Here is a 41,307-nt window from a genome sequence, read left to right as displayed (position 1 = left end):
GGGGGGGGGGGGGGTGGTGCGGGCCTTCCCCCCCCGCGCCCCCCCCCCCGACCGCCCCGCCCGGGGGGGGCGCCGGCCCCCGCGCCCCCCCCCCCCCGGCCCCCCCCCCCGCGCCGTACGGCTCAGGCCAGGACCGCGCGCAGCTGGTCCAGGCCCCAGTCCAGGTCCTCCTTGGCGATCACCAGCGGCGGGGCGATCCGGATGGTCGACCCGTGCGTGTCCTTGACCAGTACGCCCCGCTCCATCAGCCGCTCGGAGACCTCGCGCCCGGTGCCGTGGCCGGGGGCGATGTCCACGCCCGCCCACAGACCCCGGCCGCGCACCTCGGTCACCGCGCCGCCGCCCACCAGCAGGTTCAGCTCGCGGTGCAGGTGGTCGCCCAGCTCCGTGGCGCGCTGCTGGTACTCGCCCGTGCGCAGCATCGCGACGACCTCGAGACCCACGGCGCAGGCCAGCGGGTTGCCGCCGAAGGTCGAGCCGTGCTCGCCCGGCCGGAAGACCCCCAGCACGTCCCGGTCGGCGACCACCGCGGAGACCGGGACGACGCCGCCGCCGAGCGCCTTGCCCAGGACGTAGACGTCCGGGACGACGTCCTCGTGCTCGCACGCGAAGGTCTTCCCGGTGCGTCCGAGGCCGGACTGGATCTCGTCCGCCATGAACAGCACGTTCTTGCGCCGCGTCAGCTCCCGCACCCCGGCCAGGTATCCGGGCGGCGGCACGAGGACGCCCGCCTCGCCCTGGATGGGTTCGAGGAGCACGGCCACGGTGTGCGCCGTGACGGCCGCGTCGAGCGCCGTCAGGTCGCCGTACGGGACGATCTCGAAGCCCGGGGTGTAGGGGCCGTAGTGGTCGCGGGCCTCGTGGTCGGTGGAGAACGACACGATGGTCGTGGTCCGGCCGTGGAAGTTGTTCGCCGCCACCACGATCTTGGCGTGGCCGTCCGGGACGCCCTTCACCTCGTAGCCCCACTTGCGGGCGGTCTTGACCGCCGTCTCGACCGCCTCGGCGCCCGTGTTCATCGGCAGGACCATCTCCTTGCCGCACAGCGCCGCGAGTTCGGTACAGAACTCGGCGAAGCGGTCGTGGTGGAAGGCCCGCGAGGTGAGCGTCACCCGCTCCAGCTGTGCTCTGGCCGCGTCGAGCAGACGGCGGTTGCCGTGGCCGAAGTTGAGCGCGGAGTAGCCCGCGAGCATGTCGAGGAACCTGCGCCCCTCGACGTCCGTCATCCACGCGCCTTCGGCCGAGGCCACGACGACGGGCAGCGGGTGGTAGTTGTGCGCACTGTGCGCCTCGGCGGAGCGGATGGCGTCTGCTGTAGTCGACACGGGGTCTCCGTTCGTCCTGCTGCGGGTGAGGGGGGTGGGCCTCCTTTCTTATCGTCGCTCGGATGCTGGACGAAGAAACCTTGGAGCGCGTCGTGCCCGCTAGGCTGTGCGCACGCGCGGCGACTGGCGTACGGAGAAGGAACTCCGGGGGAGCCGTGCGCGTACGACCGCACCAGCGGGCCGCTCGCCTGGGCCGCCGCGGGGACGAACCGCAATCGACCCCACGGAGGAGCGCCATGAGCACGCGCCACCCCGCACTCGCCGCCACCGACCCCGCCCTGGCCGCCCTGGTCGGCGCGGAGGAGCGGCTGCAGGCCGAGACCCTGCGCCTGATCCCCAGTGAGAACTACGTGTCCGCCGCCGTGCTGGAGGCCTCCGGCACGGTCCTCCAGAACAAGTACAGCGAGGGCTACCCGGGCCGCCGCTACTACGAGGGCCAGCAGAACATCGACCAGGTCGAGTCCCTGGCCATCGAGCGCGCCAAGGCCGTCTTCGGCGTGGACCACGCCAACGTCCAGCCCTACTCCGGCTCGCCCGCGAACCTCGCCGTCTACCTCGCCTTCGCGCAGCCCGGCGACACGGTGATGGGCATGGCGCTGCCGATGGGCGGCCACCTGACGCACGGCTGGGGCGTCTCGGCCACCGGCTCCTGGTTCCGGGGCGTGCAGTACGGCGTGCGCGCCGACACCGGTCTGATCGACTTCGACCAGGTGCGGGAGATCGCGCTCAAGGAGCGGCCGAAGGTGATCTTCTGCGGCGGCACCGCGCTGCCCCGCACGATCGACTTCGCCGCGTTCGCGGAGATCGCGAAGGAGGCGGGCTCGGTGCTGGTCGCCGACGTCGCGCACATCGCGGGCCTCATCGCCGGTGGCGCGCACCCGTCGCCCGTACCGCACGTGGACGTCGTCTCCACGACCACCCACAAGACGCTGCGCGGCCCGCGCGGCGCCATGCTGATGTGCCGCGAGGAGCACGCGAAGGCGATCGACAAGGCCGTCTTCCCGGGCCTCCAGGGCGGCCCGCACAACCAGACCACCGCGGGCATCGCGGTCGCGCTCCACGAGGCGTCGCAGCCGGCCTTCCGGGAGTACGCGGCCCAGGTCGTCGCCAACGCCGGGGCGCTGGCCGCGGGGCTGCTGGAGCGGGGCTTCGACCTGGTCTCCGGCGGTACGGACAACCACCTGATCCTGATGGACCTCACGCCGAAGTCCGTGCCGGGCAAGGTGGCGGCCAAGGCCCTGGACCGGGCGGGGATCGTCGTCAACTACAACACGGTGCCGTACGACCCGCGGAAGCCGTTCGACCCGTCCGGGGTGCGGATCGGCACGCCCTCGCTGACGTCGCGGGGGCTGACCCCGGACCACATGCCGCTGGTGGCGGAGTGGATCGACCGGGGCGTCGCGGCGGCGGCGAAGTCGGACGAGGAGGCCCTGTCGGCGGTCCGCGCCGAGGTGGCGGACCTCATGTCGGCCTTCCCGGCCCCGGGCCTGCCGGCCTAGCCGCTGCGGGGTCCGGGGCTCCGCCCCGGACCCTCGATGTGATCCGCGCCGCACCCCGCCGACGGGGTGGCCGGGATCAACCGCGGGCGGCCGGAGACGCGCCCGGCACCTGAGAGAATGGCTCCATGCCCTTCGACCGTCCTCGCGCGCTCTCCGGTATCCAGCCCACCTCCGGTTCGTTCCACCTCGGGAACTACCTCGGTGCCATCCGCCAGTACGTCGCCCTGCAGGAGTCGCACGACGCCTTCTACATGGTCGTCGACCTGCACGCGATCACCGTCCCGCAGGATCCCGCGGCCCTGCGCGAGAACACCCGGCTCTCCGTCGCGCAGCTGCTCGCGGCCGGTCTCGACCCGGACCGGTGCACCCTCTTCGTGCAGAGCCACGTCCCGGAGCACGCGCAGCTCGGCTGGGTGATGAACTGCCTGACCGGCTTCGGCGAGGCCAGCCGGATGACCCAGTTCAAGGACAAGTCGGCGAAGCAGGGCGCGGGCAACGCCACCGTCGGCCTCTTCACGTACCCGATCCTCCAGGTCGCGGACATCCTGCTGTACCAGGCGGACGCCGTTCCCGTCGGCGAGGACCAGCGCCAGCACATCGAGCTGACCCGCGACCTCGCGGAGCGGTTCAACCAGCGCTTCGGCCAGACCTTCACCATCCCCGCCGCGCACATCGTCAAGGAGGTCGCGAAGATCTACGACCTCCAGGACCCGACGGCGAAGATGAGCAAGTCCACCGCCAACCCCAAGGGCCTGATCAACCTCCTCGACGAGCCCAAGGCCACCGCGAAGAAGATCAAGAGCGCGGTCACGGACACCGACACGGTGATCCGCTTCGACGCGGAGCACAAGCCCGGCATCAGCAACCTGCTGACCATCTACTCCACGCTCACGGACACCCCCGTGGCCGAGCTGGAACAGAAGTACGAGGGCAAGGGCTACGGCGCGCTGAAGACGGAGCTGGCCGAGGTCGTGGTCGACTTCGTCACACCCTTCAAGCAGCGCACGCAGGAATACCTGGACGACCCGGAGACGCTGGACTCGATCCTGGCCAAGGGCGCCGAGAAGGCCCGCGCAGTCGCCGCGGAGACGCTCGCGCAGGCCTACGACCGGCTCGGGTTCCTCCCGGCGAAGCACTGATACAGCCCTGGTACGCCAGTGGGACAGCACTGGCGACCAAGGCCCCTGGCCGGATCGGGGGTGCTGGCCCCACACTGGGTTCGGCACACCCCGCGGCCCACAGGCCGCACACAGCAGACGATCACGAGGAGACCACGTGGGGACCGTAACGCTCGGCGTTTCGATCGCGGTCCCGGAGCCGTACGGCAGCCTGCTCCAGGAGCGGCGCGCCGGCTTCGGGGACGCCGCCGCGCACGGCATCCCCACGCACATCACCCTCGTGCCGCCCACCGAGGTCGAGGCGGACCGGCTGGCGGAGATCCGGGCGCACCTGTCCGAGGTCGCCGCCGCCGGCCGACCCTTCGTGGTGCGGCTGGCCGGCACGGGCACGTTCCGCCCGCTCTCGCCGGTGGTCTTCGTCAAGGTCGCCGAGGGCGGCGAGGCCTGCGCCCGGATCCAGGGCGAGGTCCGGAACCCGGACGGCCCGCTCCGGCGGGACCTGCAGTTCCCGTACCACCCCCACGTGACCGTGGCGCACGGGATCGCCGAGGAGGCGATGGACCGGGCCTACGGGGAGCTCGCCGAGTTCGAGGCCGAGTGGGTCTCCACCGGTTTCGCGCTGTACGAGCAGGGCTCGGACGGCGTCTGGCGCAAGCTGCGGGAGTACCCCTTCGGCAGCGGCGCGGCCGGTGTGCCCGCGCAGTGCGCTCACCGGGACGAGCCGACGCTCCAGGCGTAGCCGTAGAACCTGCGGGCGCGGAACTTCAGGCTCCGCAGCACCAGGGAACGGAACGGGCGCGTGCGGTCGGTGGTGGTCATGGCACCGAACGTATCCGCCCCAAGTGACGATTCGGGTGATTTCGCACGACGGGCCGGTGATCACCCTTCGTTCTTTTTCCGTGCCCCCGCCCCTACGGTGAGCGCATGGACTGGCTGAGGAAACTCCCCGTCGTCGGCCCGGCGGCCGGCCGCCTGATGCGGACGCACGCGTGGCGTTCGTACGAGCGGCTCGACCGGGTCCACTGGACCCGCCTCGCCGCGGCCATCACCTTCATCAGCTTCCTCGCGCTCTTCCCGCTGATCACCGTCGCGGCCGCGGTCGGCGCGGCCCTGCTCAGCGACGACCAGCTGGACGAGCTGGAGAAGAGCCTCTCCGAGCAGGTGCCCGGCATCTCCGAGCAGCTCAACATCGGGGGACTGGTCGACAACGCCGGCACGGTCGGCCTCGTCGCGGGCGCGCTGCTGCTCTTCACCGGCATCGGCTGGGTGGGCTCGATGCGGGACTGCCTCCGGGCCGTCTGGGAGCAGGACGACGAGGACGAGGGAAACCCGGTCGTCCGCAAGGGCAAGGACGGGCTGGTGCTGCTGGGGCTGGGCGCCGCGGGCCTCGTCTCGGCCGCCGCGTCGGTCTTCGGGTCCAGCGCCGTGGGCAAGACCGCCGAGTGGCTGGGCGTGCCCCAGGGCGGCGTGGGCGGGGTGGTGCTGCGGGCCGCCGCCTTCCTGGTGGGCGTGCTGGCGGCGTTCCTGCTGCTGCTCTACGTGCTGACGCTGCTGCCCGGCGTGCAGCCGCCGCGCCGCCGCCTGATCGTGGCCGCGCTGATCTTCGCGGTGGGCTTCGAACTGCTGAAGCTGCTGCTGAGCGGCTACTTCCAGGGGGTCGCGACCAAGAGCATGTACGGGGCCTTCGGCGTGCCCGTCGCCCTGCTGCTGTGGATCAACTTCACCGCGAAGCTGCTCCTGTACTGCTCGGCCTGGACGGCCACGGGCCCGGAAGAGGCCGCGGAGGCTCCGGAGCCCTCTGAGGCGCCCGGGGAGCGAGAGGCATCCGGGGCCCCCGAGGACGGCGCGGAGCGGTCCGGGGGGCCCGCGGGGGCCCGTACGGAGCCGGACCCGGGCGGCCGTGGGGGAGCGGCCCCTGGCGGCCCTACGGAGCCGGACGCGGGCCGCCCTACGGAGCCGGCCCCGGGCACCCCTCCGGTCAGGCGTCGGGGTGAGGGTCCCGACGGCGGCGCGGCCAGCGGCGGTTGACGAGGAAGGCGCCGCCCGCCAGCACGGCCAGCGCACCGCCGGTCACCGCCGCCGCCGTGCCCATGCCGCCGGGGGTGTCCGCCTCGACGGCCGCCGGCTTGGACTCGTGGCTCTGCGCGGGGGCGCCGAGGTTGGTGGTGTCGGCGCTCTTCGGCGGGACCAGCTCGCCGACCGGGGTGACCTTCCCGGCGGCCGAGAAGCCCCAGTCCAGCAGGGCGGCGGTCTCCTCGTAGACGGCGTTGCCGCCGCCCTCGCTCGGGTTCATCACCGTGACCAGCAGCTTCTTGTCGCCGCGCTGCGCGACGCCGGTGAAGGTGGAGCCGGCCATGGTGGTGTTGCCGTTCTTCACGCCCGCGATGCCCTGGTACGGGGTCATGCCGAGGGCACCGGTCATCAGCCGGTTGGTGTTCTGGATCTCGAAGGTCTCGCGCGGCTTGCCCGGCTTCTGCTCGCCGGGGAACTTCGCGGTCGCCGTCGCGCAGTACTCGCGGAAGTCCTTCTTCTGCATCCCGGAGCGGGCGAACAGCGTGAGGTCGTACGCGCTGGAGACCTGGCCGGGGGCGTCGTACCCGTCCGGCGAGACCACCTGGGTGTCCAGGGCCTGGAGCTCCTCGGCGTGCGCCTGCATGTCGTCGACGGTCTTCGGGATCCCGCCGTTCATCGCGGACAGAACGTGCACCGCGTCGTTCCCGGACCGCAGGAACACCCCGAGCCACAGGTCGTGGACCGAGTACTCCAGGTCCTCCTTGAGCCCGACCGTGCTGCTGCCCGGACCCACCCCGGCCAGCTCCTGCTCGGTGACCTTGTGCACCTGCTCCTTGGGCAGGGTGGGCAGCACGGTGTCCGCGAAGAGCATCTTCAGCGTGGAGGCCGGGGGCAGCCGCCAGTGCGCGTTGTGCGCGGCGAGCACCTCGCCCGACTCCGCGTCGGCGACGATCCAGGACCGGCCCGACAGCTGCTTGGGCAGCGCGGGCGCGCCCGGCCCGAGCTGCACCTGGGTGCCCGGCTTGCCCAGCAGGGTCCCGCCCACCGTGGACATCGAGGCGGGGGGAGCGGGCTGCAGCTTCCCCTGGCCCTTGCTGCCGGGCTTGTCGTCGGCGAGGGCGGGACCCGCGGTCAGGGCGGGCAGCAGCAGCGCGGCGGAAAGGACCGTCAGCGCGGTCTTCTTGGCAGACACGCAGGTGAAAGTACATGCAGTCCGCGTGCTTGCCGACCCGCTCGGTCCAAACCGCCGGAACTGCCGCCGGGACAGCCCACCCCGACGCCGCCGTCCTGGGGACGGAGCCGATACTGGGCCCATGAGACTGAGCCGAGCCGCCTCCTGGTTCCTGCTCGCCTTCGGGGCGTGGAGCTGGGTCATCTGGATCACCTTCGTCAAGAACCTGTGGAAGGACGGCAGTGGCCTCGCCTTCGACGACGCGGGTGACCCGACCGGCTACTTCTGGGTCCACCTGGCGCTGGCCATCACGTCGTTTCTCCTGGGGACGGGCGTCGGTCTGATCGGGTTGCGCGGCGTCCGCGCTCTGCGGCGTGAATCACGATGACGGTCCTCGTGTTCGTCCTCGTCGCGCTGGCCGTCCTGGCGCTCCTCGCACTGGTGCACCGCTGGCTGTGGATCCGCCTGGTCCATGACACGGGCCTCACGGGATGGGCGCGCCGTACGGGCACGGTGGCCTTCATCGCGCTGCCGCTGCTCTCCGTGGCGGCGCTGACCGCGGGCCGCGCCGGCGCCCCCTTCCTGTTCCAGCAGGTCGTCTCCTGGCCGGGTTACCTCTGGCTGGCCGTCCTGCTGTACCTGACGCTGGCCATGCTGGCGCTGGAGCCGGTACGGGCGGTCTGGCTCCGCAGGTCCCGGGCGGCGGCCCCCGCTCCCGTACCCGCCCCCGCCCCCGAACCGGTCCGGGTGCCGGACGCGGCGCCGGAGCCCGGCTCCCACCCCGGAGCGGCCGGCGAGCCCGCCCCGCCGGCGCCCGAGGAGACCGCGACCGGGGCGACCGGCACCACCCGCCGGGTGTTCGTGGCCCGGACGCTGGGCGGCGTGGCCGCCGCGGCGGCCCTCGCGACCGTCGGCCAGGGCACGTACGGCGTGCTGCGCGGCCCCCGCGTCAAGCGGGTCACCGTCCCGCTGGCCAGGCTGCCCCGCGCCCAGCACGGCTTCCGCATCGCCGTCGTCAGCGACATCCACCTCGGGCCCGTGCTCGGCCGGGCCCACACCCAGCGCATCGTCGACACCATCAACTCCACCCAGCCCGACCTCGTCGCGGTCGTCGGCGACCTGGTGGACGGCGACGTGGCGGACCTCGGTCCCGCGGCCGAGCCCCTGGCCCGGATCCGCTCCCGGCACGGCAGCTTCTTCGTCACCGGCAACCACGAGTACTTCTCCGGCGCCCAGCAGTGGGTCGACCACGTCCGCGAACTCGGCCTGCACCCGCTGGAGAACGCCCGCACCGAAATGCCCGGCTTCGACCTCGCCGGGGTCAACGACGTGGCCGGCGAGCGCGAGGGCCAAGGCCCCGACTTCGCCAAGGCCCTGGGCGACCGGGACCGCGCCCGCGCCTCGGTGCTGCTGGCCCACCAGCCGGTCGTCATCCACGACGCCGTCCGGTACGGCGTGGACCTGCAGCTGTCCGGGCACACCCACGGCGGCCAGATGTGGCCGGGGGAGTACCTCGCGGATCTCGCCAACCCGACGGTGGCCGGTCTGGAGCGGTACGGCGACACACAGTTGTACGTGTCGCGCGGTGCCGGCGCCTGGGGCCCGCCGGTTCGTGTGGGTGCGCCCTCGGACATCACCGTCGTAGAGCTTGCGTCTTATCAGACGTAATCTGCCGGAACCTGTGCCGACACGCCCTTCCACTTGTGAAATTTCCGTGATTGAGTGAGCGGCGTTTGCAGGAGCCGACGGCAATAGGGGGCCGCCGGCTCGGTGGGGCATGGAGGATTTCGCGTCATGCGACGTGTGGCTATTGGGGCCCTCGCGGCCGGATCTGTGTTGTTGGTCGCGGGCGTGGGGGCTTGGCAACTCCTGCCCTCCGACGGGAACAAAAAGGACGCCATCAACGTCGGTACGACCGACGTCGTGTCCAATCTCGACCCGGCCGGCGCCTATGACGCCGGCTCGTGGGCGCTGTACAGCAACGTGTACCAGTCGCTGCTGACCATCAAGGGCGGCGCGGACCAGCCGGTCCCGGACGCGGCCAGCTCGTGCAAGTTCATCGGCACGAAGCTCACCACCTACCAGTGCGAGCTCCGCCCCGGCCTCACCTTCTCCAACGGCCGCGAGGTGACGGCGGAGGACGTGAAGTTCTCCTTCGACCGCATCAAGGCGATCGCCTCGGACCAGGGTCCGCTGCCGCTGCTCAACACGCTGAAGTCGGTCACGGCGCAGGACCGTACGATCACCTTCAGCCTCAGCGCCCGGGACGCCACCTTCCCGTTCAAGATCGCGACCGGTGCCGGTTCGATCGTGGACAGGGAGAAGTACCCCGCGAAGTCGCTGCGCACCGGTGGCGCCGTCGACGGCTCGGGCCCGTACGTGCTCAAGGCCTCGACCAAGGGCCAGATCGAGCTGACGCCCAACGAGTCCTACAAGGGCGACGCCAAGCAGCCGCCCGTCCCGGTCACCATCAAGTACTACGAGGACTCCGACGAGCTCAACGGCGCGTGGGAGGAGCGGGAAGTCGACGTGGCCCACCGCGAGCTGCCGCCCAAGGTGCTGGCCGGCCTCAACCCGGGCATGAAGGACACGCGTTACCACGAGTCCGGCGGCTCCGAGATCCGCTCGATGGTGTTCAACGTCCGCAAGAAGTCCGCGTTCGAGGACCGCGAGGTGCGGCAGGCCGTCGCGGCCGTCATCGACCGCAACAAGCTGGCCGGCCTGACCTTCGAGGGCACCGTCCAGCCGCTGTACTCGCTGATCCCGAAGGGCATCGGCGGCCACACCACGCCGTTCTACGACACCTACCCGCAGCCCAGCACGGCCACCGCCAAGGCCCTGCTGAGGGAGGCGGGCGTGGAGACGCCGGTCTCGTTCACGCTCGGCATCAACAAGCGCGGCGCCAACGTGGCCGAGGCCGACGAGATCAAGCAGCAGCTGGAGGACACCGGGCTGTTCAAGGTCACCGTCGACGTACAGCCCGACTGGACGGCCTTCCAGAAGAAGTACGCGGCGGGCGGCTTCGACGCCTACACCATCGGCTGGATCGCGGACTTCCCGGACCCGGACAACTTCATCTCCCCGCTCGTCGGCGCCGACTCCAGCATGAACAACGGCTTCTCGGACCCCGCCGTCCAGCAGCTGATCACCCGCACGCAGTCCTACAGCGACCGCGGCATGGCCGCGAACGACTTCCGCGAGCTGCAGCGGCTGATCGCGCAGAAGGTCCCCATGATGCCGATCTGGCAGAAGAAGGACTACGTGATCAGCCGCGACGCGGTGACCGGTGCCCAGAACCTCTCCGACGGCACCGGCGTGTGGCGCCTGTGGGACCTGAACTGGCTCTGACCGGCCCTCAGTCCTTCGCGGACCCCTTCCGGGCGGTGGCGGCCTGCGCCATCCCCGGGAGGAAGTCCGTGAAGAGCTCGTGCACTTCCCGCACCAGCGGCCGCAGCACCCGGAAGCGGGCCAGCACGATGCCGCGGGTGGTGAGCTGGGCGCCGCGCTGGGCGAGCCTGCGGGTCCGCTCGCTGTTCTCGGAGCGGTCGAAGACCCAGTAGAGGACCAGGCCCATCTGCGAGAGCCACATCAGCTCGGGCAGTACGTCGGCCAGTTCCTCGGGCACCTTGGTCTTCGCGCCCGCCAGCACCTCCCGGTGCATGTCGATCGCCTGCTTGCGGGCGGGCTCCGACTCCGGGGAGAAGGGGCTGAGCGGGCTCTCCGGGTCCGCGGCGTTCTTGAAGAACTGGGCCGCGAACTCGTGGTACGGCGCCGCGATGTCGAGCCAGGAGGTCAGCACCCCGGTGAGGCGGGTCTGCAGGTCCGTCTCCCGCTCCAGGATCGGCCGGACCGCCGCCTGGTGCTCGGCGCCGATCCGGTCGTAGAACCCCTGGACCAGGTGCTCCTTGGACTCGAAGTAGTAGTACGCGTTGCCGACGGAGACCCCGGCCTCCTTGGCGATGGCCCGCATGGTCGTCTTGTCGTAACCGCGCTCCTGGAAGAGCCGGAGCGCGGTCTCCAGGATGAGCGTGCGGGTCTGCTCGCTCTTGGCGGGCTTTGCTTCAGTCACGGTGTCCGAGCCTATCCGGGTACCGCGCACCGATCATCACAGCGCGTCGTGCTTTCCCGCACCTTGGCCGCGGCGAGCATCGTGGCGCGGGCGAAGGGCATGCCGGCCGGGGTGGCCAGCCAGCGGGCCCGGGGCCGGTGCTCGGCCAGGGCCCACAGGCACATGATGAAGGCGTGGGCGCCGGTGTAGACGGCTCCCTGGTCGCTGACCACCGTGATCTCGCGGAGCGTCGCCTCGTGGTCGAGCTGCGGGAAGCGGCGCCGGGCCTCGAAGGAGGCGGCCGGCACCAGGGCCAGCGGGACCAGGCGGCGCTGCCCGAGCAGCCAGTTGCGCAGGTGCACGCAGAGCGGGCACTGGGCGTCGTAGAGGACCGTCAGGCTCCGTACGGGCCTCGGCCGGGCCGTGGTCACGGCTCAGGCCCCGGCCGGAGCGGTCCAGCCCTGGGGCTGCACCGGCGGGGTGTTGTCCCGCTCCATGATCCCGCGGCGGCGCATCTTGTTGAGCACCCAGACGTTGCCGAGGTGCATCACGCCGAGGACGAGCAGGACGACGCCGAGCTTGGCCGAGAGCGCCTCGAAGAGGCGGGCCGCGTCGGGGATGTCCTCCGCGGCCTTGAGGTAGAGGCTGACGAAGCCGAGGTTGACCAGGTAGAAGCCGACCACCAGCAGGTGGTTCACGGCGTCCGCGAGCTTCTCGTTGCCCTGGAGCACGTCGGCGATGAAGATCCGGCCGTTGCGGCTGAGCGTGCGTGCCACCCAGATGGTGAGGCCGACGCTGATGAGCAGGTAGGCGATGTAGGCGACCACAGTGAGGTCCATGACCCCACCCCCCTCTTGAACGTGTTCAAAGTGCTTGCAAGAAGGACTGTAGCCCTGTCTTTGAACACGTTCAAGCCCGGAGTTGAACATGTTCAGCAAGGGGTGTCGCAGAAGGGGCGGAATCGGGATGCATATGATCAACACGCCCCGCGCGCCGACCACGCGCGGGCCGACCGATCGACACCCATGGGGGGAACCATGAACCTTCGCCGTGCCATGGTGGGCCTTGCCGTGCCCGCCCTGCTCCTCGGTGCGCCCGGTGCGGCCGGCGCCGCCGCCGCGCCCGAGCCGCCCGCCGACCCCTTCGCGGCCTGCACCGCGCACGACGCCTACCCGAAGACCCGGATGACCACCGAGCTGGTGGGCCTGCCCGAGGAGGTGCCCGCCGGCACCTGGACCCCGTTCACCTTCCGGGTGAAGAACACCTCCACCGGCACGCTGAAGGCGGTCGGCGTGCAGGTGGACGCCGGCGTCACGCAGTACAGCCCGGTCCGCGAGCAGCGGAAGACCGTGGTGCAGTGGTGGGACAGGACGGCCCGCCGCTGGCAGCCGCTGACCATCAGCCACCTCGCCTTCCAGGCCGTCCCGGTGTCCGTGAAGGCGGGCGCCGTCAAGGACGTCAAGATGCGGATCAAGGTCGCCGGCGGGGCGGGCGAGGGCGCCGGCGACGCCATCGAGGCGGGCCGCTACATCACCTCGGGCAACACGTGCGGGTACGCCAACACCATGCACCTCTACACCTTCACGGTCCCGCCGAAGCCGGCGGCCTGACCTTCGCGCAGTGGAGCGAGAGGCTCCTCCCCCGGCGATCCGGGGGCGGGGCCTCTCGCGGTGCGTCGGCGGCCCCTAGGCGGTGCGCGGGGAAGCGGCCCGCAGGATCTCCGCGACGTCGAGGGTGACCTTGGCGCCGATCGACTCCGGCAGCGTGACCAGCTCGCCGGGGGCGTGCACGCGGTGGGTGTCGTACCCGTCGGCGACCGGATCGGTCAGCACGTGCAGGCGGTTGTGCCTGCGGTCGACGATCACGTAGACGGGGACCTTGGCGTTGCCGTAGGCACGGACCTTGCCGCGCAGGTCGTTCTCGTGGTTGCTGGACGTCACTTCGAGGACGAGCCGGAAGACCGGAGGGGCGTAGCAGTTGTTCTCGACGAGGTGTTCCTCGAAGTCCGCATCGACGATGCACAGGTCGGGGATGGCGTAGTCCGACGGCCCGGCGGGCAGCCAGAGGCCGATGGCCTGGACCACCTCGGACTCGCCGTCGTCCAGGCCCGCGTTCAGGAAGGGGCGCATGAGCTTGGTCAGACCCCTGGCGTGAGCATCATCGTAGGGCGGTGAGGGGCTCAGAGGCCGGATCTCGCCCGCTCACCCGGACGGGCGAGGGCCCCGCGCCCGGCCTGAAGCCGGGTGCGGGGCCCTCGTGCGAGCGGGACCGGGAGGGTCAGAAGCGGCGCGTGATCAGCGCGCGCTTGACTTCCTGGATCGCCTTGGTGATCTCGATGCCGCGCGGGCACGCGTCGGTGCAGTTGAAGGTCGTGCGGCAGCGCCACACGCCGTCCTTGTCGTTCAGGATCTCCAGGCGCTGCTCACCCGCCTCGTCACGCGAGTCGAAGATGAAGCGGTGCGCGTTGACGATCGCCGCCGGGCCGAAGTACTGGCCGTCGTTCCAGAACACCGGGCACGAGGACGTGCACGCGGCGCACAGGATGCACTTGGTGGTGTCGTCGAAGCGCTCGCGGTCCTCGGCGGACTGCAGGCGCTCGCGCGTCGGCTCGTTGCCCTTGGTGACCAGGAACGGCATGACGTCGCGGTAGGCCTGGAAGAAGGGCTCCATGTCGACCACGAGGTCCTTCATCACCGTCAGGCCCTTGATGGCCTCGACCGTGATCGGCTTCTCCGGGTTGATGTCCTTGATCAGCGTCTTGCAGGCGAGCCTGTTCTTGCCGTTGATCCGCATCGCGTCGGAGCCGCAGATGCCGTGCGCGCACGAGCGGCGGAAGGTCAGCGTGCCGTCGAGCTCCCACTTGATCTTGTGGAGGCCGTCGAGCACCCGCTCCTTCGGGTCGATCTCGATCTGGAAGTCCTGCCACTCCGCCTCGGCCGAGACCTCGGGGTTGTAGCGGCGGATCCGGAAGGTGACCGTGATGTACGGGGAGGCGGCGGACTCCGCCTCAACCTTGTCCAGGGTCGGGGTAGCCATCAGTACTTACGCTCCATCGGCTGGTAGCGGGTGGTGACGACCGGCTTGTAGTCGAGGCGGACCGAGTCCGTGCCGTCGTCGCCGACCTCGCGGTACGCCATGGTGTGGCGCATGAAGTTGACGTCGTCGCGGTTCGGGTAGTCCTCGCGGTAGTGACCACCGCGGGACTCCTTGCGGGCCAGGGCGGACACGGCCATGACCTCGGCCAGGTCGAGCAGGTTGCCCAGCTCGATGGCCTCCAGCAGGTCCGTGTTGAACCGCTTGCCCTTGTCCTGGATCGAGACGTTCTTGTACCGCTCGCGCAGCTCGGCGACCTTCTCGACCGCGGTCTTGATGGTCTGCTCGGTGCGGAACACGGACACGTTCGCGTCCATCGTCTCCTGGAGCTCGTTGCGCAGGTCGGCGACCCGCTCGTGGCCCGTGGAGGAGCGCAGCTTCTCGACGAGGTCGACCACGAGCCGGGCCGGGTTCTCCGGCAGCTCCACGTAGTCGTTCTCGGCGGCGTACTCGGCCGCGGCGATGCCGGAGCGCTTGCCGAACACGTTGATGTCCAGCAGCGAGTTGGTGCCCAGGCGGTTGGCGCCGTGCACCGACACGCAGGCCACCTCGCCGGCGGCGTACAGGCCCGGGACGACCGTGGTGTTGTCCGAGAGGACCTCACCCTGGACGTTGGTCGGGAGGCCGCCCATGGCGTAGTGCGCGGTGGGCTGGATCGGGATCGGGTCCGTGTACGGCTCGATGCCGAGGTACGTACGCGCGAACTCGGTGATGTCCGGGAGCTTGGCGTCCAGCTGCTCCGGCGGCAGGTGCGTCAGGTCCAGGTACACGTGGTCGCCCTCGGGACCGCAGCCGCGGCCCTCGCGGATCTCCGTGTAGATGGAGCGCGAGACGACGTCACGGGACGCGAGGTCCTTCATGACCGGCGCGTACTTCTCCATGAAGCGCTCGCCGTCCTTGTTGCGGAGGATGCCGCCCTCACCACGGGCGCCCTCCGTCAGCAGGATGCCCATGCGCCAGATGCCCGTCGGGTGGAACTGGAAGAACTCCATGTCCTCCAGCGGCAGGCCGCGCCGGTAGCAGGCCGCCTGGCCGTCACCGGTGAGGGTGTGCGCGTTGGAGGTCACCTTGAAGAACTTGCCGTTGCCGCCGGAGGCGTAGATGACGGCCTTCGCCTGGAAGACGTGGATCTCGCCGGTGGCCAGCTCGTACGCGACCACGCCGGCCGAGTGCTTGACGCCGTCGACCTCGGTGATCAGCTGGTCCAGGACGTAGAACTCGTTGAAGAACTCCACGCCCTCCTTGACGCAGTTCTGGTACAGCGTCTGGAGGATCATGTGGCCGGTGCGGTCCGCGGCGTAGCAGGACCGGCGGACCGGCGCCTCGCCGTGGGCACGCGAGTGACCGCCGAAGCGGCGCTGGTCGATCATGCCGTCCGGGGTGCGGTTGAACGGCAGGCCCATCTTCTCCAGGTCGAGGACCGCGTCGATGGCCTCCTTCGCCAGGATCTCGGCGGCGTCCTGGTCGACCAGGTAGTCACCGCCCTTGACCGTGTCGAAGGTGTGCCACTCCCAGTTGTCCTCCTCCACGTTCGCCAGCGCGGCGGCCATGCCGCCCTGCGCGGCGCCCGTGTGGGAGCGGGTGGGGTAGAGCTTCGTCAGCACGGCGGTGCGGCTGCGCTTGGTGGCCTCGATGGCGGCGCGCATGCCGGCGCCGCCGGCGCCGACGATGACGGTGTCGTACTTGTGGATCTTCATGAGATTTTTCGCCTCAGCCCCGTTGCCTAGCGGATGTTCGGGTCGAAGGTGAAGATCACCAGCGTGCCCAGAAGGATGGTGAACACCGTGGCGGTGTAGAGCAGGCCCTTCAGCCACAGCCGCGTGTTGGCGCGCTCCGCGTAGTCGTTGATGACGGTACGCAGGCCGTTCGCGCCGTGCAGCATCGCCAGCCACAGCATCAGCAGGTCCCAGACCTGCCAGAACGGCGAGGCCCAGCGGCCCGCGACGAACGCGAAGCCGATCTTCGAGACGCCGCCGTCGAGCACCAGCTGGATCAGCAGGTGGCCGATGACCAGGACGACCAGGACGATGCCCGAGAGGCGCATGAAGAGCCACGCGGCCATCTCGAAGTTGCCGCGGGTGGCGCGGGGCGTCTTGGACGTGCGCTTGCGCGGGGCCTCGATGTACGGGGCCGGGTTCTCGGCGTCGTACAGGCCCACGGCCTCGACGTCACCGAGCGCGGAAGAAGAGGTGTCAGCAGACATCAGCGTCACTTCCCGAACAGTTCAGCAGCTGCGTGGCCGAGGACCGGGGCGATGGCGCAGGCCATCAGCACGACCCAGACGCCCACGACGGTCCAGAGCATCTGCTTCTGGTAGCGGGGGCCCTTGGACCAGAAGTCCACGGCGATGACACGGAGTCCGTTGAGCGCGTGGAAGAGGATGGCGGCGACGAGGCCGTACTCCAGCAGCGCGACAATCGGGGTCTTGTAGGTAGCCACGACATCGTCGTACGCCTCGGGGGAGACGCGGACGAGAGCGGTGTCGAGGACGTGTACGAACAGGAAGAAGAAGATGAGGACGCCGGTGACTCGGTGAGCCACCCACGACCACATGCCTTCCCGGCCGCGGTACAACGTTCCAGCCGGCACGGAAAACCCTCCGGAAGCGAGGCGAGGGCCGCCGGCTTCTTTGTCGGTCGGGCCCGGCCGGGTACGGTCCACCGGCCCCCGACATCGTAGCGACGAGTTGTCGGTTCCCTCGCCCGGGGTCCGACGGTGTGATCAAACCGGCAGGCAAAGCGCCCCGGACGGACCATCCGACCAGCGCATAACGGGCACTTCCGGGGCAAGCTGCCCAGGATTCCGCCCTGTGAGTCCGTCAGGTCAGCGTGCCGGTGTGTCAGGTCCGCAGAAAGTCAGGTCCGCGCCGAGCGTCGCCCTCAGCCGGCCGCGTGCCAGCCGCCGCAGTTCGTCCGCCGCGACCGACCGCTCCTCGTCCTTCTCGTGGCCGAGCCGCGCCCTGATCCCGGCCAGCACCTGGGCCGGGTGCTCCGCCGCGGGGATCCCGTCCAGGCAGATGACGAAGGCGTACCCGAAGGTCGCCTCGTACGCCGCGTGCGCCGCCCGCAGCGCCAGGTGCGCCGCGGGCGGGGCGCCGTGGTGCAGGTCGGCCGAGGCCTCGTCGGCCAGCGCCTCCGCGAGATCGGCCTGCGAGAGGTCGTACCCGGCCTCGTCGGCGGCGGCCAGCAGCGCCTCCAGGTCCGGGTAGGGGCGGTGCTCCGCCACCCGGTGCGCCCAGCGGCGGCTGCCGCAGCACTCCAGCAGCGCGGCCTCGGCGGCCGCGACGGAGGCGGTGTTGAACCAGGCGAGCCCCGGGGCGCCGCGGACCTGTGCCGGAATCGGACTGGACAGCGGGGGGCTCCTCGGGGCGGGACGGGGGTGTGCCGCAACGCTATCGAGGGCCCGCGGAGGTCATGCGCCCGATCCGGGGATTTCACTCGGAAGAGTCCGGAGGTCCGCTGGAGCGGGGGAACCTGGTGCCCGGGTGGCCGCGATCATGGCCGGGTCCGTACGGTGGTCCCGGCGGGACGTGAGAGGGTCCGGAAGGCGACCGAGGCCGCCACCCCCCACAGGAGAGGCCCCGGCCGCCGTCCGTTACGGGCTCGTGCGACAAGCCCGTATACCTGTCAGCGTCCGGACTGCGTTTTGTGTCACACCTCGCTTCGCGCACAGATGGTTGCTGGTTGTACAAGACGTGGACGAGAGGTACTTGAAAGCCGTAACGTGCTGATTTGCGCAGGACGTAACAGGACAGTGAACGGGTTGGGGACTTGCTGGGGGACGACGCGGAGCTGACCGCCGCGGTGCTCGCGGCACAGGACGGCGACGAGAGCGCGTTCCGGACTGTGTACCGCACGGTGCACCCGCGCCTGCTCGGGTACGTACGCACGCTCGTCGGCGATGCGGAGGCCGAGGACGTCACGTCGGAGGCGTGGCTCCAGATCGCCCGCGACCTCGCCACGTTCAGCGGCGACGCCGACCGGTTCCGGGGCTGGGCCGCGCGCATCGCGCGCAACCGGGCCCTCGACCACATACGCATGCGCGGCAGACGCCCCGCGGTGGGCGGCGACGAGACCGAGCTGACCGGCCGGGCCGCCGACTGCGACACCGCGGGCGAGGCCATGGAGGCGCTCGCCACCGGCAACACCATGGCCCTGATAGCCAGGCTGCCCCAGGACCAGGCCGAGGCCGTCGTCCTCCGCGTGGTGGTCGGACTCGACGCGAAGAGCGCCGCCGAGACCCTCGGGAAGCGCCCCGGAGCCGTGCGCACCGCCGCCCACCGCGGGCTGAAGAAGCTCGCCGAACTGATGGGCACCGAGTTCGGCGATAATGCCGGGGACCTGGACGCCGTACCGGCGCAGCGCGGCCCCGGCCGCGGTGACGGGGGGCGGACCGGTGTGACGCATTCCCGTTGGCGGACGCAGAAGGACATGTGATGGCCGACGATCGCTACGACTGGCTCGACGGGGCCGCGGCGGAACAGCTGCTGCGCGGCGAACCCGTCCTGCCCGCGGGCGACGCGCACGGCCGAGCCGAAGCGGCCCGTCTGGCCGACGCCCTCGCCTCGCTCGTACCGCCCGCCCGCCCCGGCACGGAGCTGCCCGGGGAGGCCGCCGCCGTGGCCGCATTCCGGGCCGCGCGCGCCCAGGGCACGGCCGGCCACCAGGGCGTACGCGCCGTGGGGACCCCCGTGGAGCCGGTCGAACTCGCCCCGCTGACCGGCCGCCCCGCAGGCGACCGGCGCCCCCGGTCCCGCTCCGCGCGCCGCTCGCTGCGCTTCGGACTGGCCGCCGCCGTCGCCGGACTGACGATCGGCGGCGTCGCCGCGGCCGCGACCACCGGTCTGCTGCCCGACATGCCGGTGATCGCCGGCCCCGAGCCTTCGGTCTCCGTCTCCCTGGAGCCCTCGCCGGAGCTGACCGGACCCACCGCGGACACCATCGGCGGTACGGGCGAACCGGTCACCCCGCGCCTGCTCCCCGACACCCCCGGCGCGGACCCCTCGGGCACCCCGTCCGCAGGCGGCGCCACCACGGGACCCGGCGCGACGGCCGGCACCCCGAGCACCCGGGACCCCAAGGCCAAGGACGCCGGCGGCACGAGCGCGGGCTCCACCCAGGAGTCCAGCACCAAGCTCCGTGCCGGCTGCAAGGACCTGCAGGCGGGGCGGCTCGACCGCGAAGGCCGGCTCGCTCTGGAGAAGGCCGCCCGCGGCACCCGGCTGGAGAGCTACTGCGCGAAGCTGCTCGGCACCGGCGGCACCGGCGGCACGGGCGACCGTGACGGCCAGGACGACCGCGAGCGCCCCGGCGGCGGCACCGGCGAGACCGGTGGCGGCACGGGCGGCGGCACGGGCGGCGGCACGGGCGGGACCGGCGGCGGCAAGGGCGGCTCCACCACCCTCGGCTTCTCCACGAAGCTCACCAAGACCACCGTGCGCGAAGGCGCCGGGACCGCGGGCGCCACGGCGGAGAACACCGGGCAGCCGACCCCGGAACCGAGCGCCACGGCATCCTCCGCGCCGGCTTTCGCGAGCCGGTGACGAGGGGCTGTAACACTTTTCGAGCCCCCGGCGCAGTACATAACGAGCCGACTGGTCATCGGCGGCGCGTGAGCCGGGGTTCCCCCCGTACCCCTGGGCTCCGCGCACCCGGCGCGGGCGGGGCACGTTCCCCCGGCCCCGTCCGCGCCACCAATCCTTCAGACCTTCTCCGTCACCAGTAGACGACCACCTTGTCGCCGACCTTCACCTGGTCGAAGAGTGACGACAGCTTCGCCTTGTCCCGCACGTTCACACAGCCGTGCGAGGCTCCCGCGTAGCCGCGGGCCGCGAAGTCGGCCGAGTAGTGCACGGCCTGGCCCCGGCTGAAGAACATCGCGTACGGCATCGGCGTGTGGTACAGCGTCGACGTCCACTCCCGCGCCTTCCACTCCACGCTGAACTGGCCCTCGCGGGTGGGCGTGTTCTCGGAGCCGAAGCGCACGTCGAAGGCCATCTGGACCTTGCCGTCGATCATCCAGGCGAGGGTCCGGCTCTCCTTGCTGATGCACATGACGCGGCCCGACATGCAACGCGGGTCCGGCGTGTCCAGCTCGTTGGTGGTCGGCGGGCGCAGCTCGTTCTCGGTCGGCCTGCGCGTCATCGCGACCAGCTTGTCCCAGGTGGCCTGGTCGACGTTGCCGGTGGCCGGGAGCGTGCGCTTCTCCTGGAAGCCGCGCACCGCGGTGCTGGTGATGGACCCGTAGAAGCCGGTGGGGGAGCGCTTGAAGTAGTCCAGCTGCTTCAGCCGCGCCTGGAGCTCGCGGACCTGCTCGTTCTCCGTGCCCTCGGCCATCAGGGCCTTCGGTGCCGGGGAGGACGAGGCCGACGGCGACGCGGACTCCGACGGGGCCGCGGACGCGGAGGGCCCCGGCTTGTCGTCCTGGGAAGGGCTCGTGCTCGGGGCGGCCGTCCCGCTGCGGCCGGCGCTCGGCTTCGTCGTGCCGGCGCCCTCCGCCTTCTGCGGCCCGCATCCGGCCGCGACCGCGACGGCCATCGCCGCGACGAGCGCTCTTCCCATGACTCTCTGGCGGTGCATGTGTTGCCCCCCGATTTCTGCGTGTTTGTACGTAGGGATGCTTCCCGGGCGCGCGTGGTTGCGAACGGCGCCGTAGCGGGACAGGTTGTACCAGTACGCGGCTCATGAGCTCTACGGAGGAGCGATAACAATGGCGCGGCAGTCGGAGTCGGGCATCCCCATCGAGCCGGTGTACGGGCCGGAGGCGCTGCGGGACTGGGACCCGGCGGAACGCCTCGGGGAGCCGGGCGCCTACCCGTTCACCCGCGGGGTCTACCCGACGATGTACACCGGACGGCCCTGGACCATGCGCCAGTACGCGGGGTTCGGCACGGCCGCCGAGTCCAACGCCCGGTACCGCCGGCTGATCGAGGCGGGCACGCACGGACTGTCCGTCGCCTTCGACCTGCCCACCCAGATGGGCCACGACTCCGACGCGCCCATCGCACACGGAGAGGTCGGCAAGGTGGGCGTGGCCGTCGACTCCGTCGAGGACATGGCGGTGCTCTTCGACGGCATCCCGCTCGACCGGGTCTCCACCTCGATGACCATCAACGCGCCCGCCGCCGTGCTCCTGCTGCTCTACCAGCTGGTGGCGGAGGAGCAGGGGGTGCCCGCCGACCGGCTGACCGGCACCGTCCAGAACGACGTGCTGAAGGAGTACATCGCGCGCGGGACGTACATCTTCCCGCCCAAGCCGTCCCTGCGGCTGACCGCGGACGTCTTCCGGTACTGCCGGGCCGAGATGCCGAAGTGGAACACCATCTCCATCTCCGGCTACCACATGGCGGAGGCCGGGGCCACGCCCGCGCAGGAGATCGCCTTCACGCTGGCGGACGGGGTGGAGTACGTGCGCACCGCCCTCGCGGCCGGCATGGACGTCGACGACTTCGCCCCGCGCCTGTCCTTCTTCTTCGTGGCCAGGACCACCCTCCTGGAGGAGGTGGCCAAGTTCCGGGCGGCCCGGCGGATCTGGGCCCGGCTGATGCGCGAGGAGTTCGGCGCGCGCGACCCCAAGTCGCAGATGCTGCGCTTCCACACCCAGACGGCCGGGGTCCAGCTGACGGCCCAGCAGCCGGAGGTGAACCTGGTCAGGGTGGCGGTCCAGGGGCTCGCGGCGGTGCTCGGCGGCACCCAGTCCCTGCACACGAACTCCTTCGACGAGGCCATCGCCCTGCCGACGGACAAGGCGGCGCGGCTGGCGCTGCGCACCCAGCAGGTGCTGGCGTACGAGACGGACGTGACCGCCACCGTCGACCCCTTCGCCGGGTCCTACGTGGTCGAGCGGCTGACGGACGAGGTGGAGGCGGCGGCCCTCGCCCTGATGGAGCGGGTCGAGGAGATGGGCGGCGCGGTCGCCGCCATCGAGCGCGGCTTCCAGAAGGGCGAGATCGAGCGCAGCGCGTACCGGATCGCCCAGGAGACCGACCGCGCCGAGCGGGTGGTGGTGGGGGTGAACCGCTTCGCGCTGGACGAGGAGGAGCCGTACGAGCCGCTGCGCGTCGACCCGGCCATCGAGGCCCGGCAGGCCGAGCGGCTGGCCCGGCTGCGCGCGGGGCGGGACGGCGGTGCGGTCGCGGCGGCGCTGGCGGAGCTGCGGCGGACGGCGGCCGGCACGGACAACGTGCTCTACCCGATGCGGGAGGCGCTGCGGGCCCGGGCCACGGTCGGGGAGGTGTGCGGGGCGCTGCGGGAGGTGTGGGGCACGTACGTCCCGGCGGACGCCTTCTGAGGCGTCGGCGCGGGGCGGTGCCGGCGCCCTGACGCACGGCTCCGGCCTGCGGCTGTACAGGTGCGTCTCACGGTATGGAAATGTCTCCGGAGGTGTCGTACCCGCGTGCGACACTCGCGGAATGCTGGGTGTGACCGATCTTCCGACCTATCTCGCCGGCCTGGTGCTGATCATTCTGCTGCCGGGGCCCAACTCGCTGTACGTGCTGTCCGTGGCCGCCCGCCGCGGCGTGCGGACGGGCTTCAAGGCGGCCGCCGGTGTGTGGACCGGCGACACCGTGCTGATGGTGCTGGCCGCGGCCGGTGCGGCCTCGCTGCTCCAGGCCAACCCGGTGCTGTTCGGCGTCGTGAAGTACCTGGGCGCGGGCTACCTGGCGTGGCTGGCCGTCGGCATGATGCGCGGGGCCTGGGCGATGTGGCGGGAGCGGAAGGCCCGGCAGGAGGAGATCATGACCGGCGAGCCGCCGGCCGACTCCGAGCGCCCGTACCGGCGCGCGCTGCTGATCAGCCTGCTCAACCCCAAGGCCATCCTCTTCCTGCTGTCCTTCTTCGTGCAGTTCGTGGACCCGGACTACGCCTACCCCGCGCTGTCCTTCCTGCTGCTCGGCGTCCTGACGCAGGCGGCCAGCGTGCTCTACCTCTCGGTGCTGATATTCGGGGGCACCCGCCTGGCCGCCGCCTTCCGTCGCCGCAAGCGCCTCTCCGCCGGCGCCACATCCGCCGTGGGCGTCCTGTTCCTGGGCTTCGCGGCCAAGCTGGCCACCGGCTGACGCCTCCCTCGGCGCGTGTGCCGCGGATCTGACCCGTGCGGGTGATCCGTCACGGGACCGCTCCTACGCCCCCGGCCAGCCGTGTTCTCTGTCCTCGGGAAGGAGCCCGCTGTGGCCGGAACACTGCATGCAAAGTCGGTGGCGAACGCCGCCCGTAGTCTCTGGGACGAGCTGCCGGGGCTTCGAGTGGAGCTGCTCAACGGGACCATCATCGTCTCGCCCGTGCCCGACGGCCCGCACCAGCTGACCAGGTCCGGGATCCCTGTCTATGTGGTGGTGGACCGCAGGCATGACGAGGTCCAGGTGCTCACCGACCCGGTGGTCGGCGACTACCGCACCCGGTCCGTCTATCGACGCGGCCAGTCCTTCGGCCCGCCGGCGAGCGTCGGCATCCAGTTCGAACTATCCGTCGCGCGGGTGCTGGACGGCGGCGACGGTTAGCCCAGCGCCTTGCGCAGGCGCGGGGTCAGCGGGCGTTCCACCCAGCGGTGGAGGAGCCAGGCCACGGCCAGCATGCCGGTGACCGTGGTCCAGAGGACCAGGGCCGGCGGGAGGTCCAGGTGGCGGCGCAGGACGCGGATCGCCACCCAGCCCAGGTGCTCGTGGACCAGGTAGAACGGGTACGTCAGGGCGCCCGCGACCGTCAGCCACCGCCAGTCCGCCCAGCCGAGGCGCCCCAGCGCGATCAGGGCCACGGCCACGAAGCCGGCCGTCACCACCGCGACGATCACCGCCGCGCTGCGGTACGAGAAGAACCGCGGGTCCGGCGCGTGCCACAGGCCCGCCACCGCGTAGTGCTGGCCGATCAGCCAGCCGCTCGCCGCCACGCCCCAGGCCAGGACGTCCCGCCGGTCGCGGTGCACCAGGTACAGCCCGATGCCGCCGACGAAGAAGGGCGCGTACTCCGGCATCAGGGCCTGCGTCAGGAACGGCTGGCCGGCCGCGTCCGCAAGGGCCGCGGCCAGGGTCCACACCCCGCAGAACAGCAGCGTCCGGCGGCGCCCCCCGCCCGGCAGCACCACGCACAGCGCGAAGAGCGCGTAGAAGCGCAGCTCCGCCCAGAGCGTCCAGCACACGCCCAGCACCCGCTCCGCGCCCACCGGCTGCTGGAGCATCGTCAGGTTCACCAGCACGTCGCTGAGCCCCAGCCGCTCGTACGGCAGCCAGGGCAGCGCGAAGACGGCCGTCACCAGCACGACCGCCGCCCAGTACGCGGGGTAGAGCCGGGCCACCCGGGAGGCCAGGAACGACCGCAGCGGCCGCTCCCAGGCGCTCATGCAGATCACGAAGCCGCTGATCACGAAGAAGATCTGGACGCCGAGGCAGCCGTACGCCAGCCAGGGCGAGGCCGTCGGGAACAGCTCCCGCGGCGAGGCGCCCCAGGACCCGGTGACCTCGCCGCCCCGGCCGGCGTAGTGGTACCCGGCCACCATCAGGGCGGCCAGCAGCCGCAGCCCGTCCAGGGCCCGCAGCCGGCCGCCCCGCGCGGGTACGGGCCGCCGGTCCGGTATCGCCGCGGGTGCGGCGGGGGCCGTCGCCCGAGCCGGGGCCGTCACCCCAGCGCCGCCCGTCGCAGGTGCCGCACCCGGCGCACCACGCGCCGCACGGCCGGGCTGCGCGGGATGAACGCCAGCTGCGCCGGGACCGCGCCCGGCAGTCCCAGCGCGGTCAGCCGCCGACGCTTGAAGTACCGCCAGGTCCGGTCGTCCAGGCGCGTGGCGAGGTACCGCTCCGCGTCGGCCCGCCGGCCGGTCAGGATCTGCGCCTGCATCGCGTACCCGACGGCCGTCACCAGCGACGACAGCTCGGCCACCGCGGCCGGCCCCGGCGGGGTCCAGCCCTGCACGGCGGCCGGCTCGGCCAGCTCCGGCAGCAGCGCGTCCACGATGGTCAGCGGCACCCGGTTGCTGTTCTGGTACGGGGTGACCCGGTCCAGCAGCGGTGCCGTGCCGGTCCTGGCGACCGGGATCCCGTACAGGGTCGAGGCGGTCAGCAGCCCCGTCGAGAAGCAGCCGGCCACCAGCGCCGGGCGCAGCCGCTGGTACAGCACCTCGGCCAGCACCGGGGTGTCGACCACCGTCAGCCGGGCGCCCAGGCGCTCCGCCTCCTCCTCGACCCGGCGCGACCAGCGGGCCGGGGCGCTGGGGTGGGGCTTGAAGACCAGTTCGCCGTGGCCCAGCGCATGGGCGCCGCGGACCAGCCCGACGTGCAGCTCCTCCTCTTCCTCGGCAGTGAGCAGCCCGAGCGCGGACAGGTACTGGCCGAGCAGCACGGCCGGCGCCTGTCCGATCCCGAAGTCGTCGGCGTCCGCGGCGTCCTCGGCGAGTTCCGCCAGCACCTTCAGGAAGGACTCCGCCGGCACCAGCTCCGCGGGCACGCCGAACTCGGTGAGCAGCAGCGGTTCGAGGCCCGGCACCAGGTCGAGGTGGAGCAGCCGGCGCACCCGGCCGCCGATCTGCGGGTCCAGCTTGTTGCGGGTGGGCCCGTAGCTCATCAGCCCGTCGGCGTACACCTCCACCGGCGCGCCCGGGAAGAGCTGGACCACGGCCTGCGCCGGGGCGACCTGGATGGACTCGACGACCAGCTCGACCCGGTCCTCGCCGAGGTCCCAGAGCCGGCGCAGCTGCCGCTCCCACAGCGGGGCGTCCTCGGTCCTGGGCAGCCAGCCGGACGGGTGGAAGGGCTCGATCGTCGCGTTCCAGTCGAGTACGTCGTCGAAGCGCGTCCGCAGCCGCTCGAAGCCCGGCATCGCGGCCGGCCCCGGCGTGGTCTCGGGCACGGCCGCGTTGTTGCTGACCAGCAGCACCCGGCGGTCGGCGGCCCGGAAGCGGCCCGCGTCCAGGGCGGCTGCGAGGGTGGCGACCCCGTACAGGGTCGAGGCGAGGAAGACCTGGGTGGTGCGCGCGGCCATCAGACGGCCACCCCCGCCACGGGGCGGCGGCGCAGCCGGCGCAGCAGCACGGCGCGGGGCACGTCCATCGAATCGAGGGCCTCGTCGAGAACGTCCTGCGGCATTCGTTTCAGGGCGGCCGCGCTCATGCTGCGGAGTTTCTTGGCCACGGCCGGTTCGAACCTTTCGATGGAACCCACGTGGTGGGAAATGATGGCGCAATACGTTCGAACTGCCTTCGGCAGCAGAAGGGCGGCATCGGGGTCCTGTGCGGTTTCCGTCAATACCTGGTCGAAGGCCCGGATGAAATCGAGCTGGCGTACGTCGCCGATCTGTGTCAGCGAGGTCGCGACCCCCCGCCGGTAGAAGATCCCCGGCAGGCCGACCGCCGCGAAGGACTCCGCCTCCCGGTGCAGCCGCCAGATCCACGGCCGGTCCTCCGCGGTCCGCAGCCCGTCCGTGAAGTGCAGCAGCCCCCGGTCCACCAGCCGCCGGTGGTACATGCCGGCCCAGGCGTACGGGTAGTCCACCGACGTCGACCGGTCGGCCGGCAGGATCGCCGCGCGCGGGGAGGTCACCTCGCCCTGCGGCCCGTGCGGGACGCGCTGCACCAGCCGTGCCGTACCCGTGCACTGAACATGGTCGATGCGGACGAAATCGCAGCTCAGAGCCTCGATCGCGGCCAGTACGCGGCCCAGGTGGCCCGGCGCCAGCCAGTCGTCGCCGTCCATGAAGGTGAGGTACTCGCCGCGGGCGGCGTCGATGCCGGTGTTCCGGGCGGTCGCCAGGCCGCCGTTCACCTCGTGTCTGACGTACACCGCCCCGGGCAGCTCGCGCTCCGCCCGTTCCAGCAGCTCGGGCGTCCCGTCCGTGGAGCGGTCGTCGACGAGGATGAACTCGAAGTCCTCCCGCGCGTTCGCGCGCAGGCTTCTGATGGCGTCTGGTGCGTATGTCTGCACGTTGTAGAACGGCACGACGACGGAGAGCTTGACCACCCGCGTGACACTAGGACTTGGTGCGGCATTCACCATGGACCGTGCACGGACGGCGCGTGAACGAAGAATGGCAGGACGGTTAACCTGCCCGCCCGCCCGGCAATTCACGGCCCTATTCGCATCTCGTCGACGGGCTGTTAACCCTCTGTTGAGCGCTCGTTGGGCCGATCACCGGAATTCCCGCATAGCTTCGCACCGTGCCAGAAAGTACCAGCGGCGTAACTGCCAACAGGAAGACGCGGGTTGCCGTACTCGCCGATTCCGATACGCGATGGAAATGGGGCGCACTCACCGCGCAACGCCTCGCCCCCGACCTCCACCTCACCGGATTCCTGCTGCGCGGCCGGGCCACCCCCACCGCGCGCCAGCTCGGCGAAGTGGGCGTCCGGGCCGACCGGCTGACCGAGGTGACCTGCGCCGAGTTCCTCGCGGAGATCGAGGACGGCGGGTACGACGTCGTGGTCCTCGCCCTCGTCGGCGGCGCCGTCCAGGCGGTGCTGCACGGCGCCCGCGCCCTCTGGCCCACCCCCGCGAAGCGGCCCGTACTCGTCACCGGCTACGTGGGCGTCGTGTACGAGAAGCTCGCCGACGGCCTGCTGCTGCGCCACGGCGCCGACCTCGTCCTCGCCAACTCCCACCACGACGCCGGACGCTTCCGCGCCGTGTACGAGGGGGTCGGCGCCGACGCCACAGCCGTCACGGAGACCGCGCTGCCCTTCCTCGGCGGCGCCCCGTACGAGCAGCGCACCGGCCACGCCCACACCGTGGTCTTCGCCGCGCAGCCCTCCGTACCGGAGAGCCGCGCCGACCGCACGTACCTGCTGCGCCGCGCCGCCGAGCACGCCCGCCGCCACCCCGGCCGCGAGGTGCTGGTCAAGCTGCGGAGCAGGCCCGGCGAGCACACCACGCACCTCGAAGAGCTGCCCTACCAGCGCCTCGCCGAGAAGCTCCCCGGCGGCCTGCCCGCCAACTGCCGCCTGGTGTACGGGAACATGGGCGAGGTCCTGGACCGCACCGACCTGCTGGTCACCGTCAGCTCGACGGCCGCCCTCGAAGCCCTCCACCGGGGCGTCCCCACCGCGGTCCTCACCGACCTCGGCATCCGCGAGGCCCTCGGCAACCACCACTTCCTCGGCTCCGGCTGCCTCGCCTCCTGGGACCAGCTCGACGCGGGCCTGCGCCCGGTGGCCGACGCCGCGTGGCTGGCCGGCCAGGGCGTCGTCGCCGAGGGCCCGTACGAGCGCGCCTTCGACCCCGCGCGGGAGCGGCTCGCCGAACTGGCCGCGCGGCCCGCACTGCCCGCGCCCGCCCCGTACTACACCCTCGCCACCGCACCCGGGTACCTGCCCGGCATCCTCGCCCGCCACCACCTCGGCACCGACGGCACCCCGCTGCCCGGCACCGCCCGGCCCGCCGCCGCGGACTCCCGCGTACGCCGCGCCGTGCGCGCCTGGCTGCGCGACGCGGCCCGCGGCGCGTACCGGCACGGGGTGCAGCGCGTGGCCCCCGTCATCCGACGCCTGGGAGAACTGTGAGCCCCGCCGACCCCGCACCCCGCCCGCACGTCCTGGCCGTGATCCCCGCCCGGGGCGGCTCCAAGGGCGTGCCGGGCAAGAACCTCGCCCCCGTGGGCGGCCTGCCCCTGGTCTCCCGCGCGGTGCTGGCCTGCCGGTCCGCCGGGCACGTCACCGCCGTCGTGGTCTCCACGGACGACCCGGCCATCGCGGCCGCCGCCCGCGAGGCCGGCGCCGAGGCCGTGCCGCGCCCGTCGGACATCGCCGGCGACACCGCGAGCAGCGAGTCCGCCGTGCTGCACGCCCTCGACGTGTACGAGGCGCTGCACAGCCGGACCGTGGACGTGGTCCTGCTCGTCCAGGCGACCAGCCCCTTCCTGACCGCCGCCGACGTCGACGCGGTGGCCGCCGCGGTGGCCGTCGGGGGCGCCGACAGCGCGCTGGCCGTGGCCCCGTTCCACGGCTTCCTCTGGCGCGAGTCCGCCGTGCCGGCCGGCCGCGCCGGGTACGGCGTGAACCACGACGAGTCCCACCGGCCCCGCCGCCAGGACCGCCCCGAGGACCTGCTGGAGACCGGCGCCGCGTACGCCATGTCCGTACCCGGCTTCCGGGCCTGCGGGCACCGGTTCTTCGGCCACATCGTGCCCGTGCGCACCGACCCGGCCCGTGTCCTGGAGATCGACGACCCGCACGACCTGGCCCGGGCCCGCGCCCTGGCCCCCCTCCTCGACCCGGCCGCGGCGACCGCCTCGCCGGTCGCGCAGCCCGCGCACCCCGAGCCCGCACACCCCTGACCCGCACCCCGGGTCCCACCCCGGCCCACTCCGAGTCCCACCCCGCCCCCGCCCCCGCCCCACCCCAGCACCCCACGCACCGAAACGAAGGACGTCACCTGCCATGACCGCCTCCTCCGCCTCCCCGCGCCTGCGCACCCTCGGCTCCCGCACCGCCGGTCCGGGGCAGCCCGTCTACGTCGTCGGCGAGATCGGCATCAACCACAACGGCGACCTCGACAACGCCTTCGCCCTGATCGACGCCGCGGCCGAGGCCGGCTGCGACGCCGTGAAGTTCCAGAAGCGCACCCCCGAGATCTGCACCCCGCGCGACCAGTGGGACATCGAGCGCGACACCCCCTGGGGCCGCATGACCTACATCGACTACCGCCACAGGGTCGAGTTCGGCGAGGACGAGTACCGCGCCATCGACGAGCACTGTGCCAAGCGCGGCATCGACTGGTTCGCCTCCCCGTGGGACACCGAGGCCGTCGCCTTCCTGGAGAAGTTCGACGTCCCCGCCCACAAGGTGGCCTCCGCCTCCCTCACCGACGACGAGCTGCTGGGCGCCCTGCGCGCCACCGGCCGCACGGTGATCCTCTCCACCGGCATGTCCACCCCCCGGCAGATCCGTCACGCGGTGGAGGTGCTCGGCAGTGCCAACATCCTGCTCTGCCACGCGACTTCCACGTACCCGGCCAAGGCCGAGGAGCTCAACCTGCGCGTGATCAACACGCTCATGGACGAGTACCCGAACGTCCCGATCGGCTACAGCGGCCACGAGACCGGCCTGCAGACCACCCTCGCTGCCGTCGCCCTGGGCGCCACCTTCGTCGAGCGCCACATCACCCTCGACCGCGCGATGTGGGGCTCCGACCAGGCCGCCTCCGTCGAGCCCGGCGGCCTCGCCCGCCTGGTCCGCGACATCCGCACCATCGAGACCGCCCTCGGCGACGGCGTCAAGCGCGTGTACGAGTCCGAGCTCGGCCCGATGAAGAAGCTCCGCCGGGTCCAGGGCGAGGTCGAGCTCGCGGGCGTCTGAGCCGGCCCCGCCCCCGCCCCACGACCAGCAGACGAGGAGAACGTGGTGAGTGAGAGCAACGCGTCCATCCTGGCCCTCGTGGAGAGCCCGGTACAGCTCCTGAACGTCCTGGAGTGGGCCCATGCGGAGGCGGTGGCACAGGCGGAGTGGCCGCTCCTCGGCGCCGTGCCCGCCCAGCCCACCCGCGGCGGGCGCCGCGTCCCGCCGCTCGAAGGGCTGCGGATCGTGGTCCTGCCGCCGGTGGACCCCATGTCGCGCGGCCAGCTGCGGCGGATGGCCGCGCTGGCCCGCGACGAGGGGCACCAGGTGCGGTGGCAGGAGGCGCGCGGCGGCCGGCTCGCGCCCTTCCGGGCCGTGGGGGCCATGGCCCGCGACATGCGCCGGGCCGACCGGATCGTGGTCGGCGACCCCTTCTCGCGCTTCGTCCAGCTGCTGCTCACGCTGGTGCGGGCGCCTGAGCTGGTCGTCGTGGACGACGGCACGGCCACCATGGAGTTCGCCGGCCAGATCGCGCGGGGCGAGCGGCTGGTGCGCTGGCACCGGGTCGGCTCCCAGGGCCTGCCGGGGAAGGTCAGGGAGCTCGCGTACGCGCCGGTCTCCTCGACCGCCCGGCGCCGCTTCACCCCCGCGCGCACGGGCCGGCGGGTGGAGGTCTTCAGCTCGATGCCCGTCACCGTGCCCGAGGGCGTGGAGCTGCGGGTGAACGAGTTCGCCTGGACCCGGTCGGCATTCGGGCCGCCCCGGCTCACCCAGGGCACCGACCTGGTCGGCACCTCGCTGGTGGAGACGGGGGTCGTGGAGCCCGGGCGGTACGTGGCCGCCGTACGCTCCCTCGCCGCGGCCTACGGGGCCACCCGGTACTTCGCGCACCGCCGCGAGAGCCCCGAGAAGCTGCGCACCTTGAGCGAGGCGACCGGCCTGGAGATCGTCCGTCCGGACCTGCCGCTCGAACTCATCGCACGGCGTGGACCCATCGGACGTACGATCGTCAGCTTTCCGTCCACGGTCGTCCACACGCTGCCCTACGCACTCCGCGGCACCGGCGTGACCGTCGCGGTCTGCGACGTCGACCCCGCCTGGCTCACCGGAGGTGCCTCGCCGAGGGCCCGCAGTTTCCTCGCCGGGGTCACCGACACCGCCCGTGACGTGCGCAGGCTCGCCGCGAGTGCGGCTTCGTGAACGGCCGTGTCGGCCGAGTGAGCGGCGGAGTTTACCCCCCTGACACATAGGTCATGCACCCAGCAGCCGGTTTTTCTTCCCCTAACGGGCTGAACTTTTCCTGATCTCCAGCCAGTTGGGTGCCGGGTGCGCCTACCCTTCAACGGGTGAACCAGTTGATGTCCCGCGAGTCCCAGACCGTCCTTTCCGGCAAGCCCGTCGAACCCGCGCTGCCCGGCAAGCTCCCGGAGAACCTGCGAGCCGAACTGATCGCGTTCCGCCGGGACTTGCACATGCACCCGGAGCTGGGCCACCAGGAGTTCCGGACCACCGCAGCGATCAAGGCCAGACTGGAGAAAGCCGGCCTGCGGCCCCGCGTACTGGAGACCGGGACCGGTCTGATCTGCGACATTGGCGGCTGGGACGGCCAGCGGCCGATGCTGGGGTTCCGCGCGGACATCGACGCCCTGCCCATCCCGGACGCCAAGGTCGGCGTCCCGTACCGGTCCACCGTCCCCGACCGGGCGCACGCCTGCGGCCACGACGTGCACACCACGGTGGTCCTCGGCACCGGCCTGGTGCTGGCCGCGCTGCACCGCCAGGGGCTGCTGCCCAGGCCCGTGCGGCTGCTGTTCCAGCCCGCGGAGGAGGTGCTGCCCGGCGGCGCCAGCGACGCGATCGAGTCCGGGGTGCTGGACGGCGTCGGCCAGATGATCGCCGTCCACTGCGACCCGCGTGTCGACGCCGGGAAGATCGGCCTGCGGCCCGGGCCGATCACCTCGGCCTGCGACCGCCTGGAGATCACCCTGGAGGGTGCCGGCGGCCACACCGCCCGCCCGCACCTGACCACGGACATGGTCACGGCCGCCGCCCGGGTCGCCGTGGACGTGCCGGCGCTGCTGGCCCGCCGGGTCGACACCCGCGCGGGGCTGGCGGTCACCTGGGGCAAGATCGCTTCCGGCCACGCGTGCAACGTCATCCCGATGACCGCGGAGCTCAGCGGCACCGTGCGCTGCCTGGACCTGAACGCGTGGCACGAGGCGCCGGACCTGATCCACGCGGCCATCGACGAGGTAGCCGGGATGCACCGGGCCAAGACGGAGATCAACTACGTGCGCGGGGTGCCGCCGGTCGTCAACGACCCGGTGGTGACCGAACTGCTCCGCGACGCCATGGCCGCCCGCTGCGGGGCCCACTCGGTGGAGGACACCGAGCAGAGCCTGGGCGGCGAGGACTTCTCCTGGTACCTGGAGCACGTGCCCGGTGCGATGGCCCGTCTGGGTGTCCGCACTCCGGGCGATCCCGTCAAGCGCGACCTGCACCGCGGCGACTTCGACGTGGACGAGTCCGCCATCACCACCGGCGTCGAGCTCTTCACGGCCGCGGCCCTGCTCGACGGCCGCCGCGCCCGGGCCAACGGGTAGATCTCGCACGGCGCCTTTCCCGGCCGTACACGTCCGGGAAAGGCCTTGTGCAACAAGGTTTCGGGCCAGTTGGGTTACCGATCGGTCACTGTCCGGTTCGCGACGATCCGATAACGACTCCTGAAGGGGCCTTTAACTGACATCTACGCGCGTTACGATCGCGGCGAAACCAGCGCCGGTCAGTGGCGCTTCGGTCAGGTTTTGAAGGAGCCTCCCCTTGCGCCGGATCACCAGGATCGCCACCGTGGGCGTCGCGTCCGCGGCCCTCGCGCTTACCGCCACCGCCTGTGGTGGCAAGAAGTCCACGGACGCCGGGTCCTCTGACTCGACGACCGCCGCCTCCACCGCCGCCATCGCCTACGACATCGGCGGCCGCGGCGACCAGTCCTTCAACGACGCCGCGTACGCGGGCGCCGAGAAGGCCCAGGCCGACCTGAAGGTCAAGGTCAAGGAGGCCGAGCCGACCGAGGGTGAGAGCGACGCCGACAAGGTGCAGCGCCTCACCGAGCTGGCCCGCTCCGGCGCCAACCCGGTCATCGGCGTCGGCTTCGCCTACGCCCCGGCCATCAAGAAGGTCGCCCCGAAGTTCCCGAAGACCACCTTCGGCATCATCGACGACACCTCGGTGACCGGCGCCAACGTCGCCAACATGGTCTTCAACGAGGAGCAGGGCTCCTACCTCGCGGGCGTGGCCGCCGCCAAGGCGTCCAAGACCGGCAAGGTCGGCTTCATCGGCGGCGTCGAGGTTCCGCTGATCAAGAAGTTCGAGGCCGGTTACGTCCAGGGCGTCAAGGACACCAACCCCAAGGCCGAGGTGCTGACCCAGTACCTGTCGCAGCCGCCGAACTTCGAGGGCTTCGCCAAGCCGGACCTCGGCAAGGCCGCCGCCCAGGGTCAGATCGCCAAGGGTGCCGACGTCGTCTACGCCGCCGCCGGTCTCGCCGGCTCGGGCTCCATCGAGGCCGCGTCCACCGCGGGCAAGTGGGCCATCGGCGTCGACTCGGACCAGTACAACCAGGCCGGTCTGGCGAAGTACAAGGACAAGATCCTGACCTCCGTCACCAAGGACGTCTCGGACGCGGTCTTCAACCTGATCAAGTCCGTCAAGGACGGCAGCCCGCAGACCGGTGAGGTCCGCTACGGTCTGGACAAGGACGGCGTCGGCCTGGCCGACTCCAACCCGCAGTACAAGAGCATGACCGAGCTCATCGCCGCCGTTGAGAAGGCCAAGGCCGACATCATCGCCGGCAAGATCAAGGTCAAGACCGCTCCGTAAGGACGCGATCAGACGGGGCCCGGAGAGGCAGGCGGTGCCGCCTCCCGGGCCCCGGGCCGCGTTTGCGGCTCAATCTTTTCTTTTTCGGCAGAGCTACGCGCGTAGAGGTGTCGTGGACGCGATACCTTCTCTCACCGCCCTCCCAGCCCTGCCCCCCGTCACCGCCAGACCCTGCCTTCCCGCTCCTTCGCGCCAAGGAGAGTGCGTCATCAACGCGTCCAGCCCGCCCCCCGCCGTAGAACTGCACGGCATTACCAAGCGCTTCCCCGGCGTCGTCGCCAACAAGGACATCGCGATCACCGTCCGCAAGGGCACCGTGCATGCCCTGATCGGTGAGAACGGCGCCGGCAAGTCGACCCTGATGAAGATCCTCTACGGCATGCAGAAGCCGGACGAGGGCACCATCGCCATCGACGGGGAGCAGGTCACCTTCAACACGCCCGGCGACGCCATCGCCCGCGGCATCGGCATGGTGCACCAGCACTTCATGCTCGCCGACAACCTCACCGTCCTCGAGAACGTGGTCCTCGGCGGCGAGAAGCTGTACGGCATCGGCGCCAAGGCGCGGAAGAAGATCCAGGAGATCTCCGACGCCTATGGCCTGGGCGTGCGCCCGGACGCCCTGGTCGAGGACCTCGGTGTCGCCGACCGCCAGCGCGTGGAGATCCTCAAGGTCCTCTACCGCGGCGCCCGGATCCTCATCCTCGACGAGCCGACCGCCGTGCTCGTGCCGCAGGAGGTGGACGCGCTCTTCGACAACCTGCGGGAGCTCAAGTCCGAGGGCCTGACGGTCATCTTCATCTCCCACAAGCTGGGCGAGGTGCTGAAGGTCGCCGACGACATCACCGTCATCCGGCGCGGCACCACGGTCGGCACCGCCGACCCCAGGACCGCCACCACCAAGCAGCTCGCCGAGCTGATGGTCGGCAGCGAGCTGCCCTCGCCCGAGACCCGCGAGTCCACGGTCACCACCACCCCGATGCTGACGGTCTCCGACCTGAAGCTGACGGCCACCGACCCCGACGGCGTGGTCCGCGAGGTGCTGGCCGGCATCGACTTCACCATCCACAAGGGTGAGGTGCTCGGCATCGCCGGCGTCGAGGGCAACGGCCAGACGGAGCTCATCGAGGCCCTGATGGGCATGAGCATCCCGGACGGCGGCGTCATCACGCTGGACGGCAAGGACATCTCGACGACGCCGACCCGCAAGCGGCGCGAGGGCGGCATCGGCTACATCCCCGAGGACCGGCACCGGCACGGCCTGCTGCTGGAGTCCCCGCTGTGGGAGAACCGCATCCTGGGCCACGTCACCGAGCGCCCGAACTCCAAGAGCGGCATCCTCGACCCGAAGGCGGCCCGCAAGGACACCGAGCGGATCGTGCGCGAGTACGACGTCCGCACCCCCGGCATCGAGGTCACCGCGGCCTCGCTCTCCGGCGGCAACCAGCAGAAGCTGATCGTCGGCCGCGAGATGAGCCACGACCCGAAGTTCCTCATCGCCGCCCACCCCACCCGCGGTGTGGACGTCGGCGCGCAGGCGCAGATCTGGGACGCGATCCGAGATGCCCGCCGCGAGGGCCTCGCGGTCCTGCTGATCTCGGCCGACCTCGACGAGCTCATCGGCCTGTCGGACACGCTCCGCGTGATCTACCGCGGTCGTCTGGTCGCGGACGCCGACCCCGCGACCATCACCCCGGAGGAGCTGGGCACCGCCATGACCGGCGCGGCCCGGGGCCACCTGGAGGCCGGCGAGAACGGCACCCAGACCGAGACCGAGAACAACGACTCCGCCGCGGGCGCCGATTCGCCGGAGGACGAGGGCCGATGAAGAAGATCGACAAGGACAAGCTGATCCTGGGCGCCGCCGGACCGGTGCTCGCCCTGGCCAGCGCGTTCGTCCTGACCTCGCTGGTGCTGCTGGCGACCGGCGTGAACCCGATCGAGCCGATCCGGCTGATGATCGAGAACGCCGGTTACGAGGACGTCCAGGTCCTGATCCTGAACCAGACCGGCACGTACTACCTGGCAGCCCTGGCCGTCGCCATCGGCTTCCGGATGAACCTCTTCAACATCGGCGTCGACGGCCAGTACCGCCTGGCCGCGATGCTCTCGGCCGTCGTCGGCGCCTCGGTGACGCTGCCCGGTCCCCTGCAGATCCTGCTCATCGTGGTCGTCGCGATGTGCGTCGGCGCCTTCTGGGCCGGCATCGCCGGTGTGCTCAAGGCCAAGCGGGGCGTCAGCGAGGTCGTCTCGACGATCATGCTGAACGCCATCGCGACCAGCCTGATCGCCTGGCTGCTCCTGCCGAAGAACCTCGGCGTGCAGCCGGAGGGCTCCAACGACCTCACCACCGGTGACATCCCGGAGGCCGGCTGGTTCCCGGCCGTCAGCATGGGCGACTCCGGCGAGATCTACGGCTTCACCTTCGTCGCCTTCGCCCTCGGCTTCGTCTACTGGTTCGTCCTCAACCGGACCCGCTTCGGCTTCGACCTGCGCGCCACCGGCGCCAGCGAGTCCGCGGCCGCGGCCTCGGGCGTCGACGCCAAGAAGATGATCCTCACCTCGATGCTGATCTCGGGTGCCGTGGCCGGTCTGGCCGGCATGCCCACGCTGCTGGGCGACACCCACACGTACAGCCTGTCGTTCCCGGTCGGTGTCGGCTTCACCGGCATCACCATCGCGCTGCTGGGCCGCAACAACCCGGTCGGCATCTTCTTCAGCGCCCTGCTGATCGCGTTCCTGGACAAGGCGTCCGCCTCCCTGGACCAGTACGGGTACGCCAAGGAAATCGCCACGATCATGAAGGGCCTGATCGTGATCGCGGTCGTCGTCTCGTACGAACTCGTCCGCCGCTACGGCATCCGCCGCCAGCAGCAGAAGGTCGGCGAGGAGCTGGCCGCCGGTGGCGCCATGAAGACCGATAAGGAGGTCGCGGCGTGAGCACCAGCACCGTCTCCGCGACGAGCGCCGCGCCCAAGGGGAGCGGCGGCCGCAAGAAGCTGACCCTGCCGTGGATCCTGCTGATCATCGCGGGTGGCCTGGCCCTGGTGTCGCTGGTCCGGCTGATCAGCGGCGCCAACGACCTGACCTCCGTCGGCCAGGTGTCCGGCGCGCTCCAGCTCGCCGTCCCGATCGGCCTGGCCGGTCTCGGCGGTCTGTGGGCCGAGCGCGCGGGCGTGGTCAACATCGGCCTCGAGGGCATGATGATCCTCGGCACCTGGTTCGGCGCCTGGGCCGGCTACCAGTGGGGTCCCTGGACCGGTGTGGTCCTGGGCATCGTCGGCGGTGCGCTCGGCGGCCTGCTGCACGCGATCATCACCGTGACGTTCAACGTCAACCACATCGTCTCCGGTGTGGCCGTGAACATCCTCGCGGTCGGCATGACCCAGTACCTCTCGAACTACACGTTCGCCGAGGCCGAGGGCGGCTCCTCGAAGCAGTCCCCGCGCATCGAGCCCATCACGAACATCACGGTCCCCGGGCTCTCGGACTGGCTGGCCGACCTCCAGGCCAAGCACTGGTTCCTCATCTCGGACGTCGCCGGCGTGCTGGGCGGCCTGGTCACCGAGCTGTCGCTGCTGACCGTCGTGGCCCTGCTGCTGATCCCCGCCACCTGGTGGGTGCTGTGGCGGACCTCCTTCGGCCTGCGCCTGCGCTCCTGCGGTGAGAACCCGATCGCGGCCGAGTCCCTCGGCGTGAACGTGTACAAGTACAAGTACATCGCCGTGATCGTCTCCGGCGGCCTCGCCGGCCTCGGCGGCGCCTTCCTCGCCATCGTCTCCACCGGCATCTACCAGGAGGGCCAGACCGGCGGCCGCGGCTACATCGGTCTCGCCGCGATGATCTTCGGCAACTGGATGCCGGGCGGCATGGCGCTGGGCGCCGGCCTCTTCGGCTTCACCGACAGCCTCAAGCTGCGCGGCGGTGCCGAGAACGTCCACGCGATGCTGCTGCTGGTGGGCATCCTGCTCGTGCTGGCCGCGGCCTGGCAGCTGTACAAGCGCAAGCACTGGCAGGCCGGCATCGCGCTGGCCGTCGGCGCCGGCGTCTTCGCCTGGTACGCGCTCACCGACGTGCTGCCCAGCCAGTTCGTCGACGCCGCGCCGTACGTCACCACGCTGCTGGTGCTCGCCCTCTCGGCACAGCGCCTGCGCATGCCGAAGGCCGACGGTCTCCCGTACCGCAAGGGCCAGGGCAAGTGACCCCGGCAACCGGCACGGTCGACTGGGAGGCCCTGCGGGACGCCGCCCGGGACGCGATGTCCCGGGCGTACGCCCCCTACTCGGGCTTCCCGGTCGGCGCCGCCGCGCTGGTGGACGACGGACGCACGATCACCGGCTGCAACGTCGAGAACGCCAGCTACGGCCTGGGCCTGTGCGCCGAGTGCGGGCTGGTCTCCACCCTCGCCGCCACGGGCGGCGGCCGGCTCACGCACTTCACGTGCGTGGACGGCCAGGGCAGCCTGCTCGTCCCGTGCGGCCGCTGCCGCCAGCTGCTGTTCGAGTTCGGCGGGCCCGAGCTCCTGGTGGACACCCCGGAGGGCATCCTGCCGCTCTCCGAGATGCTGCCGCAGGCCTTCGGCCCCGGCCATCTGAAGTAAGCACCCCCGACGGCCCTTTCGCCCCGAGCGCGGAAGGGCCGTCAGGTTTCCGAGTCTCTATGCGCGTAGAGTCGCGCATCAGTACGACGATGTACGAGTACCGCCGGAAAGGTAGTCATCCCATGGACGTCATCTCCGTCATCCGCACCAAGCGCGACCGCGGCGAGCTGAGCCCCGAGCAGATCGACTGGGTCATCGACGCGTACACGCGCGGCGTGGTGGCCGATGAGCAGATGTCCGCCCTCGCCATGGCGATCCTGCTCAACGGCATGAACCGCGGCGAGATCGCCCGCTGGACCGCCGCGATGATCGCGAGCGGCGAGCGCATGGACTTCTCCTCCCTCTCCCGCCCCACCGCGGACAAGCACTCCACCGGCGGCGTCGGCGACAAGATCACCCTCCCGCTCGCCCCGCTCGTCGCCGCCTGCGGCGCGGCCGTCCCGCAGCTCTCCGGCCGGGGCCTCGGCCACACCGGCGGCACCCTCGACAAGCTGGAGTCCATCCCCGGCTGGCGCGCGCTGCTCTCGAACGAGGAGATGCTGCACGTCCTGGACACCACGGGCGCGGTCATCTGCGCCGCCGGCGACGGTCTGGCCCCCGCCGACAAGAAGCTCTACGCCCTGCGCGACGTGACCGGCACCGTCGAGGCCATCCCGCTGATCGCCTCCTCGATCATGTCCAAGAAGATCGCCGAGGGCACCGGCTCCCTGGTCCTGGACGTGAAGGTCGGCTCCGGCGCCTTCATGAAGAACATCGAGGACGCCCGCGAGCTGGCCCGCACCATGGTCGGCCTCGGCACCGACTCGGGCGTCAAGACCGTCGCGCTGCTGACCGACATGTCGACCCCGCTCGGCCTGACCGCGGGCAACGCGCTGGAGGTCCGCGAGTCGGTCGAGGTCCTCGCCGGCGGCGGCCCGGCCGACGTCGTGGAGCTGACCGTGGCCCTGGCCAAGGAGATGCTGGACGCGGCCGGCATCAAGGACGCCGACCCGGCCAGGGCCCTGAAGGACGGCTCCGCCATGGACCACTGGCGCCGCATGATCTCCGCCCAGGGCGGCGACCCGGACGCGACCCTGCCGGTGGCCCGGGAGCAGCACGTCGTGACCGCCTCGGCCTCGGGCGTGCTGACCCGCCTCGACGCGTACGCGGTGGGCGTCGGCGCCTGGCGCCTGGGCGCCGGCCGGGCCCGCAAGGAGGACCCGGTGCAGGCGGGCGCGGGCATCGAGCTGCACGCCAAGCCGGGCGACTCCGTCACGGCCGGCCAGCCGCTGATGACGCTCCACACGGACACCCCGGAGAAGTTCGAGTACGCCCTCTCCGCACTGGAGGGCTCGTACGACGTCTCCCCGGCCGGCACCGCCTTCTCGGCAACGCCGATCGTCCTGGACCGCATCGCGTAGTCCTGCGCCTCCGGCCGCCGGCGGCCGGGATTCGCACCCGCGAGTCCCGGCCCGCCGGCGTTCCGGTGCCCCCGCCGATGAGTTCCGGCGGCGCCACCGGTCAACCCTGCGTGACGATCACGGAAGAGATGAGCCTCCCGGGCCCCGGGGTGCCCCCGGAGGCGGTACGGGGCCTGTGCCAGGACCTCGCGGACCGGTACCGCCGCGGCGCGCACACCGTCGTGTGCGACCTCAGCGCCCTGACCCGCCCCGGCCTCCCCACCCTCGACGCCCTGGCCCGCCTGGCCCTCACAGCCCGCCGGCACGGCGGACGGCTCCGCCTGGCCGGCACCCCGCCCGCGCTGGCCGCCCTCCTGGAGCTGACCGGCCTACGGGAGACGCTCGGGGAGCCCGAAGAGCGGGAACCACCGCGCGGTGTCGAGGAAGGCGTTGAGCCCCGTGATCCGCCCGGCTGACACCTCCAGCACCTGCAGCGCCCACGGCTCGTGCCCGCTGCCCGACGCGCTCGGCCGGTACTGCCCGAAGGCCGGCATGCCGTTCGCCGTCGTCGGGACGAGCCGCGAGCCCTTGCAGCCGATGCCCTGTTCCAGGTGCCAGGCGGCGATCTCCGCCGGGCCCTGGATCCACAGGTCGTACGGCGGCATCGACAGCACCGCGTCCTCGTGCAGCAGGGTGGTCAGCGTCGTGATGTCGTACGCCTCGAAGGCCGAGAGGTACCGGGCCAGCAGGTCCCGCTGCTCCTCGTCGAGCGGGTCGGCCGACTCGCTCTCCTTGATCTGCTGCGCGGACATGGTGGCCCGCGCCCGCTGGAGCGCGCTGTTCACCGAGGCCACCGAGGTCTCCAGCAGCTCCGCGACCTCGTCCGCCTTCCAGGCCAGCACCTCGCGCAGGATCAGCACGGCCCGCTGCT

At 71.7% G+C, this 41,307-nt stretch carries 40 protein-coding genes and 1 pseudogene (1 of these 41 only partly in view); 25 read left to right on the top strand and 16 right to left on the bottom strand.

Annotated features, from left to right (window positions below):
- Positions 1 to 122: 122 nt before the first annotated feature.
- Positions 123 to 1,325, bottom strand: a complete 1,203-nt coding sequence (rocD, locus tag ACIQUQ_RS12080) for an ornithine--oxo-acid transaminase (protein ID WP_403974277.1) — start codon at positions 1,323 to 1,325, stop codon at positions 123 to 125.
- Between the two features lie 236 nt (positions 1,326 to 1,561).
- Between rocD and glyA the strand changes: the two genes are divergently transcribed.
- The 4 genes from glyA to ACIQUQ_RS12060 all read left to right on the top strand — a co-directional run bounded on the left by glyA (position 1,562) and on the right by ACIQUQ_RS12060 (position 5,970).
- Positions 1,562 to 2,824 (top strand): serine hydroxymethyltransferase, encoded by a 1,263-nt coding sequence (glyA, locus tag ACIQUQ_RS12075; protein ID WP_403974274.1) that lies wholly within the window; start codon positions 1,562 to 1,564, stop codon positions 2,822 to 2,824.
- Positions 2,825 to 2,949: 125 nt separating this feature from the next.
- Complete coding sequence (trpS, locus tag ACIQUQ_RS12070; RefSeq protein WP_403974271.1) at positions 2,950 to 3,963, top strand: tryptophan--tRNA ligase; 1,014 nt, start codon at positions 2,950 to 2,952, stop codon at positions 3,961 to 3,963.
- A 136-nt stretch (positions 3,964 to 4,099) separates the two neighbouring features.
- On the top strand, positions 4,100 to 4,681 hold the full coding sequence (locus ACIQUQ_RS12065) for a 2'-5' RNA ligase family protein (RefSeq protein ID WP_403974269.1): 582 nt from the start codon (positions 4,100 to 4,102) through the stop codon (positions 4,679 to 4,681).
- Between the two features lie 185 nt (positions 4,682 to 4,866).
- A complete protein-coding gene (locus ACIQUQ_RS12060) occupies positions 4,867 to 5,970 on the top strand; it encodes a YihY/virulence factor BrkB family protein (RefSeq protein WP_403974267.1) in 1,104 nt (367 codons plus the stop codon).
- On the opposite strand, the gene ACIQUQ_RS12055 is transcribed toward ACIQUQ_RS12060, so the two are convergent.
- Positions 5,921 to 7,147, bottom strand: a complete 1,227-nt coding sequence (locus ACIQUQ_RS12055) for a D-alanyl-D-alanine carboxypeptidase family protein (protein ID WP_403974265.1) — start codon at positions 7,145 to 7,147, stop codon at positions 5,921 to 5,923. The two genes, ACIQUQ_RS12060 and ACIQUQ_RS12055, sit on opposite strands and share 50 nt — an antisense overlap.
- Positions 7,148 to 7,268: 121 nt before the next feature.
- Between ACIQUQ_RS12055 and ACIQUQ_RS12050 the strand changes: the two genes are divergently transcribed.
- The 3 genes from ACIQUQ_RS12050 to ACIQUQ_RS12040 all read left to right on the top strand — a co-directional run bounded on the left by ACIQUQ_RS12050 (position 7,269) and on the right by ACIQUQ_RS12040 (position 10,474).
- The gene (locus ACIQUQ_RS12050) at positions 7,269 to 7,514 is read left to right on the top strand and encodes an SCO4848 family membrane protein (protein ID WP_403663220.1); all 246 of its coding nucleotides are present in this window, start codon (positions 7,269 to 7,271) and stop codon (positions 7,512 to 7,514) included.
- The gene (locus ACIQUQ_RS12045) at positions 7,511 to 8,794 is read left to right on the top strand and encodes a metallophosphoesterase (RefSeq protein ID WP_403974263.1); all 1,284 of its coding nucleotides are present in this window, start codon (positions 7,511 to 7,513) and stop codon (positions 8,792 to 8,794) included. The genes ACIQUQ_RS12050 and ACIQUQ_RS12045 overlap by 4 nt, the downstream gene beginning before the upstream one ends.
- A 126-nt stretch (positions 8,795 to 8,920) precedes the next feature.
- A complete protein-coding gene (locus tag ACIQUQ_RS12040; RefSeq protein WP_403974261.1) occupies positions 8,921 to 10,474 on the top strand; it encodes an ABC transporter substrate-binding protein in 1,554 nt (517 codons plus the stop codon).
- A 7-nt stretch (positions 10,475 to 10,481) separates the two neighbouring features.
- On the opposite strand, the gene ACIQUQ_RS12035 is transcribed toward ACIQUQ_RS12040, so the two are convergent.
- Genes ACIQUQ_RS12035 through ACIQUQ_RS12025 form a run of 3 tightly spaced genes read right to left on the bottom strand, consistent with a single transcriptional unit; the run spans position 10,482 to position 12,013 of the window.
- On the bottom strand, positions 10,482 to 11,195 hold the full coding sequence (locus ACIQUQ_RS12035) for a TetR family transcriptional regulator (protein WP_403974258.1): 714 nt from the start codon (positions 11,193 to 11,195) through the stop codon (positions 10,482 to 10,484).
- 11 nt (positions 11,196 to 11,206) lie between these two features.
- Positions 11,207 to 11,605, bottom strand: a complete 399-nt coding sequence (locus ACIQUQ_RS12030) for a thiol-disulfide oxidoreductase DCC family protein (RefSeq protein ID WP_403974256.1) — start codon at positions 11,603 to 11,605, stop codon at positions 11,207 to 11,209.
- 3 nt (positions 11,606 to 11,608) lie between these two features.
- Positions 11,609 to 12,013 (bottom strand): hypothetical protein, encoded by a 405-nt coding sequence (locus tag ACIQUQ_RS12025; RefSeq protein ID WP_403974253.1) that lies wholly within the window; start codon positions 12,011 to 12,013, stop codon positions 11,609 to 11,611.
- A gap of 198 nt (positions 12,014 to 12,211) precedes the next feature.
- On the opposite strand from ACIQUQ_RS12025, the gene ACIQUQ_RS12020 reads away from it, so the two are divergent.
- Entirely contained in the window at positions 12,212 to 12,784 is a 573-nt protein-coding gene (locus ACIQUQ_RS12020; protein WP_403974251.1) for a hypothetical protein, read from the top strand.
- Between the two features lie 75 nt (positions 12,785 to 12,859).
- Here ACIQUQ_RS12020 and ACIQUQ_RS12015 read toward each other — a convergent pair whose 3' ends face one another.
- The 6 genes from ACIQUQ_RS12015 to ACIQUQ_RS11990 form a co-directional block, all read right to left on the bottom strand.
- Complete coding sequence (locus tag ACIQUQ_RS12015; protein ID WP_403974531.1) at positions 12,860 to 13,366, bottom strand: Uma2 family endonuclease; 507 nt, start codon at positions 13,364 to 13,366, stop codon at positions 12,860 to 12,862.
- A gap of 85 nt (positions 13,367 to 13,451) precedes the next feature.
- Positions 13,452 to 14,210, bottom strand: a complete 759-nt coding sequence (locus tag ACIQUQ_RS12010; protein ID WP_399946329.1) for a succinate dehydrogenase iron-sulfur subunit — start codon at positions 14,208 to 14,210, stop codon at positions 13,452 to 13,454.
- On the bottom strand, positions 14,210 to 15,964 hold the full coding sequence (gene sdhA, locus ACIQUQ_RS12005) for a succinate dehydrogenase flavoprotein subunit (protein WP_403974249.1): 1,755 nt from the start codon (positions 15,962 to 15,964) through the stop codon (positions 14,210 to 14,212). Before sdhA ends, ACIQUQ_RS12010 begins: the two co-directional genes overlap by 1 nt.
- 26 nt (positions 15,965 to 15,990) lie before the next feature.
- On the bottom strand, positions 15,991 to 16,470 hold the full coding sequence (locus ACIQUQ_RS12000) for a succinate dehydrogenase hydrophobic membrane anchor subunit (RefSeq protein ID WP_399946334.1): 480 nt from the start codon (positions 16,468 to 16,470) through the stop codon (positions 15,991 to 15,993).
- 5 nt (positions 16,471 to 16,475) lie between these two features.
- Entirely contained in the window at positions 16,476 to 16,856 is a 381-nt protein-coding gene (sdhC, locus tag ACIQUQ_RS11995; protein ID WP_403974246.1) for a succinate dehydrogenase, cytochrome b556 subunit, read from the bottom strand.
- A 234-nt stretch (positions 16,857 to 17,090) separates the two neighbouring features.
- Complete coding sequence (locus tag ACIQUQ_RS11990) at positions 17,091 to 17,618, bottom strand: 2-oxo-4-hydroxy-4-carboxy-5-ureidoimidazoline decarboxylase (RefSeq protein ID WP_403974528.1); 528 nt, start codon at positions 17,616 to 17,618, stop codon at positions 17,091 to 17,093.
- Positions 17,619 to 18,037: 419 nt separating this feature from the next.
- Between ACIQUQ_RS11990 and ACIQUQ_RS11985 the strand changes: the two genes are divergently transcribed.
- A complete protein-coding gene (locus tag ACIQUQ_RS11985) occupies positions 18,038 to 18,703 on the top strand; it encodes an RNA polymerase sigma factor (RefSeq protein WP_399946336.1) in 666 nt (221 codons plus the stop codon).
- Positions 18,703 to 19,809 (top strand): hypothetical protein, encoded by a 1,107-nt coding sequence (locus tag ACIQUQ_RS11980; RefSeq protein WP_403974243.1) that lies wholly within the window; start codon positions 18,703 to 18,705, stop codon positions 19,807 to 19,809. The genes ACIQUQ_RS11985 and ACIQUQ_RS11980 overlap by 1 nt, the downstream gene beginning before the upstream one ends.
- A 172-nt stretch (positions 19,810 to 19,981) precedes the next feature.
- Here ACIQUQ_RS11980 and ACIQUQ_RS11975 read toward each other — a convergent pair whose 3' ends face one another.
- Entirely contained in the window at positions 19,982 to 20,827 is an 846-nt protein-coding gene (locus tag ACIQUQ_RS11975; protein WP_403974240.1) for a peptidoglycan-binding protein, read from the bottom strand.
- A gap of 148 nt (positions 20,828 to 20,975) precedes the next feature.
- On the opposite strand from ACIQUQ_RS11975, the gene ACIQUQ_RS11970 reads away from it, so the two are divergent.
- The 3 genes from ACIQUQ_RS11970 (at position 20,976) to ACIQUQ_RS11960 (ending at position 23,766) form a co-directional block, all read left to right on the top strand.
- Complete coding sequence (locus tag ACIQUQ_RS11970) at positions 20,976 to 22,556, top strand: methylmalonyl-CoA mutase (RefSeq protein WP_403974238.1); 1,581 nt, start codon at positions 20,976 to 20,978, stop codon at positions 22,554 to 22,556.
- A 121-nt stretch (positions 22,557 to 22,677) separates the two neighbouring features.
- Positions 22,678 to 23,325 (top strand): leucine efflux protein LeuE, encoded by a 648-nt coding sequence (leuE, locus tag ACIQUQ_RS11965; protein WP_403974236.1) that lies wholly within the window; start codon positions 22,678 to 22,680, stop codon positions 23,323 to 23,325.
- A gap of 111 nt (positions 23,326 to 23,436) precedes the next feature.
- Positions 23,437 to 23,766, top strand: a complete 330-nt coding sequence (locus ACIQUQ_RS11960; RefSeq protein WP_403974234.1) for a hypothetical protein — start codon at positions 23,437 to 23,439, stop codon at positions 23,764 to 23,766.
- Here ACIQUQ_RS11960 and ACIQUQ_RS11955 read toward each other — a convergent pair.
- Genes ACIQUQ_RS11955 through ACIQUQ_RS11945 form a run of 3 tightly spaced genes read right to left on the bottom strand, consistent with a single transcriptional unit; the run spans position 23,763 to position 27,210 of the window.
- Positions 23,763 to 24,881, bottom strand: coding sequence for an acyltransferase family protein (locus tag ACIQUQ_RS11955; protein ID WP_403974232.1), 1,119 nt, complete (start codon positions 24,879 to 24,881; stop codon positions 23,763 to 23,765). The two genes, ACIQUQ_RS11960 and ACIQUQ_RS11955, sit on opposite strands and share 4 nt — an antisense overlap.
- Complete coding sequence (locus ACIQUQ_RS11950; protein WP_403974229.1) at positions 24,878 to 26,236, bottom strand: polysialyltransferase family glycosyltransferase; 1,359 nt, start codon at positions 26,234 to 26,236, stop codon at positions 24,878 to 24,880. The genes ACIQUQ_RS11955 and ACIQUQ_RS11950 overlap by 4 nt, the downstream gene beginning before the upstream one ends.
- The gene (locus ACIQUQ_RS11945; RefSeq protein WP_403974226.1) at positions 26,236 to 27,210 is read right to left on the bottom strand and encodes a glycosyltransferase family 2 protein; all 975 of its coding nucleotides are present in this window, start codon (positions 27,208 to 27,210) and stop codon (positions 26,236 to 26,238) included. The genes ACIQUQ_RS11950 and ACIQUQ_RS11945 overlap by 1 nt, the downstream gene beginning before the upstream one ends.
- Before the next feature lie 197 nt (positions 27,211 to 27,407).
- On the opposite strand from ACIQUQ_RS11945, the gene ACIQUQ_RS11940 reads away from it, so the two are divergent.
- From ACIQUQ_RS11940 to ACIQUQ_RS11885, 12 genes and pseudogenes are all read left to right on the top strand, one after another.
- The gene (locus ACIQUQ_RS11940) at positions 27,408 to 28,745 is read left to right on the top strand and encodes a DUF6716 putative glycosyltransferase (protein WP_403974223.1); all 1,338 of its coding nucleotides are present in this window, start codon (positions 27,408 to 27,410) and stop codon (positions 28,743 to 28,745) included.
- A pseudogene (locus ACIQUQ_RS11935) lies at positions 28,742 to 29,485 on the top strand (cytidylyltransferase domain-containing protein); the annotation flags it as partial. The gene ACIQUQ_RS11940 and the pseudogene ACIQUQ_RS11935, both read left to right, overlap by 4 nt.
- Positions 29,486 to 29,621: 136 nt before the next feature.
- Positions 29,622 to 30,539 (top strand): N-acetylneuraminate synthase family protein, encoded by a 918-nt coding sequence (locus tag ACIQUQ_RS11930; protein ID WP_403974220.1) that lies wholly within the window; start codon positions 29,622 to 29,624, stop codon positions 30,537 to 30,539.
- A 45-nt stretch (positions 30,540 to 30,584) separates the two neighbouring features.
- Positions 30,585 to 31,718, top strand: coding sequence for a hypothetical protein (locus tag ACIQUQ_RS11925; protein WP_403974218.1), 1,134 nt, complete (start codon positions 30,585 to 30,587; stop codon positions 31,716 to 31,718).
- 158 nt (positions 31,719 to 31,876) lie between these two features.
- Positions 31,877 to 33,121 (top strand): amidohydrolase, encoded by a 1,245-nt coding sequence (locus tag ACIQUQ_RS11920; RefSeq protein WP_403974526.1) that lies wholly within the window; start codon positions 31,877 to 31,879, stop codon positions 33,119 to 33,121.
- 217 nt (positions 33,122 to 33,338) lie between these two features.
- Positions 33,339 to 34,397, top strand: coding sequence for a BMP family protein (locus ACIQUQ_RS11915; RefSeq protein ID WP_403974216.1), 1,059 nt, complete (start codon positions 33,339 to 33,341; stop codon positions 34,395 to 34,397).
- A 208-nt stretch (positions 34,398 to 34,605) separates the two neighbouring features.
- Complete coding sequence (locus ACIQUQ_RS11910) at positions 34,606 to 36,225, top strand: ABC transporter ATP-binding protein (RefSeq protein WP_403974524.1); 1,620 nt, start codon at positions 34,606 to 34,608, stop codon at positions 36,223 to 36,225.
- Positions 36,222 to 37,337 carry an ABC transporter permease gene (locus tag ACIQUQ_RS11905; RefSeq protein WP_403974211.1) on the top strand — a complete coding sequence of 372 codons (1,116 nt, stop codon included), beginning with the start codon at positions 36,222 to 36,224 and terminating at the stop codon, positions 37,335 to 37,337. Before ACIQUQ_RS11910 ends, ACIQUQ_RS11905 begins: the two co-directional genes overlap by 4 nt.
- The gene (locus ACIQUQ_RS11900; RefSeq protein WP_403974209.1) at positions 37,334 to 38,599 is read left to right on the top strand and encodes an ABC transporter permease; all 1,266 of its coding nucleotides are present in this window, start codon (positions 37,334 to 37,336) and stop codon (positions 38,597 to 38,599) included. Before ACIQUQ_RS11905 ends, ACIQUQ_RS11900 begins: the two co-directional genes overlap by 4 nt.
- On the top strand, positions 38,596 to 38,997 hold the full coding sequence (locus ACIQUQ_RS11895; RefSeq protein ID WP_403974207.1) for a cytidine deaminase: 402 nt from the start codon (positions 38,596 to 38,598) through the stop codon (positions 38,995 to 38,997). The genes ACIQUQ_RS11900 and ACIQUQ_RS11895 overlap by 4 nt, the downstream gene beginning before the upstream one ends.
- A 122-nt stretch (positions 38,998 to 39,119) precedes the next feature.
- Positions 39,120 to 40,397, top strand: a complete 1,278-nt coding sequence (locus ACIQUQ_RS11890) for a thymidine phosphorylase (RefSeq protein WP_403974205.1) — start codon at positions 39,120 to 39,122, stop codon at positions 40,395 to 40,397.
- Positions 40,398 to 40,507: 110 nt separating this feature from the next.
- A complete protein-coding gene (locus tag ACIQUQ_RS11885; protein ID WP_403974202.1) occupies positions 40,508 to 40,852 on the top strand; it encodes an STAS domain-containing protein in 345 nt (114 codons plus the stop codon).
- Here ACIQUQ_RS11885 and ACIQUQ_RS11880 read toward each other — a convergent pair.
- Positions 40,766 to 41,307, bottom strand: partial view of a sigma-70 family RNA polymerase sigma factor gene (locus ACIQUQ_RS11880; protein ID WP_403974200.1) — the 3' portion only. The gene runs 436 nt beyond the window's last position; only the last 542 of its 978 coding nucleotides appear in the window; its start codon lies off the right edge, out of view — the gene reads right to left on this strand; the stop codon is at positions 40,766 to 40,768. The genes ACIQUQ_RS11885 and ACIQUQ_RS11880 overlap by 87 nt on opposite strands.

It is taken from the genome of Streptomyces sp. NPDC101118 (assembly GCF_044759445.1).
GTDB lineage: Bacteria > Actinomycetota > Actinomycetes > Streptomycetales > Streptomycetaceae > Streptomyces.
This window is presented reverse-complemented; position numbering and strand designations above follow the sequence as displayed.

Excerpts from the sequence above, each read along its gene's own strand:
- ACIQUQ_RS12050 (WP_403663220.1), top strand. The coding sequence starts at position 7,269 with ATGAGACTGAGCCGAGCCGCCTCCTGGTTCCTGCTCGCCTTCGGGGCG.
- ACIQUQ_RS11905 (WP_403974211.1), top strand. The coding sequence starts at position 36,222 with ATGAAGAAGATCGACAAGGACAAGCTGATCCTGGGCGCCGCCGGACCG.
- ACIQUQ_RS12010 (WP_399946329.1), bottom strand. The coding sequence starts at position 14,210 with ATGGCTACCCCGACCCTGGACAAGGTTGAGGCGGAGTCCGCCGCCTCC.
- ACIQUQ_RS12045 (WP_403974263.1), top strand. The coding sequence starts at position 7,511 with ATGACGGTCCTCGTGTTCGTCCTCGTCGCGCTGGCCGTCCTGGCGCTC.
- trpS (WP_403974271.1), top strand. The coding sequence starts at position 2,950 with ATGCCCTTCGACCGTCCTCGCGCGCTCTCCGGTATCCAGCCCACCTCC.
- ACIQUQ_RS12020 (WP_403974251.1), top strand. The coding sequence starts at position 12,212 with ATGAACCTTCGCCGTGCCATGGTGGGCCTTGCCGTGCCCGCCCTGCTC.
- ACIQUQ_RS12060 (WP_403974267.1), top strand. The coding sequence starts at position 4,867 with ATGGACTGGCTGAGGAAACTCCCCGTCGTCGGCCCGGCGGCCGGCCGC.
- ACIQUQ_RS11980 (WP_403974243.1), top strand. The coding sequence starts at position 18,703 with ATGGCCGACGATCGCTACGACTGGCTCGACGGGGCCGCGGCGGAACAG.
- ACIQUQ_RS11970 (WP_403974238.1), top strand. The coding sequence starts at position 20,976 with ATGGCGCGGCAGTCGGAGTCGGGCATCCCCATCGAGCCGGTGTACGGG.
- ACIQUQ_RS12040 (WP_403974261.1), top strand. The coding sequence starts at position 8,921 with ATGCGACGTGTGGCTATTGGGGCCCTCGCGGCCGGATCTGTGTTGTTG.
- ACIQUQ_RS11975 (WP_403974240.1), bottom strand. The coding sequence starts at position 20,827 with ATGGGAAGAGCGCTCGTCGCGGCGATGGCCGTCGCGGTCGCGGCCGGA.
- sdhA (WP_403974249.1), bottom strand. The coding sequence starts at position 15,964 with ATGAAGATCCACAAGTACGACACCGTCATCGTCGGCGCCGGCGGCGCC.
- leuE (WP_403974236.1), top strand. The coding sequence starts at position 22,678 with ATGCTGGGTGTGACCGATCTTCCGACCTATCTCGCCGGCCTGGTGCTG.
- ACIQUQ_RS11920 (WP_403974526.1), top strand. The coding sequence starts at position 31,877 with ATGTCCCGCGAGTCCCAGACCGTCCTTTCCGGCAAGCCCGTCGAACCC.
- glyA (WP_403974274.1), top strand. The coding sequence starts at position 1,562 with ATGAGCACGCGCCACCCCGCACTCGCCGCCACCGACCCCGCCCTGGCC.
- ACIQUQ_RS11890 (WP_403974205.1), top strand. The coding sequence starts at position 39,120 with ATGGACGTCATCTCCGTCATCCGCACCAAGCGCGACCGCGGCGAGCTG.
- ACIQUQ_RS12025 (WP_403974253.1), bottom strand. The coding sequence starts at position 12,013 with ATGGACCTCACTGTGGTCGCCTACATCGCCTACCTGCTCATCAGCGTC.
- ACIQUQ_RS12000 (WP_399946334.1), bottom strand. The coding sequence starts at position 16,470 with ATGTCTGCTGACACCTCTTCTTCCGCGCTCGGTGACGTCGAGGCCGTG.
- ACIQUQ_RS11930 (WP_403974220.1), top strand. The coding sequence starts at position 29,622 with ATGACCGCCTCCTCCGCCTCCCCGCGCCTGCGCACCCTCGGCTCCCGC.
- ACIQUQ_RS11950 (WP_403974229.1), bottom strand. The coding sequence starts at position 26,236 with ATGGCCGCGCGCACCACCCAGGTCTTCCTCGCCTCGACCCTGTACGGG.